Source organism: Pseudarthrobacter sp. NCCP-2145, from assembly GCF_023708005.1.
Classification (GTDB): domain Bacteria; phylum Actinomycetota; class Actinomycetes; order Actinomycetales; family Micrococcaceae; genus Arthrobacter; species Arthrobacter oxydans.
Genome location: NZ_BRCG01000022.1, coordinates 1 through 57671, shown reverse-complemented (window position 1 = coordinate 57671; position 57671 = coordinate 1). Strand labels below are relative to the sequence as shown.

The following is a 57671-nucleotide window of genomic DNA, read 5'->3' as shown; positions in this document are numbered from 1 at the left end:
ATTCTGTATCCGGGGTTCAAAACCACCGAGGTGGAATTGAACGACGGCGGCGTGTGGGTGGTGTCCAAGTCCAAGAACGCGGTGGGCCGGCTGAATTATCCTTCCCGGGTGCTTGACGGGGCGGTGACGCCGGCGTCCACGACATTCGACATCCTGCAGGACGCGGGGGATGTGTTCGTTGACGACGAGACCGGGTCAACATTGAACCAGGTGTCGCCGGCGAACATGCGGCTGGGCGGCGACAAGCAGCTGCCGGGGTCCGCGGATGTGAGTTTCGGATCCGAGGTGATCTCGGTGACCGACGCAGCGTCAGGCAAGGTGTGGGCGGTGTCTCCGTCCACGGTCAACGGTTTTGACGAGGAAGCCTCCGAGCCCGTCATGGTGGGCTCAGAGGGCATTGTCTCGGCGGTGGGGGAGGACGACCGGATCTATTCGGCGGATCCCAAGTCCGGTGCGGTGACGGTCACCGGTGTTGACGCCAACGGGGAAGTAACGTCCTCGGAGTCCGAGACCTGGGCGGACCTTAAAGGTGCAGGGGACCTCCAGATCACGGTGGTGGGGGATAAACCGGTGCTTCTTGATGCGGCGGCGGGAAGGCTGTTCCTGCCCGGCGGGAAGCGTCTCCAGGTGGAGAACGCGCGGGATGCGAAGTTGCAGCAGGGCGGGCCGGGCAGTGATTTCGTGGCGGTTTCGACTCCCAAGGCGCTGTTGAAGCAGCCGCTGGACGGGTCCACGGCGAAGACGGTGACGTTCGACGGCGAGGGTGTGCCGGCTGCCCCTGTCCAGCTGGGCGGGTGTGTGCATGCGGCGTGGTCGGGGGCGAACAAGTATGTTCGGGACTGCGTGAACGATGGCGATGACAAGAACGTTGACGTGCCCAAGGCGAGCGCCTCGCCGTCGTATGTTTTTCGGGTGAACCGTGACCTGGTGGTCCTGAACGACGTGAACTCGGGCAACGTGTGGCTGGTCAACCAGAACATGCAGCTGGTCAACAACTGGGACGACGTCGTCCCGCCCAAGAATGAGTCCGACGAGCAGGACCAGGAGTCCGCGGACAACAACACCATCAACGTCCTTCCGGACCGCACCAAACCCAACCGTCCGCCGGAAACCAAGCCCGACGCCGTCGGCGTGCGCCCCGGCCGCACCACCATCCTCAGCGTCCTGGACAACGATTCGGACCCCGACGGCGACGTGCTCACCGCAGCGGTGGGGGACTCCGGACCCCAGGCCGGAAGCCTCCAGAACATCTACGGCGGCACCGCCTTCCAGATCTCCGTTCCCGCCGACGCGAAACCCGGCACCGAGACATTCAGCTACAGCGCCTCCGACGGCCGCGGCCTCTCCGCCGGCGGGCAGGTCACGCTCAGCGTGGTTGGGCCCGACGAGAACAAACCGCCGCAGTTCAAGCGCGGGGACAACACCACCACCATGCTGGTGGAACAGGGCAAGACAGTCAGCCAGAACATCCTCACGGACTGGATCGATCCCGACGGCGACGACCTGGTGCTCCTCGACGCCAAGGCGGACAACGACCAGGACCAGGTGAAAGTCCGCCGTGACGGCCTGCTCACCTTCCAGGACTCCGGCGCGACAGCCGGCAAGAAAGCCGTGGAAGTCACCATCTGGGACGGCCGGGACACCGTCACCGGGAAAGTCGTGGTCAACGTCCAGCCGCCGGGAGCCCTCGCACCCGTGGTCAACGCCGACCACGTCACTGCCGTGGTGGGCCAGGACCTGGTCATCTCACCGCTGAAGAACGACGTGGACCCTAACGGCGGAGCCCTCCGGCTGGCACAGGTGGAGGCCAACGGCCCCGCCGAACTGGGTCCCGTGACCGACGGCGGCACCTTCACGTTCCGCAGCACCACCCCCGGCCCGGTCTACCTGACGTACATCGCCAGCAACGGCCCGCAAAGCAGCCAGGGGCTCATCCGCGTTGACGTGGAATCCGGAGACGAGGCCGGTGACCCCGTCGCCGTCCACGACGTGGCGCTCATGCCCACCGGCGGCAGCGTGCTGCTGGATCCGCTGGCCAATGACTCCGACCCCTCCGGAGGCGTCCTTGTGCTGCAGTCCGTGAAACTGCCCGAGAACTCGACCGCGTCCGTCAGCGTGATCAACCACGGTGTCCTGCGCATTACCGACATCCTGGGAACCAAGGACCCGATCCTCTTCGAATACACCATGTCCAACGGGAAGAAGTCCGCCACGGGCAGCGTCTCCGTGGTCCCCGTCCCGGCGCCCGCCGTCGTGGAAGCACCCCAGCCCAAACCGGACGAGGTCAACGTCCGCGTCAACGACGTCGTCACCATCCCCGTCCTCGAGAACGACACCCACCCGCAGGGCCAGGAACTCACGGTGGACCCTGTCCTGCCGCAGGGCGTGGATCCAGTGGACGGAAAGAGCTTCGTCTCCGAGAACACCCTCCGCTTCATTGCCGGCCCGCAGCCCAAGACGGTCCGCGCCATCTATAACGCCGTGGACCCGCAGGGCCAGAAGAGCGCCGCCGCGGTCACCATCCACATCCTTCCGCTGGAAGGGGCCGAAAACTCGCGCCCGCAGCCGCGCAACCTGACCGCCCGGGTGGTGGCCGCCGGCACGGTGCGCATTCCCGTCCCGCTGGACGGCATCGATCCGGACGGCGATTCGGTCCAGCTGACCGGTATCGACAGCACGCCGGCGATGGGAACCGCTGCGGTCGGCAGTAACTTCATCGACTTCACAGCTGCCGGTGACGGCGCCGGAACCGACACCTTCCGCTACAAAGTGGTGGACCGGCAGGGCGCCGTCAACACCGGCACCGTCACCGTGGGCATCGCGCCGCGCGGGGAGGTCAACCAGAAACCCACTCCCGTGGATGACGAGGTCCGGGTCCGCCCTGGCCGCCAGATCGCCGTGGACGCCACCGGCAACGACACCGACCCCGACGGCGACCTCATCCGCATCCTCAGCGACGGCATCGAAGCCGACCCCGCGCTGCAGGCCACGGTGAGCAAAACGAGCGGCCGGATCATCCTGCTGGCACCGGAGGAAGCCGGGACCGTCAACGTCCGCTACACCATCGCTGATGACCGGGACGCTACCGCGCAGGCCACCATCCGCGTGGTGGTGGACAACGAGGTGCCCCTCAAGGCACCAGTCGCCCGCGACGACAGGGTGACCTCCGCCCAGACCATGGGGAAGACCGCTGTGGACGTCCCCGTCCTGAAGAACGACGAGGACCCCGACGGCGTCGGGGAGAACCTCAAGGTCAGCACCGAGGCCACCACCGCCCGGCCCGGGGCAGACGGCACCATGATCGTGGACCTGGCGGAGCAGCCGCAGCTCATCCCGTACAACGTGGAGGATGTTGACGGCCAGCAGTCGACGGCGGTTATCTGGGTGCCGGGCCTCGGCCAGCAGGTGCCTACCCTGGCCAAGGACGAGGTCCTCGAGGTCGTCGCCGGCCAGTCCGTGGACGTCGACCTCGACGAGTGGGTCAAGGTACGTGAAGGCCGCTCGCCGCGGCTTACCCAGACCGACCGGATCAAGCTCATCGGCGCAGACGGCGGCGACCCCGTCATCGGCGACGGTACAGGCCTGAAGTACACAGCGGGCACCGACTACGTGGGTCCCGGCTCGCTCACCTTCGAGGTCACGGACGGGACCGGTCCGGACGATCCGGAAGGCCTCAAGTCCACCCTCAGCATCCGCACCAAGGTCCTGCCCGACCCCAATAAGAACAACCCGCCGGAACTGCTGGGTGCCAACGTCGACGTGCCCAAGGGCGACTCCGCCAGCACAGACCTGGGCAAGCTGACCTCGGACCCGGACGCGGAAGACGTCGAAAAAATGAAGTACGAACTGGTGGGCGGAGCGCCTGCCGGATTCAACGCCAGCATCGACGGCAGGACCCTCAAGGTCTCCGCGGCCGACTCAAGCGGCTCAGGAACCACCTCGGCCGTCCAGGTCAAGGCGAAGGATCCCCGCGGGCTCGAGGCCACTGCCACCTACCAGCTGAAGGTGACCGCCTCCAACCGGCCGAAGCCGGTGGCCAACGACGACGTGCAGGACAACGTTGCCGCGGGCAAGCCCGTGACGGTCAATGTGCTGGCCAACGACGCCAACCCATTCCCGGAGACCGCGCTGAAGATTATTGCTGCCGCCGCGGAAACCGGCAGCGGCAACGTGGACGTAAACGGCGATTCCATCACCGTCACGCCTGCGCCGGGCTTCACCGGCACCATGGTGGTGTCCTACACCGTGGCGGACAAGACGGAGGATCCCTCGCGCCAGGCAACAGCCCGCGTCCGCCTCACCGTCAAGGACAAGCCCCAGGCGCCCACCACCCCGCAGGCGCAGAGCGTGGGGGACCAGACGGCGCTCCTGAACTGGACGGCGCCCGCGGACCGCGGCTCACCCATCACCAAGTACACCGTGTACGGCGAGGGCGGATTCCAGCAGGACTGCCCCGCCAACACCTGCACGCTCAATGGACTGGTCAACAACACCAAGTACCACTTCCAGGTCTCGGCCACCAACGAGTTCGGCGAGTCGGACCGGTCGCCTGCCTCTGCCGAGGTGCGCCCTGACGTGAAGCCAGACACCCCGCTGGCGCCGTCGATGAAGTTCGGTGACAAGGAGCTGTCCATCACCTGGTCCGCCCCTGCAAGCAAGGGCTCGCCGGTGAAGTCCTACGACCTGGAGATCTCACCGCCTCCCGCCGGGCAGAACGCCCAGATCCAGAACCTGACAGCAGTCAGCTATGTCTGGAAGGGACTGCAGAACGGCGTCTCCTACAAAGTCCGGGTCCTGGCGCGCAACGATGCCAAGGAACCGTCCGAATGGAGCCCCTACTCTGCAGCCGAGGTGCCTGCCGGAGTCCCGGCCACCCCTGCTGCACCATCTGCTGCGCAGGCGGGATCCGTGGGTTCGCAGAGCCAGCTGAAGGTGAGCTGGACGGCGCCGAACAACAACGGCGACGCCATCTCGGCCTACACCCTGACCACCCTTCGCGGCGGCGCGGTGGTGGCCAGCCAGCAGGTTGCCGGTACTTCGCAGAACGTGACCGTGGACAACTCGGAAACGAACTACACCTTTACGGTGTCCGCCAGGAACAAGGCGGGTACCAGCGGGACGAGCGCCCCGTCGGCGGCCATCCGGGCAGTGGGCAAACCGGGCATGGTGGGCACGCCTAGTGCCACACTGGTTGACACCGGGGGGAACGGCGGAAAGATCGATGTACGGTTCCCGGTATTGACGGCTGCCCAGCGCAACGGTTCGACCTCCGACGAGATTACGTATAAATACAGCCTGACGTCCGGCGGGGGCAGCGGCAATATCCCTGCAGGCGGCGGGATCGTGGCGGCAGCCAATGGCACCCAGACCGCCGTGGTGGTGTGGGCCGTGTCATCCCGCAGCTCCACCGCCGGGGATGCAAGCCCTGCGTCGAACTCCGTCAATCCCTACGGCCTCGCTTTCGCTCCGACCGTTACTGGCAGCAACAGCAGCGGCGTAGGGGACAGGACGGTGTCCTGGACGTGGAACCAGCCGGACGGCAACGGCCGTGCGGTGACCGGATACCAGTACAGCCTGGACGGAGGTGCCTGGCAGGATACCCAGGAGAGGCGTTTCTCCAAGACCGTGGGGTACAGCGAGACGCACACTCTCCGGGTTCGTGCCATCAGTGCCGGCCAGCCGGGACGTATTGGCAGCGATACGTCCCGCAGTGGCGCGGAACCGCCGCCTCCCGTACCCACCTCGTGGAACATCACGGCAACCCCGGTCCGCAGCTGCACCGAGCCCCGCAAGGGAACCGACAGCTACGTTGCCGGCAACCCGTCAGAATGCAACGGCGAGGGCAAGTGGCTGGACGCCGGGGCAGGAGCGACGACCGACCGTTACCAGGTCTGGTACAAGACCTCGAACAACCCCACCGGTATCTGGTACCACCTGACCTCGGGCATGGCGGCCGGAAACTGGATCCGCTGCGACACCTCGAACCTTGGGTGCAACCCGCCCAACGGCATGCCAAACCGCTAGCCCATCACCACCGACGCGACGATGGGGCCTGGTCTCCCGGGCCCCATGAAAAACCTGAAACCTTAAGTAGGAAGAGCAACACGATGACCATGACCCCCGAGCAGGCCGCCTGGTTTGCAGACACGTTCGAGAAGCTCGTTGCCAACGTGGGACAGGCCGTGCTGGGCAAGGAACACGTCATCCGGCTCACCTTCACGGCCATGCTGGCCGAGGGCCACGTGCTGTTCGAGGACGCCCCCGGCACCGGCAAGACCTCCCTGGCCCGGGCGCTGGCCGCCACCGTGCAGGGCTCCAACAACCGCATCCAGTTCACCCCGGACCTGCTGCCCTCGGACGTCACCGGCGTGACCATCTACGACCAGAAGACGCAGAAGTTCGAGTTCCACAAGGGCCCGATCTTCAACAACATCGTCCTCGCGGACGAAATCAACCGTGCCTCGCCCAAGACCCAGTCGGCTCTGCTGGAGGTCATGGAGGAATCCCGGGTCACGGTGGACGGCGTCACCTATGAAGCCGGACGGCCGTTCATGGTCATGGCCACGCAGAACCCCATCGAGCAGGCCGGCACCTACCGCCTGCCCGAGGCGCAGCTGGACCGCTTCCTGATCAAGACCTCCATCGGCTACCCGGACCACGCCTCCACCGTCCGGCTGCTGGGCGGCTCCAACCTCAAGGACCGGTCCCAGGAACTGTCCGCCGTCATCACCACCCAGGCTGTGGCAGACATGGCAGACCTGGCAGCCACCGTGCACGTGGACACCGCCGTGCTGGAGTACATCTCCAGGCTCTGCGAGGAAACCCGCAACGCTCCCGAAACCCGGCTGGGCGTCTCGGTGCGCGGTGCCCTGGCCATGGTCCGGGCAGCCAAGGTCTGGGCCGCCGGGCAGGGCCGCAACTTCGTCCTCCCGGACGACATCAAGGAACTGGCTCCCGTGGTGTGGACCCACCGCTTTGTCATGGATCCCGAAGCGGAGTTCTCGGGAGCAACCGCCGAAGCGGTGCTGACGCGGATCCTGGCGGACATCGCGGCCCCCCAGCAGCGCACCAACGCCTGACGCCCCGGCCAGGACACCACCACTTTCCACGCAACAACGAAGGCACATATATGTCCAGCGGCACCCCGTTGACCCGGCTCACGGAGCGTCTGAAGCAACCCTTCGCCAGGAACGGCAGTCCCGGCGCCCTGCACCCCTCAGCCGTCTGGGCCGAGGCAAGGAACACCGCAGCCATGGCATCGGCCCCCGCCTGGCGTGCCGTCCGTGGAGCCTGGCTGAAGTACGCCTGGCCCGTGCTGTCAGTGGTCAGCGTCCTGGGCTGGTCAGTCCTCGCTGCCGCCATCCTGCTCTGGGCAACAGGGCAGGCGTTTGGCTGGCAGGAGGCGAAGGCCGCGGCCATCGCCGCGTTCGTCATGTTCGTGATTGCGGTGGGGTTCGTCCTGGGCCGCTCGTCCTATGGCGTGGTCCTTGACCTGGCCCGGACCCGTGTGGCGGTGGGGGACAGCGCCGTTGGCAGCATCGCGGTCTCCAACACCTCCGCCCGGCCGCTGCTGCCCGCCGCCCTGGAATTGCCGGTGGGCAGCGCCACCGCCGTGTTCCACCTGCCGCGGATGAAGCCGCAGCAGGTCCACGAGGACCTCTTCACCATTCCCACCGCGCGCCGTGCCGTGATCGTCGTCGGCCCCGTCAGGTCGGTCCGGGCGGACCCCCTGCACCTTTTGCGCCGCCAGGTCCTGTGGACCGAACCGGAGGACCTGTTCGTCCACCCGCGCACAGTGGCACTGGCCGGTTCGGCGGCCGGATTCATCCGGGACCTCGAAGGCATGCCCACCACGGACCTCTCCAGCGCGGACGTGTCCTTCCACGCGCTGCGCGACTATGTGCCGGGGGATGACCGGCGGCACATCCACTGGAAAACAACGGCCCGGACCAACAAGCTCATGGTGCGCCAGTTCGAGGAAACCCGCCGCGCCCACCTGGCCATCTCGCTGTCCATCAACACCGACGAGTACGCCTCGGAAACCGAGTTCGAGATGGCCGTCTCCGCCGCCGCCTCCATCGGCAGGCAGGCCATCCGCGAGCAGCGTGAGCTGGACGTCCTCACCCAGAAAGGCCCGCTGCGCTGCGAAACCGGGCGGAACCTGCTGGACGACATGACACGGATCATCGGCGCGCCCATGCGCCGGACCGCCGTCGACCTTGCCAGGACCCTGGCCGACACTGTTCCCAACGCCTCCGTGGTGTTTTTTGTGGTGGGCAGCCACGTGACCGCCACGCAGCTGCGTTCCGCCGCCGCTTCCGTGCCTCCGGGCGTCCGCAGCCTCGCCGTCCGGGTGGAGGCCGGCGCCTCTCCCACGCGGGCGAACATCGCAGACCTCACCGTGCTGACGCTCGGAGACCTGACTGACCTGGCCATTGTGCTGAGAAAGGCCGCAGCATGACCTCCCCGGAAGGCCTGCGCCCGCGCAGCACGCGCCCCCGCGCCAACCAAACCCGCACCGCACAGCCGCGCACCATCCGCACCGCACCCCGGGACCAGGCAGACTCCGCCTTTGCCAACGGGCAGCCGTTCTGGCACTTTGTGCTCGACGCCGGTGCACTGACTGTGCTGCTGGGGCTGGGCCTGCTCGGGTTCGGGCTGAGTTTCGGCGGCGACCCCTACTACCTGCTGTCCGGCTTCGGCGGAATCTTCCTGGGGCTGGCCGTGGGCGCCCTGAACGCACACCTGCGCCTGGGGCTGCTCATCACCACGGCACTGGCCCTGGGCGCCTACCTGGTCTTCGGTACCCTGCTGGCGGTTCCCGATTCCGCCATCGCCGGCTTCGTCCCCACCCTGGACTCGCTCCGCATCCTCCTGCTGGGGATTGTGTTTGCCTGGAAGGACATGCTGACGGTCGGTGTCCCCGTGGGCACCGCGGGCGGTGTGCTGATCGTTCCGTTCCTGAGCTCCATGATCACCGCGCTGGTGGCCGCCATCCTGACCTGGAGGCTTCGTAGCCCCTACTTCCCGCTCCTGCCCGTGCTGGTCCTGTTCGTCACCGGCATCGCCTTCAGCACCAACGCCGCCTTCCTCACCGTGGAACGAGGCATTGGCCTCACCGTGCTGGGGATCGCCTGGGCCACCTTCCGCAGGGACGCGCTCCGGAAGAACTCCACCCGGAAGGTTTCCGTCAACAACCCGCAGACGGATACCGCCACCGCGCAGCGCGCCAGGCTCCGCCGGCTGGGAATGGCGGCCGGCGTCATCGCCGTCAGCGTGGCCGTCACCGCGCTCGCCGCACCCCTGGTCACGGCGGGCAACGACCGGAAGGTCCTCCGGAACGTCGTGGTCCCGCCGTTCGATCCCAAGGACTACATCACACCCCTCGCAAGCTTCCGGACCTTCGTCAAGGACAAGAAGGACGACACCCTGTTCGTGGTCCAGGGCCTGCCGCGCGACGGCCGCGTCCGGCTGGGCGCCCTGGATTCCTTCAACGGCACCAACTACACGATGGACCCCAACGGCTCCGGCAACTTCAGCAAGGTGGGAGACACCGAATCGATCAACACCCTGGCCGATACCTCCGGCGTTGTTCCCACCAACGACTACGCCATCAACATCACCGTTGAGGACTACCAGGGCTTCTTTGTCCCCGGCGGCCGCAAGACCACCGGGCTGAGCTTCGACGACACCGCCTCAGCCGCGGCATCCGGCCTGTACTTCAACTCCGGCACCGACACCGCCGTCACCACCAACGGATTGTCCCGCGGCGACTCCTACCGGGTGCAGGTCTCGGACCCCGTAAAGCTGGAACACGGGCAGCTGGCGCAGTACGACTTTGCGAAGCTGTCCCTTCCCGGCGCCGTGGAAGTGCCGCCGGTGGTGGGATCACAGGCCAACGACCTCTCCTCCGACGCGCCCACGCCCATCGACCGGGTCCGCCAGATTGAGGCGCATTTCCAGAAGACCGGGGCCTTCAGCAACGGGCTGGTCAGCGAGGGCCAGCTGCCCAGCGTCTCCGGCCACGGATCCGCCCGGATCAGGGACCTCCTCACGGCCAAGCAGATGCTCGGCGACGACGAGCAGTACGCCGTGGCCATGTCCTTGATGCTGCGCCACCTCGGCATCCCGTCCCGCGTGGTGATGGGCTTCTACCCTGAACCCACCAGCCCCGAGAACGGTGCGGGCGAGGTCAGGATCACCGGCAAGGACGTCCACGCGTGGGTTGAAGTGGCGTTCGAACGGGTGGGTTGGGTGAGCTTCGACCCCACGCCGCCCAAGGACAATATCCCCATCCCGCCGGACCCGGAAAACAAGTCCAAGCCCAAACCGCAGGTGCTGCAGCCGCCGCCCCCGCCGCAGGAGCCGGCGGACCTCCCGCCGGACTCCTCACCCGACGCGCTGGATGCGGATGAGAAGAAGAACAACCCCTGGCTCTTCTGGGGCGCGCTGCTGGGCGCCCTGGGCATCGCCCTGATCCCGCTGGCCGTCCTTCTCTTGCCGCTGCTGCTGATTGCCCTGCTGAAATCCCGGCGGCGGAAGTCGCGGTTCAGTGAAGGCCATCCCGCGCAGCGTGTGGGCGGCGGCTGGAGCGAGGTGGTCAGCCTGGCCACCGACATGGGTGCCGCCGTTGACTCCCGGGCCACGCGGCGCGAAAGCGCGGCGGTCCTTGCCGAGGCGTTCCCCGCCGCGGGCGGCACCACCACCCTGCTGGCAAGGCGTGCGGACGCGTCCATCTTTGGCGCTGGCCAGCCGAGTGAGGAGGAGGTGCGCGAGTACTGGACCATCGTGGACAGCTCCCTGCAGGAGATGACCTCGACGGCCGGCTTCTGGCGCCGGCAGCAGGCGAGGTTCTCGCCACGGTCGCTCCTGGCCGATGCCCGCAACGCCCTGACGCTGCGTGGCCCGCTGGCACTGCCTTCCCTCAAGGCCCTCAACCCGGCGTCCCGCCGTCGTACGGGGTCGGCTGCCACCGGTCAGGGTGGGACTGCGCCGGAGCGGAATGAGCCGCAGGGTCCTGCTGCGGAGGGGACTCCGGAGCAGGACCGCACGACGCCGGAACCACCCCGGCAGGGACCCGCGGCACCGTGACGGCGGACCTCCAGACGTGCCCCCGCTGCCGGCAGGCCATCCGCGCGGGGGCGGCCTTCTGCACCTCCTGCGGAGCGCCTCTGCCCAACCGGGCGGCGCGCAGCGCCCGCACCCTGCAGCCCGGCGGCGAACCCCTGCACGCGGCGCCGGCTGCCCACGGAACAGGTATTCCCGGTACTATCCCGGTAGTACAAAGATCCCCGGCTGCCCAGGCCGCGGATCCACTCAACGCAGGCACCGGGCGGGGGAGCGCCGGCGGTACCACCGCGCAGTCGGGGTCCGTCCCAGGGGGAGGAACGGGAATGGGAGTGAACCTTCAGCTTGCCCCGGCCACGGCCGGCAAGCGGCTCGGCGCTGCCGTCATTGACTGGCTGCCGCCACTGGCCGTCCTGGTGGTGACGTTCGCCATCGGCTTTGCCGGGATCACGCGGACCCGCAGCGGGCAGTTCATCACCTATGACACGGCGTCGCTGGTGCTGTCCGGCGGCATCGGCCTGGCGCTGACGGCTGTGTACCTCTTCACGGTCATGGGCATCGAAGCCAGGACGGGCAAGACTCCTGGAAACCTGCTCATGGGCATCCGCAGCGCGGACAACGACGGCTATGCGCCAGGCGCCGGCACGGTGTTCCTCCGGGGACTTATCACCGGTGCCGGGATCATCCTGGCGCTGCTGGCGGCCGTCCTGGTGGTGGTCTTCCGGTGGTTCGAGCCCGCCCTGTTCATCCTTGCGCCGCTGGTGCTCGCGGGCGCTGCCTGGGCCGTGCTGGTGGTGGTGTCCTGCCACTGGGACAAGAACAGCGGCCTGCGCGGCTGGCACGACAAAGCAGCCAAAGCACTGGTCTTCGATGTGAAGGCCGGCCGGAACCCCATCACCACCGGCGGCATCCAGGGCCCTTACAGCTTCGCGCCGCTGGACCTTCCCCCGGTACAGCAGGTGCTCTCCCCGGTGGCCGGCCCCCAACCAGCTCCGGCGCCGCCAGGCCCCGTGGTGGCATCCGCGCCTGCCTCGCCTGCCCGGACGCCGTCCGCCCCGACGCCGCCGTCGCAGACCATGCCTTACGCCCAGCCGGCGTCCTTCGCGCCGCCGGCTGCTCATGCGCCAGCCGGCCAGCCTGTTCCCGGCGGCCTTGTTGTGCCCGCTGCCCCGTCCCTTCCCGTCCCGGGTGGGCAGGGCACGCAGCACCACGTGGACGACGACGTCGAACGCACCCAGGTGCGGCCGGGCGCAGGCGGTCCGGCGCCCGTCGCTGTGCTGCGGATCCGGCTGGACGACGGCCGCGACTTCCAGCTGGACCGGAGCGTCCTGGTGGGCCGCAACCCCGTGGGCCAGGCGGGCGAACAGCATGCCCAGCTCCTCGCCGTCGACGATCCCGGCCGCTCCATCTCCAAGACCCACCTCCACCTGCTGACCGATGGCGCAGGAATCTGGGTGACGGACCGGAACTCCACGAACGGCAGCGCCGTGACCACCCCCGACGGCGCCAGGACGCCCCTCGCGCCGGGGGTCCCCACTTTTGTTACCCCGGGATCCAGTGTCCACTTCGGAGACCGGACCTTTTACCTAGGACAGGCATGAACCAACAGCCCGCCAGCGTTCCCTCCACCTTCCAGCCGGGCCTCAGCCTGGGCTACGGCTACGGGACAGACCGGGGACTCCGCCGGGAGTTGAACGAGGATTCCTATATCGCTTCCGATCCTGTGTTTGCCGTGGCAGACGGGATGGGAGGCCATGAGGCAGGCGAAGTGGCCAGCGGCATGTGCGTCCGCGCCCTCGCTGCCATCCCGCAGCTCGCCACAGGTGAACGGACCGTCACCGCAGCCGTCCTGCAGCAGTACCTGGTCCAGGCGGACACCGCCATCCGCGAGGCCACCGGGGCGCGCGCCGGAACCACCCTGGCCGGTGCCGTGGTGGTGGAACAGATGGGCATGCCCTACTGGCTGGTGATGAACATCGGGGATTCCCGCACCTACCGCCTCAGCCAGGGCCGGTTTGTCCAGATCAGCGTGGACCACTCCGAGGTGCAGGAACTGGTGGACGCGGGGGAGATCACCGCCGAACAGGCCACCGTCCACCCCCGCCGCCACGTGGTGACCCGCGCGCTTGGCACGGGAGACGAGACAGAGGCCGACTACTGGCTGCTCCCCGTGGAGGAAGGCGACCGGGTCCTGGTCTGCTCGGACGGCCTCACCGGCGAGCTGACGGACGAGCATATCCTCCGCATCCTCAGCACGGTGGGTGACCCCCAGGAAGCCGCCGATGCCCTGATCCAGGCTGCGCTCCGGAGCGGGGGGAGCGACAACATCACCGTGATCGTGGTGGATGCCAGGAATGTCCTGAATGACGCCGGTGCAGCCACCACCGCACCGCGGCGCGACCCTGATGTGGAAGATGAAGACACGCTGCCACGGTCGCAGGCGGCACAGGCTGGGCCCCAACCCGGCAGCGAAGCAGCCGCGCACCAGGAAGGGGAGCCTTCCGATGACCGGCACTAGCTACGTTCCGGGCACCTGGCTGGGAATCGTCCGTGGGAGCACGGCCGTCATCCTCGGCCCGGATTCCCCGCCGGCTCTGGCAGGTGCGGTGTGGGACCTGCTGGGCACCAATCCCGAAGTCCACGAGGTACTCCATGCGGTGACCAGCAGCTCGGGCGGCTCGCTGGCGCAGATACCGTCCTTCGGCATCCTCGAGGCCACCGGTCCCTTGCGGGTCTTCCTCCGCGGCGACCTCGACCTCGCAGTGGAGCTGCCCGACGGCCGCGTGGAGCTCGACGGCCGGGACGTCACCACCTGGAACGAGCGCCGGTTTGCCCTGCCTGGGGCATGCCGGCTGGCCATTCCGGCTGCCGGCGCCCCGGGGCAGCAGGAACTGCCGCTGGGGGAGGGTGTTGTCCTGCTGCAGTCCCTGGCGCTGGTGCTGGCGCCGCGCCAGCCGGAACTTGGACCGTCCGCAGCCGCTCCGGCCTCGGTTGTGGTGGACTCCGCCGGCATCGCTGACGTCCGGGACACCGCCCCCGATGCTGATGCCTCCACAGAAATGACCATCGTCCCGGACCACGAGGACCCAGTGGAGACCGTCGCTCCTGACCACGAGGCCCCAGCGGAGACGGTCGCTCCGGAACACGGCGCCTCGGCCGAGACCGTTGTCGGCATTCTCGACGACGACCTGCCGGCAGACGGCGGCGATCTTGAGGACCAGGACGGCGACCTGGAGCAGGAAGACGGCGCCGCGCACGTTGGGATGACAGGTTCCGTTCCGGACTCCGGCGCGGCTTCCGACTCTGACGGTGCTTCAGCTGACGGCTCCGCGCCGTCAGAAATTATCTTCTCGGAGGTACGTCCGGCGGACGTCCACCCGGCAGAACCCGCTCCCGGCGAGCCGGCACCTCCCGCCAGCGACCACACCGGCTCCTACGACCACCTCTGGGAGAGGACCGTTGTGCGGAGCATCGAGGACGCGGCAGTACGGGACGACGACGAGGCGGAAATCGACGGAACTCCCGAAACGGGCCCGGACGGGGAGGACCAGGCAGAACCCCCAGTTAACGCACAGCCGGACGGACAGGAACTCCCGACGGCGGCCCCCACGCCCGCGGCAGGGCCGCCGGCAGCCCCTGCTTCTCCGCTGCCCCTTGCTTCTCACGTGCCGGCTGCATCTCCCGCCCCTGCCGGGGGGCTCATTGACTCCGTTCCGTGGAAGAAGGGTGCGGACGCCGCCGTGCAGGGCAGCGCCCAGCAAATCCATGTCCCGCAGGGCAGCGCCCCGCAGATACCTGACCCGCAGATACCTGTCCCGCAGGCGAATGTCCCGCAAACCGGCGCTGGGCCACGGGCGGCCGTGGCCGCGCCGGCAGCAGCCGCGCAGCAGTCCCATCCCGGCAGCGCCGCCGTCGACACTGACCACGACGGCCAGACGGTCATGAAGAGCAGCATCCCCACGTCAGCCGGACAGCCCGCCCTACCGGTTGCGGAGGATCCGGCGGCCGGGCCCACCGTCCTGGCCCGGGTCTGCCGCCAGGGCCATGCCAACCCGCCCACCCGGGCGCAGTGCGCCGCGTGCGGGGCGGGGCTGCTCCCGGACGCCGTCCAGGTGCCGCGCCCCCGGCTGGGCAGGGTGCGCGTGTCCACGGGGGAACTCCTGGACCTCGACCAATCGCTGGTCATCGGACGGCAGCCGTCCGTGTCCCGGGTCCAGGGCGGCGTCATGCCCAGGCTGGTCCAGGTTCCAAGCCCGGAAGGGGACATCTCGCGGTCCCACGTGGAGGTCCGGCTGGAGGGCTGGCACGTCATGCTGTGCGACCTTAAGGCCACGAACGGTACCGTCCTGGTGCGTGAAGGCCAGTCTCCCCGCCGCCTGGCACAGAACGAGATGGCCATCCTGCTGGACGGTGACATCGCTGAGCTGGGCGACAACATCTCGCTGCGTTTTGAGGAGATTCCTTGAGTTCCAAACGGCCCGTCGCGCCGCCTCCCCGCATCCAGGGGTTCACGTATATCAGCCTGCTGGGGTCCGGCGGTTTCTCCGACGTCTACCTGTATGAACAGGACAGGCCGCGCCGCAAGGTTGCAGTCAAGGTGCTGCTCTCGGACCTGAAGACGGAGGGTGCCCGCCGCAGGTTCGAGTCCGAGGCGAACCTGATGGCCCAGCTGTCCTCGCATCCGTACATCGTCACCATCTTCGAGGCGGAAGTGACCGACGACGGCCACTCCTACCTGGCGATGGAGTACTGCTCCAGGCCCAGCCTGGACGTCCGGTACCGCAAACAGCGGTTCAGCGTGGATGAAGTCCTGGCCGTCGGCATCCAGGTGGCCTCCGCCGTCGAAACCGCCCACCGTGCCGGCATCGCCCACCGCGACATCAAGCCTGCCAACATCCTGGTCACGGACTACAACCGCCCCGCCCTCACGGACTTCGGCATCTCCGGCACCCTCGCCGGGGACGCCGACGACGACTCAGGAATGTCCATCCCCTGGTCCCCGCCCGAGCAGTTCACCGACGGCGCGGTGGACGGGGTCATGGTGGACGTGTGGGCCCTCGGTGCCACGCTTTACACCCTGCTGGCCGGCCGGTCGCCCTTTGTGATGCCCGGGGCGGACAACTCGCAGCGCGAGCTGATCAGCCGGATCAGCAACACGCCGGTTCCGCGGCTGGGCCGCGCGGACGTCCCCGAGTCGCTGGAACTGGCGCTCTCCACGGCCATGGCAAAGTCGCCACAGTCCCGATACTCTTCCGCGCACGCCTTCGCCCTTGCCCTGCAGCGCATCCAGGCGGAACTGAACCTCTCCGTCACACCCTTTGAGGTGCTGGAGGAGCCGCACCACGAGGACAGCCAGCCGGACGACGGCGTCGAGGAAACCCGCGTCCGGAGCATCGCGGCGATCGATCCGGAGCGGACCGGCAGCGCCCCCACCTTCCCGGCACGCACCTGGCCCCAGGCCGGCGGCAGCCAGAGCGGTAGCGGCCAGGGCTCCGCAGCGGAGGCCCCGCCGTCGCGCTTTACCCCGACAGCCTCCGCGGGCTTTCCGCCGGCACCAGCCCCTGCCCCGCAGCCGCAGGAGTGGGCGGATGCCACAGTCCTGCGCGGTTCCGGCGGCAGCGCCGGTGCTGCCCAGGACGGGGGCACGCTGCCCGGAAGCCGCACCGGCTCGGGCGCTGACGCCGCGGACACCACCGTCCACCGGCCGGCAAGGGTGGAGGAGCCGGCCATTGCAGCGCCGGCTGCGGACCACGGCCGGCGCAACCTCTGGCTGGCAATCTCGGGCGGCACCCTGCTGGCACTCACTGCGGTGGTGGGCCTGGTGGTGGCCAACGCCTCGCCGGAAAAATCCGCTGCGGTGGAGACCCAGCAGGCCAGCAGGCCGCCGGCCGATGCACTGGACAACGGAACTGTGCCGGATGTGGAAGGCCTCACCGGGACAGTGGCAGGGGACGGCAACGCCTCCTTCACCTGGGTGAACCCGCAGCCCAAAGAGGGAGACACGTACAAATGGCGGGTTTACACCATCGGTGGCGGCGGCGAATACCAGTCCATCGACCAGCCGCCGGTCAGGGTGACGGCCAATCCGTCGGGGGAGACCTGCATCCAGGTCATGATCGTGCGCTCTGACGGCGCCTTCTCCCCGATGGAGGAAAGCTCCATTGCGTGCACCGGCTCCTGAGCCGCGGACCATCCCAGTAGCAAGTACGACGACGAAACGCACCATGCGGCCGCACGACAGGTTGTCGGGCGGCGGCTTGTCCAACGAAAAGTTAGCCGGTGAAATTTTGCCCAACGAGGAGGCACAGAAAATGGGGGATCTAGCAATAGATTTCTGTGGCGAGTGGTACGAGCCATCGGACGAGGACGTCTTCAATATCGGCCGCGAAGGCGACCTGGAAGTCGATGACAACCCTTACCTGCACCGGCAGTTCCTGCAGGTGGCCCGCTACGACGGGATCTGGTGGCTCAGCAACGTGGGCAGCATGCTCTCCGCCACGGTGGCGGATGCCTCCGGCGGAATGCAGGCCTGGCTGGCGCCGGGCGCCCGGATCCCGCTGGTCTTCAGCCATACCAACATCATCTTCACCGCCGGACCCACGACCTACGAGTTCGCGGTGCACCTGAAGACGCCGTCGTTCCGGCAGGAGTCGCGCGAGGGCGACAGCAACGGCGACACCACTATCGGCCCGGTAGTGTTCACGGACTCCCAGAAAGCACTCATCGTGGCGCTCGCCGAACCTATGCTCCGGCGGGAAGGAACCGGCTTCAGCGCCATTCCCTCCTCGGCCGCGGCCGCCAAGACCCTGGGCTGGGCCCTGACCCGCTTCAACCGGAAGCTGGATAACGTCTGTGACAAACTCGACCGCGTGGGTGTGGTGGGCCTAAGAGGGGGCGGCGGGAAGCTGGCCACCAACCGCCGGGCCAGGCTGGTGGAGCACGCCGTCACGTCGCACCTGGTGACCCCCGAGGACCTGTACCTGCTGGAGAAGATGAGGGGCGTGGACGAAGGATGAGGATCCGCCTGACCCTTCGCCGGGATCCTGCCGAGTCCAAGGACCTCGCCGTCACAGTTGACGGCCTGGCCACCGTTGCCGATACCGCTGCCGTGCTCTGGGCCGCAGACCCGGGCCGCAAGGGCACGCCGGCCCCGGACAACCTCTCCCTGCGGATCGAGGAAGCCTTCGTGGGCTCCGGCCTGAGCGGAAACATGCTCACCCGGACCGACAACCTCCTGGAGTGCGGCCTCCGCCCAGGCTCCGTGGTGTCACTGGCCCAGGTCAGCACGCAGTTCGACGTGCCCGGTGCCGGCCGCGGTCCCGCAGCGGCCACCCTCCGGGTCCTTTCGGGGCCCGACGCCGGCCGGGAGTTTTCGCTGCCCACCGGCACCAGCTACATCGGCCGGGACCGTGACGTGGACATCCGCCTCTCGGACCCCCTGACGTCCAAGCGGCACGCCCGGATCACGGTGGGCGACGGCGTGGAAATCGTGGACACCAACTCCGCCAACGGGCTCCTGATGGACGGGCTTCCGGTCACCCGCGCCACCCTCAATTCCTCGGACACGGTGACCTTGGGCGACACCACCGTGACCGTGGTGCCGCTGGGGCACAGCCATGCGGCAGCCCCGACGTCGCCCCTGGTCAGCTTCAACCGCTCACCCCGGGTGGTTCCGCGCTTCGAGGAGCCAAAGCGCGTGGTCCCGTCAGGGCCCAAACGGCCCGAGGACAATCCCTTCCCGTACATCATGATGATTACCCCGCTGCTGATGGGCGCCGTGATCTTCGCCGTGACCGGCAACCCGCTCTCAGTGCTGTTCATGCTGATGATGCCGCTGTTCGTCGTGGGCCACTACGTGGACCAGCAGATGCGGACCAGGCGCCAGCAGAAGGAACAGCTCAAGCAGTTCCGCGCCTCCATGGCCGATTTCCGGCACGACCTCACCGAACTGCAGCAGGTGGAACGCGCCGTCCGCCTGCAGGAGGCGCCGTCCGTCAGCGACACCGTTGACGCCATCTACAAACTGGGTCCGCTGCTGTGGACCCACCGTCCGGAACACCGCGGATTCCTTGGCCTCCGGTTTGGCCTGGGCACCGCACCCTCGCGGGTCCTGCTTGAGGAACCGCAGAACAACGACACCGAAGTCCAGTACGCCCGGGAGATCCAGGATTGCCTGAAGCAGTTCCGCAACGTTGAGGGCGTTCCCGTTGTCTCGCAGCTGCGGAGCTCCGGCTCCCTGGGCATTGCCGGCGCCCGCGGCCTGGTGGATGACGTGGCCCGCGGCATGGTGCTGCAGCTCGTGGGGCTCCACTCGCCCGCGGAGGTGGTCCTCACGGCCATCACGTCAGCCCAGTCCCGGGAACGGTGGAACTGGCTGCAGTGGCTGCCCCACGTGGGCTCAGGGCACAGCCCCCTCGCCGGCGACCACCTGGCGGCCGGCTCAGCCGGCGGGGCTTCGCTGCTGGCCCGGCTCGAGGACCTCCTGGACGCCCGGGAGGCGGCGGCCAAACGCACCGGCGCCGACCTTCGGCCGGAGCTGGACCCCGCCAAGCAGGAGGTGGCCGAACCAGTGCTGCCGGCCGTGCTGGTCATCGTGGAGGACGACGCCCCGGTGGACCGCGGCAGGCTCACCCGGCTCGCAGAGCGCGGCCCTGACTCCGGCGTCCACGTGATCTGGGTGGCCACCGACATCCAGTCGCTTCCCGCAGCCTGCCGCGACTTCATGGTGGTGGACGGCGACCACGGCACCACCACGGGGCAGGTCCGCCTGGGCAGGCACACGTACCCCGTCAGCTGCGAAAGCGTTGACGCGGAACTGGCCGCCCAGCTGGCCCGGATGCTGGCGCCCGTCATGGATGTGGGCAAGCCCGTAAACGACGACTCCGACCTTCCGCGGGCCGTCTCCTATGCCACCCTGATTGGCAAGGACTTCCTGGACAACCCCCAGTCCGTCGCCGAACGCTGGACGGAAAACAACTCCGTGCACGCCAGCGCCGTGGCCAACCGCAAGGACAACGGGACCCTGCGGGCCCTGGTGGGCTCCAAGGGCATCGAACCGCTGTACCTGGACCTCAAGAACGAGGGGCCGCACGCGCTGGTGGGAGGCACTACGGGTGCCGGCAAATCCGAATTCCTGCAGTCCTGGGTGATGGGAATGGCCGCCGCCTACAGCCCGGACAGGGTCAGCTTCCTGTTCGTGGACTACAAGGGCGGGGCCGCCTTCGCCGACTGCATCAACCTGCCCCATACCGTGGGCCTAGTGACAGACCTCTCGCCGCACCTGGTCCGGCGCGCCCTGACCTCGCTGCGCGCCGAACTCCACTACCGCGAGCACCTGCTGAACCGGAAGAAAGCAAAAGACCTGCTGGCCCTGCAGCGCGAGGCCGACCCCGACGCCCCGCCCTACCTGGTGATCGTCGTCGACGAGTTTGCCGCGCTGGCCAGCGAGGTGCCTGAATTCGTGGACGGTGTTGTGGACGTTGCAGCCCGCGGACGGTCCCTGGGGCTGCACCTCATCCTGGCCACCCAGCGCCCGGCAGGCGTCATCAAGGACAGCCTGCGTGCCAACACCAACCTGCGGGTGGCCCTGCGGATGGCCGATGAGGACGACGCCACGGACATCCTGGGCGTGCCGGACGCCGCATACTTTGACCCGTCCATCCCCGGCCGCGGCGCCGCGAAGACGGGCCCCGGCCGGATCCAGGGCTTCCAGACCGGCTACGCCGGCGGCTGGACCACGGAGAAACCGCAGCGGCCGCAGATCGACGTTGTTGAGATGGCCTTCGGCTCGGGGCCCAGCTGGGAAGCCCCGGCACCGGAGAAACCCGAGGCGGCAGAGCCCACAGGCCCCAACGACATCGCACGGATGACTTCAACCATCGTCCGGGCTGCCGAGACGCTGTCCATCCATGCCCCGCGCAAACCCTGGCTGGACGAACTGGCCAAGACCTACGACTTTTCCAGGCTGCCCAACCCCCGCACGGACGAGCAGCTCCTCCTCGGCGTTGCCGACGATCCCGCCCGCCAGTCCCAGCCCACCGTGTTCTACGAACCGGACAAGGACGGGAACATGGCCATCTACGGCACCGGCGGGTCAGGAAAGTCCGCAGCGCTGCGCGGCATCGCCATTGCCGCGGCCATCACGCCGCGCGGCGGGCCGGTGCATGTCTACGGCATCGACTGCGGCTCCTCCGGGCTGCGAATGCTGGAAGAGCTTCCCCACGTGGGCGGCATCATCAACGGCGACGACGTGGAACGCGTCGGGCGCCTGCTGCGCCTGCTGCGGGACATCGCGGAGCAGCGCTCCGCCCGGTACGCTGAGGTCCGCGCCGCCACCATCGTGGAGTACCGCAAGCTGGCCAACAGGCCCGACGAAAAGCGCATCTTCGTGCTGGTGGACGGCATGTCCGCGTTCCGGGAGGCCTACGAACACAGCAGGCTATCCGCCCTGTGGGACATCTTCCTCCAGCTGGCCACGGACGGCCGCGCCGTCGGCATCCATCTAGTGGTCACCGGCGACAGGCCGAACGCCGTGCCGGCGTCACTGCTCGCTTCCATCCAGCGCCGCCTGGTCCTGCGGCTGTCCTCCGAAGACGACTACATTTCCCTGGACGTGCCCCGGGACGTCCTCAACGCCGCCTCACCTCCCGGACGCGGACTCCTGGACGGCCTCGAAGTCCAACTGGCAGTCCTCGGCGGTAACTCCAACCTGGCGCTGCAGGCCCGCGAGGTCCACAAACTCAGTGAAGCCATGCAGCGCCAGGGGCTGGACGCCGCCCCCGTCATCGAGAGGCTTCCGGAACAGGTGGACCTGGAGGTCCTGCCCGCCGGCAGCCAGGGCCTTCCGGTCATTGGCGTCGACGACGAGACCCTGCAGCCCGCCGAGATCCTGGCCAGGGGACCGCTGCTCCTGGCCGGCCCCCCGGGTGCAGGCCGCACCGTCGCCCTGGTGACACTCGCGTACGCCCTGCGCCGGTCCAGCCCTGACACGGAGCTGGTCTACATCGGATCCCGGCGCTCCGCCGTCGCGTCCCTGCCCATCTGGAACCGGTCCATCGTGGGCGCAGACGACCTCGCCGAGGTGGTGGAGGACCTGGTGGAACACTCCTCCGGGAATCCCGGGGCCCTGGGCATCTTCATCGAAGGACTCACTGAGTTCACCGACACCCTGGCGGAATCCGGAGTGGCCCAACTGGTGACGGCGTCCATCAAGGCGGACCAGTGGGTGGTGGGGGAATCCGAAACCTCCACCTGGTCCTCCGCCTGGTCCCTTGCCCAGCCGTTCAAATCCGGCCGGCGCGGGCTGCTGCTGAACCCCGGCGACATCGAAGGGGAGAGCCTGCTGAACACCTCCCTGGGCCGTGTCAGCCCGGACTTCATCCCGGGCCGCGGCTACGTGGTGGGCCGCGGCAAGGCCCGGAAAATCCAGGTGGCGCTGCCCCCCGAAAACAGGGTCTGACGCATCGCGTCCACGGAGGGCCGCAGATCCGGTGGATTTGCGGCCCTCCGTGGAGGTATAGAAAACTACCGGGGCCACCAGAAAGCCGCAGCGGGGGACTGCGCGCATCGAAAGGTAGCAAATGTCCCCGTCCTTACCAGCACTCCGCGCTGTCCCGGCGACGGCGTCGGCCGCCGTCCTGGCGCTCGCAGTAAGCCTGTCCGCGCCGGGGCCGCAGCGGCTGAGACTCCGGATCCCACGGCAACCACCATCACCAGCCCCTCGTGCGGGGCATCCTGTACGCCGGAGCCCACCGAAACAAAACCCGGCGAAGGCCGGGCGGACAAACCAAAGGGACCCGACGAGCCGCCCGGCCAGCCAGGTGGCCCTGAGCCGGCGCCCCCGGCGGCGGCCCAGCCAACTGCGACCTCCACCCCGGCACCCCCGCCCGCCGAGTCCATCGTTCCCGCGGCTCCAGACCCCGCGGAAGCATCGCCCGACGGATCCGCCACCCCGGAAGCCGCAATCACGGAACCCGGCACCACGTCCTCGGCCACTGCCTCCACCGAATCAAACTGGACCAAACCCGTCACCAGGCCGGCCAGGCCAACCCAGGCCGCGGCCGTTGCCCCCGCCGGCGGTCCGGGAACGGGAGGGCCGGACCCCCTGACCATCACGGCCGGTGTGCTGCTGGTGGGAACCGCAGGGCTGGCTTTCACCTGGTGGGGCAGGACCCGGTTCCGGGCACACTGACGGACGGTGAGGCAAGAACTGACGGACGGTGAGGCAAGATAGGTCTGTGACTACAGGACCTGGCCCCGCAGAAAAGACCGCCTCGATGTCTCCGCACCGGACCCCCGGTGCCGGAACAGCCACCGGCGGGACACCAAAGGAACCTGAGGCCGTCCCCACCGAATCCGTCCGTGAGGAATACGAGAACCTGGTGGACCTGGTCAGGAAGTACCGGTTCGCGTATTACCAGGAAGATGCGCCGCTGGTCTCCGATGCCGAATTCGATGACCTCTTCCGGCGCCTGGAGGAGATCGAGGCGCTCCACCCCGAACTCGTGGCGAACGACTCGCCGACCCAGGAGGTGGGCGGGGAAGTCTCCGCCGCGTTCGAGCCCGTGGAGCACCTGCAGCGGATGTACAGCCTCGAGGATGTTTTCTCCCTCGAGGAACTGGAGGCCTGGCTCGCCAAGGCCGAGGCCGGCATCGGCAAGCTCGGCGACGGCACCCCTGCCGTGGCCTGGCTGACGGAGCTCAAGATCGACGGACTGGCGGTCAACCTCCTGTACCGCAAGGGGAAGCTGGTCCGCGCAGCCACCCGCGGGGACGGCACCACCGGTGAGGACATCACGCACAACGTCCTCACCATCAAGGAAATCCCGCAGCAGCTCCAGGGCGGGGACTTTCCGGCCGAGATGGAAATCCGCGGGGAAGTCTTTATCCCGTCCAAGGCTTTCGCCGAATTCAATGAAGCACTGATTGAAGCCGGCAAAGCGCCCCTGGCCAACCCCCGCAACGCTGCAGCCGGCTCGCTCCGCCAGAAGGACCCTGCCGAAACTGCCAAGCGCCCGCTCAAAATGTTTGTCCACGGCATCGGCGCCCGCGAAGGTCTGCAGGCGCGCAGCCAGTCCGGGACCTACGCCCTGCTGAAGGAATGGGGCCTCCCTGTCAGCCCCTACTCCGAGGTGCTTAAAAGCGTCGGGGAGGTTCTGGACTTCATCAAGCGCTACGGGGACCAGCGCCACAAGCTGCTGCATGAGATCGACGGCATCGTCATCAAGGTGGACGACTTCGCCACCCAGCGCGCACTCGGCTACACCACCAGGGTCCCGCGCTGGGCGGTGGCCTATAAATATCCGCCCGAGGAAGTGCACACCAAGCTGCTCGACATCCTGGTGAACGTGGGCCGCACCGGCCGCGTGACGCCCTTCGGCATGATGGAACCGGTCAAGGTAGCAGGCTCAACCGTGGAAATGGCCACCCTGCACAACCAGGACGTGGTCAAGGCCAAGGGCGTGAAGATCGGCGACATCGTGGTCCTGCGCAAGGCGGGCGACGTGATTCCCGAGATCGTGGGCCCGGTCCTTGCCCTCCGCGACCAGCAGGACCCGCCGGTGCGGGATTTCGTGATGCCCACCGAATGCCCCTCCTGCGGTACACCGCTGGCTCCGGCCAAGGAGGGCGACGTGGACATCCGCTGCCCCAACGCCAAGTCCTGCCCGTCCCAGCTGCGCGAGCGGGTGTTCCACCTGGCCGGCCGGGGAGCCTTCGACATCGAGGCCCTCGGCTGGGAAGCCGCCATTGCGCTGACCCAGCCGGCCGAGCCGGAAGTTCCACCGCTCACCTCCGAAGCCGCGCTGTTCGACCTCACCCGCGAGGACCTGGCCGGCGTCCGCATCCGGCGGGAGAAGCGGTCCAAAGGCGTCCCGACTGGCGAATACGAGCTGGTGCCCTACTTCTACAGCAAGGGCACGGCCAAGTCACCGTCCAAGCCCACGGCCACCACGGAAAAACTCTTCACGGAACTGGAGAAGGCCAAAGCCCAGCCGCTCTGGCGGGTGCTGGTTGCACTGTCCATCCGGCACGTGGGCCCGCGGGCATCCCGTGCGCTGGCTACCGCCTTCGGCACCATGGACGCCATCCGCCAGGCGTCGGAGGAGGACCTGGCGCATGTTGACGGCGTCGGCCCCACCATCGCTGCAGCTCTGAAGGAATGGTTCGCGGAGGACTGGCACCAGGAGATCGTGGACCGCTGGGCGGCCGCGGGGGTCCGGATGGCGGACGAACGCGACGACTCCATGCCCCGCACGCTCGAAGGACTGACGGTGGTGGTCACCGGCTCGCTGCCGAACTTCAGCCGGGACGAAGCCAAGGAAGCCATCCTGGTCCGGGGCGGAAAGGCGGCCGGTTCCGTCTCCAAGAACACCAGCTACCTGGTGGCCGGTGAAAGCGCCGGTACCAAGCTGGACAAAGCCGAGCAGCTGGGCGTTCCGGTGCTGGACGAGGACGGTTTCCGCAAGCTCCTGGCCGGCGGGCCGGCAGCACTGGAGGGCGGGGCTGAACTGGAGGTTGGGGCTGAGGCAGAGGGGCCTGAGTCCGCGGCTCCGGCAGAACACACTGACGCGGAGGTAACGGCATGACGAGTCCTACAGACCTGCTGGAGGTGGCCAAGGCTGCAGCGGAGGCGGGAGCCGCGGTGCTGGCCGGCCGCAACGCAGAGGCCCTGCAGGCCAGCAACAAGGGCGACGCCGGCGACTGGGTCACGGCATTCGACGTCGCGGCCGAGCACGCCGTCCGGGACGTCATCACGGCAGCCCGCCCGGGCGACGCCATCACCGGCGAGGAACACGGCACCACCCGGCCGGCCGAACCCACAGGCTACCGCTGGTCCATCGACCCGCTGGACGGCACCACCAACTTCATCCGCAACATCGTCTACTACGCCACCTCCGTGGCAGTCGCCGATGCCGACGGCGCCTGGCTGGCCGGCGTCGTCAACGCCCCTGCGCTGGGCCGCGTCTACTACGCCGCACGCGGCCAGGGCGCCTGGCTGGAGGAAGCAGGGAGGGTGACCCGGCTGGAGGGTCCCGTCCCGGGCCGGAAGGGCCAGATCCTGGCCACCGGGTTCAGCTACGATCCCGGGGTCCGGGCCGAGCAGGCCGTTTTCCTGGCCGGACTGATGGACGGCTTCGCCGATGTCCGGCGCCTGGGATCCGCCGCCCTGGACCTGTGCCTCGTGGCCGACGGGACCCACGATGCGTATGGGGAGCGCGGCCTCAACGAGCACGATTTCTCTGCCGGTGCGCTCATTGCGGAAGAGGCCGGCTGCTGGGTCCGGCGGCCGCGCCTGGCCAGTCCGCTGGAGGGCGGGCCCACCGACGCCGACCGCCTGGACGCCTGGACCTGCGCCGGGGGCCTGGAGCTTTCGGGTAAATTCCCGCTCTGATAGTTCGCTCACGAAAAGCGCCGGTTTGCCAGGTGTTACCGGCCAGTACCACTACCATTGACGGGTGCAGCCGCAGATAACAGTCCGTCCCGCCGTCGAAGCAGATTACGACGCCGTTGCCCGCATTACGCGAGATTCCTACCTCGCCGCGGGCTACTTTGAGGACGCCGACCACCCCTACATGCGCAAAGTGCAGGACGTGGCGCTGCGGGCCGGGCACGCCACCATCTGGGTGGCCGAACGGGACGGCCAGGTTGTCGGTTCGGTGACACTGGCGCGGGCAGGTGAGCCATACGCGGACATCGCCCTCGAGGACGAGCTGGAGTTCCGCATGCTGGTGGTGGATCCGGCGGTGCAGCGCAGCGGCGCGGGCAGGGCCATGGTGGATGCCATCCTGGACTATGCCAGGCAGCTGGACGGCATCAAGGCTGTTGCCCTCACCACCGGACAGACCTGGGAAAGCGCCCACGGCCTCTACCGCAAGACGGGCTTCCGCCGGGTGCCCGAACGTGACTGGCTGGTCCCAGGAACTGACATAAAACTGCTGGTTTACCGCCTCGACGTGTAGCAGCCCTACTGTGGTGCCGAACCCCATCCAGCAGTGAAAGGCCCACCATGCGCAAAACCTTAGGCACCGGCTCCGTCTGGGAGCAGACCCTCGGCTACTCACGGGCCGTCCAGGTGGACAACACCCTCTACATCTCCGCCACCGCGGCCAGCGGCAAGGACGGAATCGTTGGGGACGATTTCTACACCCAGACCCGGTACATCCTGCAGAAACTCGGCACAGTCCTCGCTGAGGCCGGCTTCTCCTTCGAGGACGTCGTCCAGTCCAAGCTCTACCTCACGGACATCAGCAAGTGGGAAGACGCAGGCCGGGCCCACGGCGAGGTTTTCGGCGATATCCGCCCCACCCTGTCACTGGTGCATGTCCTGCCGTTCCTGGACCCCAAGATGCTCGTGGAGATCGAGCTCGTGGCGCAGAAGGGCAGCAACTAGGAGCACCGGCTCACGTGGCGGGGAGTCCGTAGCGGTGCTCCGGCCTCCCTGTCGTTCCGTACCGCAGCTGGATGTCCACGGCGCCGTCGTCCGCCAGGGAGGACAGGTACCGTTGCGCGGTGGCGCGGGAAACCCCCACCCGGCCGGCCACCTCCGCCGCCGAGTACTGCTCGCCGGGAATCAGGGATTCCAGTACTGCCGCCTCGGTTGCCGAGCGGGGTTTTGACGACGGCGTGACGTCGCCCGGGATCAAAGCGCGCTTGGCGCGCTCCACCGCCTCCTGGTCCAGGGCCCCGGGCTGCGCCAGCAGGCGGCGGTACCGGGCATACGACCGCAGCTGCTGGGACAGCGCCTCCGACGTAAAAGGCTTCAGGAGGTAGCCCAGCGCGCCGCGGCGGAAGGCCACCCGGACGGAAACGGCATCGGAGGCCGCCGTCAGCATGATGGTGTCCACGTCCAGCTGCTGGAGCAGGTCCAGTCCCGACGCGTCCGGCAGGTAGACGTCCAGCAGCACCAGGTCCGGCCTCAGGCTGTGGATGGACTGCAGCGCCAGCGACGCGGTGCCCACCGGTGCCAGCGCCATGAATCCCGCCACGGAATCCACGTAGGCGGCGTGGAGCTTGGCCACGTGGAAGTCGTCGTCCACGATCAGCACCCGAAAATCTTCAGGCATGGGTGTCCTTTCCGGCTGTTCCTGTGCTTGTCCTGCCCGCCGTCCCTGCCGTGGTCCCCGGCAGGGTGGCCATGAATACTGCGCCTGGTCCGCCCGGACTGCCCGATTCCAGGACCCTGACGTCCCCGCCGCGCCGCCGGGCCAGCTGGCGCGCCAGGGCCAGCCCAAACCCCTGGCCGCCGCTGCCGTTCCGGGCCAGCGGCCCGGACGCCGTGCTGAAGCCTTCCGCGAAGATCGCCTCCGGGTCCGTTCCCTCCGCCAGCCCGTCACCCGAGTCGGCGACGACGATGTGCAGCGTGCCGCCGTCGTCGTCCGGCTCGTCCAGCACCTCCAGCTCCACCCAGCGGTCCGTGGCGGAGCCTGCCACCGCGGCGTTGACCGCGTTGTCGATCAGGTTGCCGAGCACTGTGGTGACGTCCTGGGTCTCCGCCACCTGCCCGCGGACCAGGGTCTCGGGGCCGATCCGCAGGGCCACCCCGCGCTCGTCCGCCTCCACGCCCTTGGCGCCCACGAAAGCCTGCAAGTACGGGTCCTGGAGCAGCTCGGCCTGGTCCACCGGGAATTTCAGAGGCCCGGTGGCTGCCAGCCGTGCCAGGTACTCCCGGGCCTGCTGGTGCTGGCCGATGCTCATGAACCCGGCAATGGTGTGCAGCTGGTTGGCGAACTCGTGGCGCTGGGCCCGCAGCGCCGTGGACATGGTTCCCACGGCATCCAGCTGCCGGGTGAGCTGCTGGAGTTCCGTGCGGTCCCGGAGCATCACCACCCAGCCAAGGTCCTCCCGCCGGTGCAGGGCCTTGCGGGCATTGGCCACCAGCACGCGCCCGCCGGCCACCAGCTCAAGCGCCTCGGGGCTGTTGGAGCCTGCCCGGGTGAGGGACTTCACCTGGTCCGGCACCGGAGCGTCCTCCCAGCGGCTGCCGGCCAGGTCCGGCAGGTCCAGCAGCCGTTGGGCTGCTGCGTTGAACACGGTGATCCGCCCGTCGGCGGAGACGCCGACGACGCCGTCGTCCACGCCCTGGAGGACCGCCACCTGGTCATGGACCAGCGTGCTGATCTCCTCGGGTTCAAGCCCCAGGGTGAGCCGCGTCAGCCGGCGCCGCAGCAGGAAGGAACCCAGCACGCCCGCCAGCAGCGCCCCGGCGGCGGTGAGGGCGACGGGGCCGATATCCCGTGCCACGCTCTGGCCCACCGTTTCCATGGAGTAGCCCACGCTGACCTCGCCCACCACAGTGGTGCCGTCCGGCGCGTAGACGGGTACCTTCGCCCCGGCAGAGGGCCCCAGCGTTCCCGTGTTCCGGGTGGTGACCTCCCGGCCGGCCAGGGCCTCGGACGGGTCGGTGCTGACCTTTTCGCCCAGGCGCTCCGGGTCCGGGTGGGCAAGCCGCAGGCCGGTCTCGTCGGTGATCACCACGAACAGGGCGCCGGTCCGGGTCCGTGCCGCTTCGGCTGCTTCCATCAGCGGGCCCGCCGCGAGTTCGGCGGCCGGGGGAGTGCCGGGCTGCTGGCTGATGGCCAGCACGTCAGCCCGCACCGAGGCGTCCGAGGCTACGGTCCGCGCCAGCGTCAGGGCCTGGTTTTCGGCCTCGCTGCCCACCCTGTCGTAGGTGAGCCAGGCGTGCACGGCGGCGCTGAACAGGACAACGAGGATCACCACGGACAACTGGAGCAGGAGGGTCTGGGTGGAGAACCGCAACGGCCGCCGGGGCACGGAACGCTGCATGATCCTCCTTGATTAGGGCGGGCAGCCGCGGACACCGGCAGCCGTGAGCACAATGAGCAAAATGCTCCCAATAAGCAGTATGCCAATCAATTGAGCCAAAGGCACGGCCGTGACGGCCGCCACCCTACAGTCTGTAGCACGCGTCACACCGCTGTGCCGCTGTTCACATAGTAAGGAGCCGGCCGTGCTGGTATTACTTGGATTCGCAATGATCGCGGTATTCATGGTGCTGATCATGACGAAGAAGTTGACGCCAGTGCTGGCGTTGATCATCGTCCCCACCGTTTTTGGCCTCTTCGCCGGTGCAGGCCTGGGCATTGGCGACATGGTCATGGACTCCATGAAGTCCATGACCTCAACCGCAGCCCTGCTGATGTTTGCCATCATCTACTTCGGCCTGATGATCGACGTCGGGCTGTTCGACCCCCTGGTCCGGTTCATCCTCCGCAAGCTCGGCAACGACCCCGCCAAGGTGGTCCTGGGAACTGCCATCCTCGCGGCCGCCGTATCCCTCGACGGTGACGGCTCCACCACCTTCATCCTCACCACGGCGGCCATGCTGCCCATCTACCTCCGGCTGAAGATGAGCCCCGTGGTCCTCACCTGCGTGGCCGGCCTGGCCAACGGCACCATGAACATCGTGCCGTGGGGCGGTCCCACCGCCCGCGCCGCCAGCGCCCTGAACATCGACGTTAACGACGTCTTCGTCCCGATGATCCCGTCCCTCCTGGCCGGCATCGCCGTCGTCCTGGCCTTCGCCTGGCTGCTCGGCCTGCAGGAGCGCAACCGCCTCCGCGCCACCCAGCCGGAAATCTGGGCAATGCCGTTCACGGCAGAGCCCTTTACCGCTGAGGCGTTCGACGGCGGCACGCACCCTTCAGGTGGTACCAGTGGTTCAGGTGCCGGCCGCGGACCCAAGGCGACCAACCCGGGCGGCGCAGCCCCCGCCGTCGGCGGCGTCTCCACAGACGGCTCGTCCGTTGCCGTCCTGGAACGCACCGGGGACCTGGTGGATGAACACGACACAGCCATGGCGGACACCGCCCTGGACCCCAACCGCAGCACCCTGCGCCCCAAGCTGCAGTGGTTCAACCTGGGCCTCACCGTCGCCGTCATGGGCATGCTCATCGCCGACCTCGTGCCCCTGCCTTACGTCTTCATGGTGGGCTCCGCCATCGCACTGCTGGTCAACTTCCCCAACGTCAAGGACCAGGCCGCACAGATCGTGGCCCACGCACCGTCGGTCGTGGCAGTCGTCAGCATGGTCATGGCCGCCGCAGTCCTGACCGGCGTCCTCACCGGCACCGGCATGGTGGAAGCCATGTCCGCCTGGCTGGTCCAGATCATCCCCTCCAGCATGGGCCCGCTCATGGCCGTCATCACCGGCGTCCTGAGCATCCCCATGACGTTCTTCATGAGCAACGACGCTTTCTACTTCGGCGTGCTGCCCGTCCTGAGCGAGACGGCCGGACACTACGGAATCAGCGCCGCCGAGATGGCCCGCGCCTCCATCACCGGCCAGCCGTTCCACATGCAGAGCCCGCTGGTTCCGGCCATCCTGCTGCTGGTTTCACTGGCCAAGGTCGACCTGGGCGACCACCACAAGAAGGTCCTGTGGCGCAGCGCTGTGGTCTCCCTGGTCATGCTGGGAATCGGCATGCTGACCGGAGCCATCGGAATCGGTTAGTCTATAGCTGCCGTGCTCCCGCCACCTGGTGGCGGAACCCGGCATCAAGGTGCCCGTCTGACGCCCGCTGGGGGATGTCAGACGGGCATCATTGTTTCCCCACTAGAATGGATCGGAAATCAATTCGAACTTTGCAGGGGAGATCCATGGCTGCGATCAACCGTGACGACGTCGCGCATCTCGCGCGGCTCGCTCACATTGAGATGAGTGACCAAGAGCTGGACAGGATGGCCGGAGAACTGGCCGTCATCGTCGATTCGGTCAAATCCGTCAGTCAGGCCGCCGGAGACGACGTCCCGGCCACCTCACACCCAATTCCGCTGAGCAACGTGTTCCGCGAAGACGTTGTGGGCCATACCTTCACCGCGGAACAGGCACTCTCCGGGGCGCCGGATTCCGACGACAACCGTTTCAAGGTCCCGGCAATCCTGGATGAGGCATAACCCATGACTGACACCAACACACTGATCCGCCTCTCAGCCGCACGGCTCGCGGAAAAGCTGGCAGCCGGCGAGGTCACCTCCGTCGAGGTCACCCAGGCCTACCTGGACCGGATCGCGGAGGTTGACGGCGGTGAACGCGGCGTCCACGCCTTCCTGCACGTCAACGCCGAAGAGGCGCTCGCCGTCGCCGCCGAGGTGGACGCCATCCGCGCCGCCGGCGGAGCCGAAGCCGAGGCGCTGCACGTCCTGGCCGGCGTCCCCATCGCCGTCAAGGACCTCATCGTCACCATTGGCCAGCCCACCACCGCGGGCTCCAAAATCCTCGAGGGCTGGCACAGCCCGTACGACGCCACCGTGGTGGAGCGCCTGCGCGCGGCGAAGATGCCCATCCTGGGCAAGACCAACCTGGACGAGTTCGCCATGGGCTCCTCCACCGAACACTCCGCCTTCGGCCCCACCCGCAACCCGTGGGACCTGGACCGTATCCCCGGCGGTTCCGGCGGCGGGTCCGCGGCCGCCGTCGCCGCCTTCGAGGCACCCCTCGCGCTGGGCACGGACACCGGCGGGTCCATCCGCCAGCCCGGCGCCGTCACCGGCACCGTGGGCGTCAAGCCCACGTACGGAAGCGTCTCCCGCTACGGCGCCATCGCCATGGCGTCCTCGCTGGACCAGATCGGCCCCGTGTCCCGGACCGTCCTGGACTCGGCACTCCTGCACCAGGTCATCGGCGGGCACGACTCCCGGGATTCCACCTCGCTGCCTGACCCGCTGGCCGACCTCGTCGCCGCCGCGAAGACAGGCAACGTCGAAGGCATGCGGATCGGCATCATCAAGGAGCTGCACGGCGAGGGCTACCAGGCCGGCGTCGAAAACCGCTTCAATGACTCCCTGGAAATCCTCAAGGAAGCCGGCGCGGAAATCGTCGAGGTCTCCTGCCCCAACTTCCAGTACGCCCTGGGCGCCTACTACCTGATCATGCCCTCCGAGGCCTCCTCCAACCTCGCCAAGTTCGACGGCGTCCGCTACGGCCTGCGCGTCCTGCCCGAGGACGGTCCCATGACCATCGAACGCGTCATGGGTGCCACCCGCGCCGCCGGCTTCGGCGACGAAGTGAAGCGCCGCATCATCCTGGGCACCTACGCGCTGAGCGCCGGCTACTACGACGCCTACTACGGCTCGGCCCAGAAGGTCCGCACCCTGGTGCAGCGCGACTTCGATGCCGCTTTCACCGTGGCGGACGTGCTGATTTCGCCCACCGCCCCCACCACGGCCTTCCGCCTTGGCGAAAAGCTGGACGATCCGCTGGCCATGTACCTCAACGACGTCGCCACCATTCCGGCCAACCTGGCAGGTGTGCCGGGCCTGTCCCTGCCCGGCGGCCTGGCGGACGAGGACGGCCTCCCCGTGGGCATCCAGCTGCTGGCACCGGCCCGCGAGGACGCCCGCCTTTACCGGGTAGGCGCCGTACTCGAATCACTGCTGGAGGCCAAATGGGGCGGACCGCTGCTTGCGCAGGCGCCCGAGCTTGCCGCCGCGGCCGGGCCCGTCGAAACCCTTGTTGGAAGCCAGGAGGCAAAGTAATGAACACAGAAGCAATCCTGAGCTTCGAAGAAGCCATGGAGAAGTACGATCCCGTCCTGGGCTTCGAGGTCCACGTGGAGCTCAACACCAAGACCAAGATGTTCTCCTCCGCGCCCAACGTCTTCGGCGACGAGCCCAACACCAACGTCAACGAGGTGGACCTCGGCATGCCCGGCGTCCTGCCCGTGGTGAACAAGACCGCGGTGGAGTCCTCCATCAAGATCGGCCTGGCGCTCAACTGCAAGATCGCCGAGAGCTGCCGGTTCGCCCGGAAGAACTACTTCTACCCGGACACCCCCAAGAACTTCCAGACGTCCCAGTACGACGAACCCATAGCGTACGACGGGTACCTGGACATCGAGCTCTCCGACGGCACCGTGTTCCGCGTGGAGATCGAGCGCGCCCACATGGAAGAGGACGCCGGCAAGCTGACCCACATGGGCGGTGCCACCGGCCGCATCCACGGCGCCGACTTCTCCCTGGTGGACTACAACCGCGCCGGTGTTCCGCTGGTGGAAATCGTCACCAAGCCCATCGAGGGGGCAGGCTCCCGCGCCCCCGAGCTGGCCAAGGCCTACGTGGCTGCCGTCCGCGAGATCGTCAAGAACCTCGGTGTCTCCGACGCCCGGATGGAACGCGGCAACGTCCGCTGCGACGCCAACGTCTCGCTGCGCCCGCACGGCCGTGAACGGTTCGGCATCCGGTCCGAAACCAAGAACGTAAACTCGCTGCGCGCCGTCGAACACGCCGTCCGCTACGAGATCCAGCGCCACGCCGCCGTCCTGGACGCCGGCAACCCGGTGGTCCAGGAAACCCGCCACTGGCATGAGGACACCCGCACCACCACGTCCGGCCGGCCCAAGTCCGACGCCGACGACTACCGCTATTTCCCGGAGCCGGACCTGGTTCCCGTGGTGGCGTCGCGTGAATGGGTTGAGGAGCTGCGTGTCACCCTGCCCGAGCCGCCGGCCGCCCGCCGGAAGCGCCTGCAGGCTGACTGGGGCTACTCGGACCTCGAGTTCCGCGACGTCGTGAACGCAGGCGTCATGGACGAGATCGAGGAAACCATTGCTGCCGGGGCCTCGGCCTCCGTGGCCCGCAAGTGGTGGATGGGCGAGATCGTGGGGCGTGCGAAGAACGCCGACGTCGATCCCGGCCAGCTCGGCGTCCAGCCGGCCACCATCGTGGAGCTCGCACGCATGGTGGAAGACGGCAAGATCAACAACAAGATGGCCACGGAGGTCCTGGACGGCGTCCTGGCCGGCGAGGGCACTCCTGCGGACATCGTGGAGAAGCGCGGCCTGGCCGTGGTCTCCGACGACGGGCCCCTGCTCGAAGCCATCGATGCTGCGCTGGCCGCCCAGCCCGGCGTCGCGGACAAGATCCGCGGCGGCAAGGTCCAGGCCGTCGGCGCCATCGTGGGCGGAGTCATGAAGGCCACCCGCGGCCAGGCCGACGCCGCCCGCGTCCGGGAACTCATCCTGGAGAAGCTGGGCGTCACCGCCTAAGCCCTCCCGCCCAACTGGGTAGCAGTAAATGTCGTTTTGAGCGCTCATAACGACATCTACTGCTACCCAGTTGCGTTTAAGTAGTACTCACTTCCCGCCAGCCGCTGGCTACTCGTGTGCGGCGGTACAGCCCCGTCCTACACTGAACCACCAGGGCTCCGCTCACGGGGAATGCCCTGCCGGTGCTGTGGGAGGTGTGGGTTTATGTCGGTATGGGAACCGCTGGGATTCCGCAAGGCTGCGCTCGGCGGGGCCGTGGCACTCGTCCTGACCGGGACCGGGGTGGCGTTCGCATGGGCCACGAACGAGTCGCCGCCGCCTGCACCGCCGTCGTCCTCGTCGCCGGGAAAGTCCGGCGACGCCCCTGGACACAACAGGGCCCCCGGCCAGGACAAGGGGCCGGGACACGCCAAGCCTGACAAGGCCCAGCGCGGGCAGCACCTGCATGGCGAGAGCGTGGTCAAGAATGCTGACGGGACTTTCCACACCGAGGTGACCCAGCGCGGCACCGTGGAGTCCGTCAGTGAAACCTCCATTACCGTTCGAAGCGAGGACAACTACTCGCAGGCCTACATCATCGGCGCGGAAACGAAGATCACGCAGGTGGCAGCCCCGCCGGCGGGTGGTCCGGCGGCAGGGGACGACGGCGGCAAGCGTCCCAAGCGGGCCGACGGAACCATTGCGGACATCACCACAGGCTCCGAGGTCCGGATCTCCGGAGTGAAGGATGGCGAGACCGTGACAGCGCAGCGGATCGTTGAGGGCGCCGGCGGGGGTCCGGGCTTGGGGCTGGGCCGCGGCCACGGCAAAGGACCCAACTAGGTAGCAGCAGGTGTCGTTTGGGGGGCTCATAACGACATCTGCTGCTACTTGGTTGGGTCAACCCTGCTCCACTAGCCCCGCCATGATGCCCTGCAGCGCTTCGCAGACCATAGTTACGGACCGCCGCTTCAGGTTTTCAGGCCTGGCCAGCAGGTCGATCCGCCGCCGGGTGCTGATTCCCTTGAGCGGCCGCAGCACGATATCGGGATTCAGTACCGGCCCCGCGGTGTACCTGGGGAGCAAGCCCACCACCCCGCCGGTGGCAACAAGGGCGGCCACCGTGGAGTAGTCGTTGATCCGGTGGACGATGTTCGGCTCGCGGCTGGATACGGCGGCGACGGCGGACAGCACGTCCGCGGGGGAGTAGCCGGCGTGGCTGGTCACCCAGGCCTCGCCGCCGACGTCGTCCGCCGTGACCGCTGCCTTGGCCGCGAGGGGGTGCCCGGCAGGCAAAGCCACGTCCAGGGGCTCGTGGGCAAGCGGGATCACCGTCACCCGTTCGGCAGGCCAGCGCGGGCTGTGGTCCATCCGGTGGGCGAGCACCAGGTCATAGCGCGCGGTGAGGGCCGGGAAGTCCTGCTGGGCCACGTCCTCGTCCGAGAGTTCTATCCGCGGCTGTCCAGGGGCGGCGAGGATGCGGGCGAGCGGGGCGAAGACCGCCTGCCCCGCACTGTGGAATCCGCACAGGCTTACCCTGCCGGCAGCGGATCCGTGGTAATTCCCGATGGCATCCTTGGCATCCGCCATGGCGCTGAGGACAGCGGCCCCGGCGTCGGCCAGCACCTGGCCCGCCTCGGTGAGTACGAGGTTCCTGCCCTCCTTCCGGGTGAGGGGCACCTCGACCTTCCGCTGCAGCAGGGCCAGCTGCTGGGAGACGGCGGACGGGGTGACCATGAGGGTGTCCGCCACTGCCTTGACGCTTCCGAGGGCGCCCAGTTCGCGGAGGATCTCAAGCTGGTGTATCTCCATCACAGCAGTCTATGCGTTAGGAAACGCTACATCGTCGATTGAGTATTTTGCTGTTGTGCTAAAGCTTCTACCTCGTTGTAATAGGGAAGGCAGGACCTGCCAACGACAGACAAAGAGTGAGGAAGCCGATGAAGGCTCTGTATAAGGCCGGACCCCAGGCCGGCTTCGAACTGGTGGACCGCCCCGAACCGGTGGCGGGCCCTGCTGATGTGAAGATCCGGGTCATGACCACCGGCATCTGCGGTACCGATCTCCACATCCAGTCCTGGGATTCCTGGGCGCAGGGGATCATTGAAGCTCCGCTCATCCCGGGCCACGAGTTCTATGGCGAGGTTGTGGAAACCGGAGAGGACGTCCGCGACGTCAAAGTGGGAAACCGGGTGTCCGGGGAGGGCCATGTGGTGTGCGGGATCTGCCGGAACTGCCGCGCCGGCAGGCGGCAAATGTGCATCCATACCGTCAGCGTTGGCGTGCAGCGTGACGGTGCGTTCGCCGAGTATGTGGTGATCCCGGAAACCAACGTCTGGGTCCACCACGATTCCTCGGTCACGCCCGAACTCGGTGCCATCTTCGACCCATTCGGCAATGCCGTGCACACCGCCCTCAGCTTCCCCCTGGTTGGGGAGGATGTGCTCATCACCGGCGCCGGACCCATCGGCCTGATGGCCATCGCCGTTGCCCGGCACGCCGGGGCCCGCAAGATCGCCATCACCGACGTTTCGCGCCCACGCCTTGAGCTCGCCCGCCGGTTGGGGGCAGACCTCGCGATCGATGTTTCCACCACCCGCGTGCGTGATGCCCAGCGCGACCTCGGCATGCGGGAGGGCTTCGACATCGGCATGGAAATGTCCGGCCATCCCGGTGCGCTGCCGGAGATGATCGACAACATGAACCACGGCGGCCGGATCGCCATGCTCGGCCTGCCCAGCCAGGACATCATCATCGACTGGGGCAAGGTGGTCACCCACATGCTCACGCTCAAGGGCATCTATGGCCGCGAAATGTATGAAACCTGGTACGCCATGAGCGCCATGCTCTCCTCGAACCCCGTGCTGCATGCGGGAATATCCGCCGTCGTCACGGACATGCTCCCTGCCGGCCAGTGGGAGAAGGGCTTCGACCTTGCCCGCAGCGGCGCAGGTGGCAAAGTTGTCCTCGACTGGACCCAACTCTAAGGAACACCATGTACACCTCGATCAAGGACCAGCTGCGCACGGAGCTGGACGATATCCGCAGCGCAGGCCTCTTCAAGACCGAACGCAGCATCAGTTCCCCGCAGTCCAGCCACATCACCGCCGGACAGATCGGGCAGACGGGCGCGGACGTGCTGAACTTCTGCGCCAACAACTACCTTGGCTTGGCGGACCACCCGGACATCATCCACGCGGCCAAGGCGGCCATGGACGAGCGAGGCTTCGGCATGGCCAGCGTGCGGTTTATTTGCGGAACCCAAGACCTGCACCTCGAACTCGAATCCCGGGTTTCCCGCTTCCTGGGCACCGAGGACACCATCTTGTTCTCCAGCTGCTTTGACGCCAACGGCGGGGTCTTCGAATCGCTCTTCGGGCCGGAGGATGCCATCATCTCCGATGCCCTGAACCATGCCTCCATCATCGACGGGATCCGGCTCTGCAAGGCACAGCGGTACCGGTACGCCAACCAGGACATGGCAGACCTCGAGGCAAAGCTTGTGGAGGCGAAGGACGCCCGCCGCAAGATCGTGGTCACCGACGGCGTCTTCTCCATGGACGGGTACCTCGCCCCGCTGGAGGCCATCTGCGACCTCGCCGAGAAGCACGACGCGCTGGTCATGGTGGACGACTCCCACGCCGTCGGCTTCATGGGCGCGACGGGTGCGGGCACGCCCGAACACGCCGGTGTGTCGCACCGGGTGGACATCTACACCGGAACGTTCGGGAAGGCGCTGGGCGGAGCGTCCGGCGGTTACGTGTCCGGCCGGGCCGAGGTAGTTGCCATGCTCCGCCAGAAGGCCCGCCCCTACCTGTTCTCAAACTCGGTGGCTCCGGCCATTGTCGCAGCCACCATCAAGGCCCTGGACCTGGTGGAGAACTCGGCGGACCTGCGGCGCACGCTCTTCGAGAACGCTGTCCTGTTCCGGCGCAGGATGACCGAGGAAGGCTTTGACCTCCTGCCCGGCGAACACGCCATTGTGCCGGTGATGTTCGGCGACGCCGTGCTGGCTGCAAAGGTGGCTGACCGGATGCTGCAGCACGGCGTCTTTGTCACTGCCTTCAGCTTCCCGGTGGTTCCGCGGGGTGCCGCGCGGATCCGGGTGCAGCTATCGGCTGCGCACTCGGCGGACGACGTCGAAGCGTGCGTGCGTGCCTTCGTCGCCAGCCGTGCCGAGGTAGCAGGCCAGGAAGGGTAGCGCCGGGAGCCAAGTCTGCGAGGATAGGGAAATGGCAGCTCACTATGATGTCCTGATTGTCGGCGGCGGCATTGCCGGACTGTCCCTGGCGTCCGCGCTGGCGGGCCAATGCAGCGTGGCATTGGTGGAGGCGGAACAGGAACTGGCGTACCACACGTCATCCCGCTCGGCCCGCCAGTTCATTCCGAGCTACGGCCCGCCCGTGGTCCAGGAACTGACCGTCCGGACGCTTGAGCTGCTTGCCGCCCGCGATGCGGAGTTGCCCGAACCCATCCTGACGCCCCGCAGCTTCATGCTGATCGGCGCAAAGGAAGACGTGGCCGCGGAAGCCAGTGGGCTCATGCGGTCCATTACCCCCGCTGAGGCGCTGGAGCTTTGCCCGGCGCTGGTCCCCGGTACCTTCGAGGCCGCGGGGCTGGATGAAGGGTCCTTCGGATGCAACGCGCCGCTGCTGCTGGAGGACCACCGGGGGAGGGCCGCCTCTGCCGGGGTGGACATTATTACCGGCGCCAGGGTTCATACCGCGCAACGGCTTGGTTCCGGGTGGCAGGTGGGCGCGGGCACGGAGGGCTTCCAAACGGGTGTCCTGGTTAACGCTGCCGGCGCCTGGGCGGACGAACTTGCCGTGATCAGCGGCGTGGAAAAACTCGGACTCCAGCCGTACCGGCGCACGGCGGCGATTGCCGCCGTCGACCATCCCTTGCCTGAGCACAGCCCCATGGTGGCGGCAGCGGACAATTCGTTCTATTTCCGGCGGGACGGGGACGACGTGCTCATCTCGCCCTCCGAGTCGGAGCCCAGCGGGCCCGAAGATGCCCGGCCCCGGGCGGGTGACATCGAGCGGCTAATGCACAGGCTGAACCGGATCACCACGCTGGGAATCACGGAAGTCCGCAGGGCATGGACGGGGCTGCGGACTGAGGCGGCCGACGGCGTTCCGGTGGCGGGGTTCGATGCCGAGGCTCCGGGCTTCTACTGGCTCGCCGGGCAGGGCGGCTACGGATTCCAGACGTCTTCGGCCATGGCGGAACTCGCAGCCGCCCAGATTTTGGCGGGCCAGGGTGCTGCGGGCGGGGCCGGTGCAGCTGCCGCAGCCGGGACAGCGGGTCCGGAATCCCGGACAGCGCAGGCGCTGGCGGCCACCCGCTGGTCCGTGCGGCGCTGAAGAATGGCTGTATGAGCACCCTGATTACCAATATTGCCGAGCTGATGACGCAGGACCTGGAGCACCGGGTCCTGAAGGACGCCGCGGTGGTGGTGGAGGGTGAGCGGATTTCATGGATCGGCGCTGCTGCCGATGCTCCGGCCGCGGATGACGCCGTGGACGTGGGAGGCCGCGCCGTGCTGCCCGGCTGGGTGGACTCCCATACCCACCTGCTGTTCGCAGGGGACCGGACCGCCGAATTTGAGGCGCGGATGGCGGGGGAGTCCTACGCGGCTGGAGGCATCGCGGTGACCATGAACGCGACCCGCGCCACGTCGGATTTTGACCTGACCCGCCTGGCGCTTGGCCGTGTTGACGAAGCCGTCTCGCAGGGAACCACCTACCTCGAGACAAAAACGGGCTATGGCCTGGATGTTGAGCACGAAACCCGGAGCGCGCGGATTGCCTCCACCGTGGCGGACCAGGTCACCTACCTGGGGGCGCACCTGGTTCCCGCGGGGCAGGACCCGGAGGAATACACCAGCCTGGTATGCGGTCCCATGCTGGATGCCGTCCGGCCCTTTGTGCAGTGGGCGGACGTCTTTTGTGAGGAAGGAGCCTTCACCGCGGAACAGTCCCGGCGGGTCCTGCTGGCCTGCCGCGACGCCGGCCTGGGACTCCGCGTCCATGGAAACCAGCTTGGCGAAGGTCCGGGCGTGCAGCTCGCGGTGGAGCTCGGTGCCGCCAGCGTGGACCACGTTAACTACCTCGCCACCGGAGATGTCGATGCCCTGGCCGGGACCTGGACCGGTTGGGACGCCGGCACGGGCAGCGGCAGCCGCGGCACGGTTGCGACCTGCCTGCCTGCCTGCGACCTTTCCACCCGCCAGCCGCTGGCCCCTGCCCGGGCGCTCCTGGACGCCGGCGTCCAGTTGGCGCTCGCGTCCAACTGCAACCCGGGAACGTCCTACACGAGCTCCATGGCGTTTTGCGTTGCCACGGCCGTGCTGCAGATGCGCCTCAGCGTCCATGAAGCTGTCCGGGCAGCCACGTACGGGGGAGCCCTCGCGTTGCACAAGGACACAGGGAACGACGCCGACGGCGAACGGGCGGTGGGGTCCATCGCCGTCGGACACCGGGCGGATCTGCATGTCCTCAATGCGCCATCCGCCACCCACCTCGCCTACCGGCCGGGGATGCCTTTGACATACGCTGTGTGGCGGGCAGGAAAGCAGGCGCGGTAGCTTCCGGTTCTATTTGACGTTAGGTGATCGTTTGAGGTCTGTTATGATCATAAAACGTCATCTGGAGTGGTGGCTTGAGTACGTGGAGGCCCTGCATGACCCGCACTGACAGATTGACGGCAATCCTTGACCTCCTTGCACGGACCGGCCAGGTGGAGGTCGAAGAGATTGTCAGCACCCTGAACGTGTCCCCAGCCACCGCCCGGCGCGATCTGGACAGCCTGGCCAAGCGCCGGCTCCTCACCAGGACCCGCGGCGGCGCCACCACGGGAGCCCTTGCCTACGATTTGCCCGGCCGGTACAACCGCGATGACCACGCCGAGGCCAAGGAGCAGATTGCCCACGCTGCCTCTGCGCTGATAGCGCCCGGTGCCGTGATCGGATTGTGCGGCGGGACCACCAGCACAGCGCTGGCACAGATCCTTGCCACGCGCGAGGACCTCAACGCTCCATCCAACCAGCCCACCCTCACAGTGGTCACGAACGCCATTAACATCGCTTCGCAGCTGGCGGTCCGGCCCAGCATCAAAGTCATGGTCACGGGAGGGATCCTCAATCCACGTTCCTACGAGCTGGTGGGTCCCTATACGGACATCATCATGCAGAAGGTGGTGCTGGACATCGCCTTCATCGGCGTGAACGGCATTGATCCCGAAGTGGGGCCAACCAATACGGGTGAGGGTGAGGCCTCCGTCAATGCCCTCCTAGCCAGCAGGGCACGGGTTTCCTACGTCCTGGCGGACTCGTCAAAGGTCGGAGTGCGTGCCTTTGCCACCATGGACGGGTACAACTTCACCCGGCTGATCACAGATTCCGGGATCTCGGCGAAGGACAAGGCCGCCTTCGAAGCCAATGGCACGGAAGTGATCGTCGCCGCCGGCTGAGCAGCTTTGGCTGGGCGGCACCGGCGGCGCGGCGCTGGTGCCGCGCCGCCGGATGGGAGGCACTGGCTGGCGTCCCGGGCCCTGCGGATCCAAGCCTGACGGATCCCTTGGAGGCAGCCGGGCAGGTACCCGCGTGACACTGGATGGGCAATCAGCCCGGATCCAGAAACTGAAGGCAAGATGGGAGCATGCTGGTTCCCTCCCGCCGTCGCCTTAGGTTTGAAGTCTGGATTGTCCTGGGCCTGTCCCTGGGCCAGTCTGCTGTGTACTCCGTGGTTCAGCTCTTGGACAAGATGACCCGTGCACCGCTGGCGGAAGGCACCTCCACACTCAACCGCTCGCAGAGCACCCGGGAATACTTCGACCTGACGTACCAGCTGCTGGATATCCTTTTCGCGCTGGTTCCGGTGCTGCTGGTGCTCTACTTCCTTACCGACCATCGGCAGGCCGCGACCGGCGAAGGCGGTAATACGGGGTCAGCGTTCCACAAGCTTGGCTTCAATTTTGCCCGCCCCGGCCGGGATCTGCTCCAGGGCCTGGGTTTGGCGGCGCTGATCGGCGTCCCCTCCCTGGGGCTTTACGCCGCAGGCAGGGCGCTGGGGATTACCACGGCCATCATCCCCAGCGCACTGGACGCGTACTGGTGGACGGTGCCGGTGCTGATCCTGTCCGCGATGCGCCATGCCGTGGTGGAGGAAGTCATCGTGGTGGGATACCTGATGAACCGTTTTGGGAAGTTCGGCTGGAGCATTCCGCTGTCCATCCTGGCGAGCTCGCTGCTTCGCGGCACCTACCACCTGTACCAGGGCTTCGGTCCTTTTATCGGCAACGTGGTGATGGGGATCGTCTTCGCGTGGCTCTATACCCGAACGCGGCGGGTGATGCCGCTGGTCATTGCCCACGCGCTGCTGGATATTGTGGCCTTCGTGGGCTTCAGCCTGTTCGGCAAGGCAGTCGGGCTGGGCTGAATCCTTGGGGGCGACGGCGGGGGATTGATGGGCACGACTGCGGGGCCGGTGGGCACAACGACGGGCATCAGGTGACATCTAGGTCAGTACCGGTTCCACTTCCCTGAGCGGGTCCTCCGCCAAGACGGGCGGGGCAGCGTAGAAGTGCTCCCAGAGGCAGTCATCAGCCGGGATGTCGTCAGGGTCCACAAGGTTGTCGCCCGCAGGCTCCTCCGAAGGAGGTAGTAATTCCTCCGGTGGAGGTTCTGGCCACGGAAGGTCGCCAGCGAGGCAGCCACGATCAGCGGGCACGGGCGGGCAGGGCTGCTGGCGGTGTTCTTGCCCCCCTGAGACGTTCCCGGCGCTGCTCCTCTGGTTTCAGGTGCGCGGGCATGGCGGACAGGGCAGACTCTGGCCAGTGGGGTGGTTCCCAGTCCTGGTGTTCGCTTGTGTAGTGGCGGCCGGTGGGTGAGGTCCAGCCGGGTGGTTGGTTTTTGGTGGCTGGTGTTGGTTTCCACCTGCTGGTGTGCCGGAGTTTGTGGTGTTTTGGGCAGGGTTGTCCGAGGTTGCTGATCCCGGTGGTTCCGCCGTGGTGCCAGGCGAGGATGTGGTCTGCCTCGTTATCCAAAGAGCTGTTGCTGCAGCCGGGGAAAGGACACTGGCCGTCCCTTAGTCGGAGCCAGTTCCGCGTGGCTTTGGTGACCCGGTAGCTGCTCCTGCCGATCTCCAGCGGGGCCCCGTCCCGCGGATCGACCAGGACCCGGTGGAACGAATCAGCTCCGTCAGCGACCAGGTCCCGTGCCATGGAGGCTGGGATGGGTCCGTACCCGTCGAGCATGGCGGGCTCGTCGGTTACTCCCATGAGGGAGACGACCGGCACGGTGACGAGGACCTGCGCCCGGATTGACGAAGACGGGGTGAGATCCGTTCCGGCACCTGCCCCGTCGCCGCTGCTGGTGTTGGTGCCGCTGGTGAGGATGGCTTGGGCGAAGTGGTCGGCGCGGAGTTGGGTGAGGGTGCGGGGTTCGGTGGGTCCTTGTGCGGCGCGGGCGAGGGCGTTGAGCCGGTTCCAGCCTGCTATGGCCTGGTCGGCGGGGAGGTAGGCCGAGAGCCAGGCCATGCCGTCCTGGTCAGGCCGGTATTCGACCCGCCGGTCCGCCGCGGCCTTGGTATGGCGTTGCTCGATGGATTCGGCGTGGTGGCGTTCGCGCCAGGTCCGGGCTTTGTGTTTGAACCGGTGCGCGGGCATCTCCCCGATCGTTGCTGCGGCGGCTGGTCGTGGTGTGTCCGGGTCCAGGAAGTGGGCTTCCAGGGCGGCGGCGCCGGCGGGGTCGAGGGTGGCTGCCTCGTCCGCCATGACCCGGGCGTGCTGCCACGAGATCGTGCCGGCGTGCAGGGCCGCGAGGGTCAGGGGCAGGGTGGTGGTCAGCGCGTGGGATGCGGACAGGAACGTGCTGGCGGCCCGCGGCCCGAGGGCCAGCACGCACCCGATCTCGGCTGCCACGGCCATTTCCTGTGCCTGCACCGGCATTCCGGGAGGGGCCAGGGTATGGGCGGTGTCGGCGTACTTCATGGCAGCGCGGGCCTTCAGGCCTGCAAGCCCGGCTTCGGCCTCCCTGGCGCCGGCGAGGATGTCCAGGCTCCCCTCCGCCATCCCGGCTAAGGGATCGGCAGCAGAGAACGGCTCCGAACCGCACCCGTCCACCTCCGCATTGAGCACGGCAAGGGCGGCCCTGATATCCGCAAACGCCCTCGCCACCGCTTCCCTGCCCATAAACCCATCCTGCCAAGGGGGTCCGACAATGACGTTTGGCCTGGGGCAGCCGGGAGATAGCACAGTGGCGCCCTGCGCATTGGAACGCAGCCAGGAGACGAATTCGGCCGCCATCGGCGGGTGACGCCGTTGTCACCTGCTGATGGCGGCCGAAGCTTTGTCGGGCAGAAGGCATTTCCTGCCCATGTTGGTGCCCGGACGGGGACGCCCGGGCAGGCGGGGGAGCGTCAGATGGTGACTGCCCCGTTGGCGGTCTCGAATGTCACCGAAAGGATCCCGGGGGTTCCGTGCGGCGCCACCCACTCCACGGCTACGTCTTCCAGCGGCTTCTCCACTGGTTCACCCAGCCACTCGGTCACCCGGGCTGCCGATCCGGCAATGGTGAGGCAGCTCATCTTGACGTTGCTCTCGTAGGCGTTGGACGGGTGCAGGGAAGGGTCGCCCTCCCACTTGAGCATGTACGGGACCTGGGGGTCCGCGATCAAGCCGAGGATGCCGATCTGCTTCCACACGAGTTCGCGGCCGTCAGGGAATTTGCGGTTGCCGTTGACTGCCGAGCGTCCCAGGCGTTCCTCGAAGGGGGCGAGGTCGTCCACTTCGACGCACCAGCCCATCCATCCGCCACCTGCGGCGGAGCGTGCCCGCACTGCCTGGCCAAAGGGGGCCTTGTCAGAAGCCGGGTGGTCCAGGACCTCAACGACCTCAAGGTACTTGTGCCCCGCAAGCGGGATGATCATATTCCGGGTTCCGAACCGCGGGTGCACTCCACCCTTCACTGCCTCAACTCCGAGGGCAGAGGAAATACGTTCGGTGGTGGCAGCCAGGCCATCGTGTTCACAGGCGTAAGAGACGTGATCCATGCGCATGGCAACATCTTGGCACTTTGTGATCGGGCTCTCAGCTAAGGGTAGCCTTACTGGGATTTTTGGCGGCAGCCGTGCTCGAATTCCCTGCTGACAACGGCCGGGAATGCGCGCTTATGGACCGGTCTGGCTTGCACCCTAAAGCCGGTCGGTCCATATGCTTCCGTTGGACCAGTAGATGATGCCGTTGTCGAAGCGCTGTGCACGAGTGGACGCATTCAAGGAGTACTCATCGGTGACCGGGCGCCCGATGAAGAGATAGCCTCCCCTTCGCTCGTACTCCCATCGGATGGCCCCTTGCAGCAGCCTGGTTCCGTACTGGGGTGTGAAATAAAAGGTTCCGCCCTGAAAGGCTTGGACGGCGCCTCCCTCATACCAGCGGCTCTCGTCGGACACAGGATAACCGGCTACTCCGGTCTGCCCTCCCTTATTCCACCACGCCTCCCGGATTCCGGCTCCGATGTAATGCAGGCCAATCTGCGGTGTGTAGTACATCGTTCCGTTCGTGAAGTGCTGGGCTATGGCTCCGCCGCCCAGAGGTTCCTCGTCCCGGATGGGGTAGCCCGCGTCATGCCCGTTGAACCACTTCTTCTCAATTGCTCCCCACAGCGGGTGTGCCCCACCTGAAGGAGACCAGAAAATCAGGCCATGTTGGAACTGCTGCTGTGCCCCGCCTTGGACGGTCTGCTCCTGGCTGGTGGCAGCGCCCAGCTGCGACGCCGGTCCGCCCATTGAGTAGTACTTGGCCCCGATCGCGCCCCCCACTGCAAAGGCGTTGACCGAAGCTGACGGGGTTTGGAGCAGCCGGTTCGGCGTTCCATTTCCGGTTGCTGTAATGGTTCCCCCGAACGCGGAAGAGACCAGCCGATCAGCCACCTGCCCAGGTGTCAAAAGGGGGTTGCCGGACAGGATGAGTGCGGCAGCGCCAGCCACATGGGGGGTGGCCATGGACGTTCCGCTGAGTGAGGCTGTGGCCGTCGTCGACGTGTGCCAGGTGGAGCTGATGCCAACGCCGGGAGCATAGAGGTCTACGCATTTGCCGAAGTTGGAAAAAGAGGCCTGACGATCCGAAGAATCGCTGGCCGCCACTGTGACGGCGGCGGGGGTGCGGGCCGGGGAAGCCGTGCAGGCGTCCACAGCGTTGTTTCCGGCTGAGACGATGGCAGGCATGCCGTTGGAGATGATGGACTGGACTGCTGCGTCGAGCACGCTGCTGGTGGGGCCGCCGACACTCAGGTTGACGACGGCGGGAGTGCCAGGCCGGTGTTGCCCTGCAATCCAGTCGAGCCCTGCGATGATGTCCGAGTAGAGGCCGGAGCCATCACACGCCAAAGCCCGCACCGGAATGAGGGTGGCGGATTTGGCCACACCATGGACGGTGCCGCCGATTACTCCTGCCACGTGCGTGCCATGTCCGTTGCAGTCGCTTGAGCCCAAGCCGTCAGCCTTGACTGTCCACCCCGCCGTGACACGGCCGCCGAAATCGACATGTGACGCGAGGATCCCGGTGTCCACGACGTAGACCCTGATGCCCTGGCCGGTGCCAGCAGGAGTGTAGGTGGTGGAAAGGGGAAGAGCCTGCTGGTCAATCCGGTCGAGCCCCCACGGGGCGTTGCGCTGCGTCTCGGAGACAGTGACGGCGTGGTCCGGCTCCACTGCTGCCGCCCGGCCGGAGCGGAGCAGGGCGGCAGCCTGCGCCGCGCTGGCCTCGATGGCGGCGCCCTTCACGGCCTTCGTAAATGTCCGGGTGACACCGATTCCCTGGGCGCGGAGGGCCGCCGCCTCGGCCGGGACGTCCCTTCCCGGGGCGAATTGGACAAGGTAGCGGCCGCCGTCGTTTGCCGGCGAGGCAACAGGCGCAGCGGGGGCGGCGTCCGCGGCGGGTGCCGGCCAGGACGCTGCTGCCACCGCGCTTGAGCAGAGGGCGACGGCGGAGAGAAGGACGGCGCGACGTGCCAGGCGCAAGAACTGGGGCAACGGAATGTGTTCCTTTGGTGTCTGAGGAGAACTGCCGGGTGACGATTTCCCGGCTCAAATCTAACGGAGGACCGGCGTCAAACGGCCAAACTTCGCGCAATCCTGCGCATCTCCTGTGGAACCTTGGGAAATCAACATCCGGGGCCTCTCCACCCGCCCTGCGTGAGGACAATTCCGCCCCGGACCAGGGCCGGAAGTCACAACCGGTCACACTCATGGCGGCGGACACCCGCTGTTCCTACACTGGGCTCAGGTCATGAGTGCCAGTGACAGCCCCGGCTTGCTGGCCGGCAACCCTCCTTCCGCGGTGGGGTGCCCCGGGTGAGGACCTGGCTGTCCGGTAATCGGCCGGATGGCAAGCGCGGCCCGCGGTGCTTCGAGCATGCCGGGCCCAGTCAAAGGAGCCTTAATTGTCCAACGGATGGTCATTCGAAACCCGCCAGATCCATGCAGGACAGGAGCCGGACAGTGCCACGGGCGCCCGGGCACTCCCTATCTACCAGACCACGTCCTTCGTGTTCCCCAGCGCCGAGAGCGCCGCCAACCGCTTCGCCCTTGCTGAACTGGCACCCATCTATACCCGCATCGGCAACCCCACCCAGGAGGCCGTGGAACAGCGGGTCGCCAGCCTTGAAGGCGGGCTGGGGGCACTGCTGCTGAGTTCAGGCCAGGCGGCCGAGACCTTCGCCGTCCTCAATATCGCCGAGGCGGGGGACCATATCGTTGCCAGCCCCAGCCTGTACGGCGGGACTTACAACCTCTTCGCCCACACCCTGAAGAAGTTCGGTATTTCCGTCACCTTCGTAGCGGACCCGGACAACCTCGACCAGTGGCGTGACGCGGTCCAGCCCAACACCAAGCTGTTCTTCGGCGAAGTGGTATCCAACCCCCGGCAGGACGTCCTGGACATCGATGGCATCTCCCAGGTGGCACACGATGCCGGTGTGCCCCTCATCGTGGACAACACCCTGTCCACCCCGTACCTGATCCGGCCTCTGGAATGGGGAGCGGACATCGTTGTCCATTCGGCAACCAAGTACCTGGGCGGCCACGGCTCCGCGATCGCCGGCGTGATCGTGGACTCAGGCAACTTCGACTTCGGCAAGGACCCCGCAAAGTTCCCGGGCTTCAATACCCCGGACCCCACCTACAACGGGCTGGTGTACGCCAGGGACCTCGGCAAGGACGGTGGCTTGGGCGCCAACCTGTCCTACATCCTCAAGGCCCGCGTCCAGTTGCTCCGGGACCTGGGCTCCGCCGTCTCCCCGTTCAATGCATTCCTGATCGCACAGGGCCTTGAGACGTTGAGCCTGCGCGTGGAACGGCACGTTGCCAACGCCACGGAAGTGGCGCGCTGGCTGGAAGGAAGGGACGACGTCGAATCCGTCGCCTATGCGGGGCTGCCCTCCAGCCCGTGGTACGAGCGGGGCCGCAAGTATGGCCCCAAGGGCACGGGCGCGATTGTGTCCTTCAACCTCGCTGGCGGAGCCGAGGCGGGCAAGCGCTTCGTGGACGCGCTGGAGCTGCACTCGCATGTGGCGAACATCGGCGACGTCCGTTCCCTTGTCATCCACCCGGCGTCGACCACCCACAGCCAGCTGACCCCGGAGCAGCAGGCTGTTGCCGGCGTAACCCCCGGGCTGGTCCGGTTGTCCGTGGGCATCGAACACATTGATGACATCCTGGCGGACCTGGAAGCAGGCTTCCGGGCAGCGAAGGACGCTACCGGAGCCTAGCCGGACGCCCAGGGAACCCACTGCGGCGGCAAGCCGGGGAAGTCACAACCAGTCACACTCTTGGCAGCAGGCGGGGGCTGTTTCGTACACTCGAACAAGGTCATGAGTGCCAGTGACAGCCCCGGCTTGCTGGCCGGCAACCCTCCTTCCGCGGTGGGGTGCCCCGGGTGAAGACCTGGCCTGCCGGTCATTCGACGGCGGGCAAGCGCGTAGAAGAGGTCTTGCCATGACGGTTACCGTCACCCGTACCACCGTCCCCGAACACGGAATTGTCCGCTATGCCTCCGTTGGGGGGCTGGAACTTGAAGCCGGCGGCTACCTGCCCGACGTCACGCTGGCCTACGAAACCTGGGGCACCCTTAACGCGGATGCCAGCAATGCCGTCCTGATCGAACACGCGCTGACCGGCAGCACCCACGTGACCCGCGGCGACACCGACGAACCGGGCTGGTGGGAGCAGCTGGCAGGGCCGGGTGCGCCCGTGGACACGGACCGTTTCTTTGTGGTGTCCATCAACATTGTGGGCGGCTGTTACGGGTCCACCGGTCCGTCGTCGCCGGCACCGGACGGGGCTCCCTGGGGATCCCGGTTTCCCCTGGTCACGCTGCGGGACAGCACTGTGGCAGAGGCCCGGCTGGCTGACCAGCTGGGGATCAGGAGCTGGTTTGCGGTGCTCGGAGGTTCCATGGGCGGAGCCCGCGCACTTGAGTGGGCCATCACGTTCCCGGAGCGGGTGCAGCGCTGCGCGGTGATTTCCGTGGGGGCCGCAAGCACGGCCGAGCAGATTGCCTTCGCCCAGGCGCAGACCCTGGCGATCCGCCAGGATGCGAATTTCAAGGGCGGCGACTATTACGGCGGTCCCTTCCCGGAGGACGGGCTGGCCCTGGCCCGGCGGATCGCGCACATCACCTACCGCTCAGCGGCGGAACTCGAAGGCAGGTTCGGCCGCGAACCGCAGGCTCCGGAGTCGCCCCTGCAGGGTGGTGTCCTGGCCGCCCGCGGACGCTACCAGGTGGAAAGCTACCTGGACCACCAGGGAAACAAACTGGTCCGGCGGTTCGATGCCAACAGCTACATCGCCATCACCGAGGCCCTGATGAGCCACGACATCTGCCGGGGCCGGGGGCCGCTTCCCGAGACCCTGGCGCGGTCGGGTGCGCGCTTCTTTGTGGCAGCCGTGGATTCTGACCGGCTCTACTTCCCGGCCCAGTCCCGGGAACTTGCCGCCGCCCTGCCGGGAGAAGTGGACGTCCACGTCATTGAAGCTCCGATAGGCCATGACGGCTTCCTGACCGAAATAGGCCAGCTGGGCCGCCAGCTCAGGGCGCACCTTTCGGCTTAAGGCTGCCCCTCACAGGCAGGTAAATGTGCATTTATGCAGATAGCCTCTGCATGATTCGCCGTTGAGCTTGGCGTTCAGGCGGACCATACTCGTTGGGACCCGGCGGTTCGTGGCCAAAATCACACGTATCCGCCTCAGACTGTCCCAGTGGTGTCGAAGAAGACGCCGAAGGAGTTCATCAATGAGTACGGAAAAGTCCGCCGCGCGGCGGCCCGAGGAAACCGACGTCAAGTCCTCAGGCCTGAAGAAGGTCGTCACGGCCTCCATGGCCGGCACCGTGGTTGAGTGGTACGAGTTCTTCCTCTACGCCTCCGCCGCCACTCTCGTGTTCGGCAAGCTGTTCTTCCCCAACTCCGGAACCGAGCTGGACGGCATTATCGCAGCCTTCGTCACCTATGCGGTCGGCTTCGTTGCCCGCCCCATCGGCGGCATCGTCTTCGGCCACTTCGGCGACAAGTTCGGCCGCAAGCAGCTGCTGCAGCTGAGCATCATCCTGGTGGGTGTTGCCACCTTCCTCATGGGCTGCCTGCCGACCTTTGCGCAGATCGGCTACTGGGCGCCGGCGCTGCTGGTGTTCCTGCGCTTCGTCCAGGGCTTCGCGGTGGGCGGCGAATGGGGCGGCGCTGTGCTCCTCGTCGCCGAGCACAGCCCGAACAAGTCCCGCGGCTTCTGGTCAAGCTGGCCGCAGTCCGCTGTCCCCATGGGCAACCTGCTCGCCACCGCCGTGCTGTTCACCCTGTCCTCCACCCTCTCCCCGGAAGCCTTCCTCGGCTGGGGCTGGCGCGTAGCCTTCTGGCTCTCCGCAGTGATCGTCATCATCGGCTACTACATCCGCACCAAGGTCCAGGACGCGCCGATCTTCCTGGAGGCCCGCAAGGAAGTCACTGTCGAGAACAAGGGCTACGGTGTTGCCGAAGTCTTCCGCCGGTACCCTCGCGGCGTGTTCACCGCCATGGGCCTGCGCTTCGCGGAGAACATCCTTTACTACCTCGTGGTCACGTTCTCCATCACCTACCTGAAGGTGGTTGTGCAGACGGACACCTCCCGCATCCTGCTCCTCCTGCTGGTGGCACACTTCATCCACTTCTGCGCAGTACCCCTGGTGGGCAAGATGTCCGACTCCCTGGGACGCCGCCCGGTATACATGGCCGGTGCAATCCTCGCCGGAACCTGGGGCTTCTTCGCCTTCCCCATGATGGACACCGGCAATGACATGGTTATCCTGGCGGCCATCACCATCGGCCTGCTGTTCCACGCCCTCATGTACGCCGGCCAGCCGTCCATCATGGCCGAAATGTTCCCCACCCGCATGCGGTATTCGGGCGTTTCCCTCGGCTACCAGGTGACCTCCATCGTGGCCGGCTCGCTGGCGCCCATCATCGCCAGCTCGCTGCTGGGCAGCTTCGGCTCGTCCGTTCCGGTTGCGTTCTACCTCCTGGGCGCCTGCGTGGTGACTGCGATCTCAGTGTTCTTCCTCAAGGAAACCCGCGGTATCTCGCTGCATGACGTTGATGCCGCCGACGCCCAGGGCACCGCCGACCTTCTGGCCGCAGCCAAGAAATAGCCGTCAGGAAGCAGTCCCCACGGCACAGCATCACGGACACGGCAGCTGCCCGGACCTGCACGCAGCGCAGGGCCGGGCAGCTGCCTGTTGACAACCATAAAGTCAGGAACACCATGCGAGCAGCAGTCCTCTATTCCACAGTCCCTCCCGGCACCAGCTATGCCGAAGCGCAGCCGCTGGTGGTCCAGGAGCTCAGCCGTCCCGAACCCCGCGCCGGCGAGCTGGGTGTCACCGTCACCTACTCCAGCCTGTGCCACTCAGACCTGTCAGTCGTGGACGGATCCCGCGTCCGGCCGCTTCCCATGGCACTGGGGCACGAGGCCGTGGGACGTGTGGCGGCGGTGGGTGAGGGCGTCACCGACGTTGCGGTGGGGGACCACGTTGTCCTCGTTTTCGTCCCCAGTTGCGGTTCCTGCCGCGCCTGCCTGGCGGGGCGGCCCGCGCTCTGCCACCGGGCAGCGGAGGTCAACGGCTCCGGGGACCTTCTGCACGGCGAGGCGCTGCTGCGCACGCCTGCGGGGGAGCGGATCAACCACCACCTGGGGGTTTCGGCGTTCGCGGATTACGCGGTGGTGGCCCGCGAATCAGTGGTGGTGATCGACGACGACGTCCCCGACACAGTCGCGGCGATGTTCGGTTGCGCCGTGCTCACCGGAATGGGTGCCGTCCTCAACACGACCGACATCCGGGAGGGCCAGTCCATCGCCGTTTTCGGTCTCGGTGCCGTGGGGCTTTCGGCCGTTATGGCTGCCGCGCTCGCCGGTGCCTCCGCCGTCATTGCCATTGATCCGAACACGGCCAAGCACGGACTTGCCCTGAAGTGTGGGGCAACCGCGGTGGGGACTCCGGAGGACGCCGGCCGCCTGATCGCGGAAGCCGCCGGTGACGGTGTGGACATCGCGGTCGAGGCCGTGGGCTCGGCAAGGGTGATTGCGTCCTGCCTCGGGCATGTGACGAGGGGCGGCGCCGTGGTTTCCGTCGGCCTGCCGCACCCCACCGCGGAGCTGACGGTGCCTGCGCTGCAGTTTGCCGGCGCGGGCAAGCGGCTGCTGGGCTCCTACATGGGCGATGCCGTCCCGGACCGGGACATTCCCCTCTACCTGGGGTACTGGCGCGAGGGCAGGCTCCCCGTTGAGCTGCTGCACACGGACACCAGGCCCCTCGCGGAGATCAACGAAGGCCTTGATGCCCTCGCAGCCGGGCAGGTGGTGAGGCGGCTCTTCCAGGCGTGAAACCGGCACGCCGGCCACTACCCGGGTTGTCAACAGCGCAGTGTCCCAACAGCAGCTCAGGCGGCCAGCAGATCCTGGCGCTCCGCCACCTCATGCTGGAGCGCGCCGATCACGGCCTGCACCCGCGCGGACCGCAGCGACTCCGGGCGGGCCACGGCCCAGATGGGGACCTGGCGCTGGAACGCTTCGAGAAGTACCGGAACGAAATCCGGGTTGCGCGCCACCATGAAGTTCGGCAGCAGCCCGATCCCGGCGCCCCGGCGGACCGCCTCGACTTGGGCAAAAATGCTCGTCGCTTGGAAGCTGGACTTCGGCATCGGCAGCTGCGAGGACCGGTGCCCCAGTTCGGCCACCTGGAGCGCCGACTCAACGTAAGAGACGAAGCCGTGCTGCCCCACGCCGTCGGGCGTTCCCGGCAGGCCGTGCTCCGCCGCGTAGGCGGGGCTGGCGTAAAGCCGGAGGAAGTAGTTGGTCAGGAAGATGGCCTGGGCGTTGCTCACGTCGGTGCGGCCCACCACCACCTCAAGGTCCACGCCGGAGCGGTTCTGGCTGACCCTGCGCGTGGCGCTCAACATTTCCACGTTCAGCAGTGGATGCCGCTGTTGCAGGCGGACCAGCGCGGGCGTGACGAATTCGGCGCCGAAACCGTCCGAGGTGCTGATGCGCACCATGCCGGAGAGAGCGTCCCGGTCCTGGCTTGTGGCAGCGGCCAGTGAACCCAGTGTTTCCTCGATCCTTTCCGCCGCGGCGACGGCCGAAGCTCCGAGCTCCGTCAGTTCCCACCCATGCGGGCTTCGCTCCAGGGTGCGGCCGCCCAGCTGCCTGTCGAGGGCCAGGATCCGGCGCGAAATGGTGGTGTGCGTCGTGCCCAGCGTTTCGGCGACGGCGTTGAAACGCCCCAGCCGGGCCACTGTCAGCAGGATCAGCAGGTCGTCCGGACTCGGCAGCTGCGCCATCCCTGCCTCCCATCTATGTGCATCAGTGCACATGCCATCTGTGATTTTTTCCCTTGATTGCACTATAGCGGGGTGTGATGGTGGACACAGACTTTACGGCCGCCGGCCGGAGACAAAGCAAAGGAGCTTAAGCCATGGCAGTAATCGGTTGGATTGGTTTGGGGAACATGGGCGGGTCCATGTCGACGAACCTGGCAAAGGCCGGGCATGACGTGAGGGGGTTCGACCTCAACCCGGCAGCCCTGGCCGCGGCAGAGGCCGGTGGGGTAAAGCCCGCGGGGAGCATCGCCGAGGCGGTCGCGGGCGCGGACGCCGTGTTCACCATGCTTCCGAAAGGCGAGCACGCCAAGGCGGTCTACCTGGGCGGCGACGGGGTGCTGGCGCACGCCGATACCCGTACCCTCCTCATCGATTCCTCCACCATCGACATCGCAGCCGCGAAGGAACTGCACGACGCCGCCGCTGCCGCCGGCTTCCGCTTCGTCGACGCCCCGGTGTCGGGCGGGATGAGCGGCGCCAAGGCAGGAACGCTGACGTTCATGGTGGGCGGCGAGGCGGATGCAGTGGCCGACGCCAGCCGCTTCATCGAGCCGATGGCCGCCAACATCATCCCCACCGGGGGTGCCACGACGGGACAGGCGGCCAAGATCTGCAACAACCTGATGCTCCTGATCAACCTGGCGTCCACGGCCGAGGGTGCCGTGCTGGCGGACAGGCTGGGCCTGGACAAGAAAGTCTTCTGGGACATCGCCTCGGTTTCCTCCGGAGACAGCTGGGCCCTGCGCACCTGGTACCCCGTACCCGGTGTCGTTCCCACTGCCGCATCCAACAACGGCTTCGCACCCACGTTCACCGCCGAACTGGCGAACAAGGACATCGGACTGGCGATCAGCGCCGCGGAGGACACGGGAACGCCGCTAGAAATCGGCCGGCATGTGCAGCAGCTGTACCAGCGCCTTATCGACGCCGGTGACGCCGGCAAGGACTGCTCCATGATCATCAAGCTTGCCGACGGCTCGCTCGATGCAGCGAAGTAGCTGTTTTCGCGAACCCGCCGTCCACACCACAGCCATCTGAACGCCTTAGAAAGAGACCTCCGTGCACACCATTCCGCATTACATCAACGGCAGCCGCGTCACCGATGCCGAGCGCTTCGGCCCCGTCTTCAATCCCGCCACCGGCGAGCAGGAAAAGCAGGTGGCGCTGGCCTCCGCGGACAGGGTGGAGGAAGCCATCGCCGCGGCCAAAGCCGCGCTGCCGGCCTGGCGGGCCGCGAGCCTTGCCAAGCGGACCAACATCTTTTTCCGTGTCCGCGAAATCCTCAACGAGCGCAAGCCCGTGCTCGCCGCCATCCTGACCAGCGAGCACGGAAAAGTGCTCTCGGATGCCGAAGGGGAGATCTCCCGCGGCCTTGAGAACATCGAGTTCGCCACCGGTCTGTCCCACATGCTCAAGGGAGAACGCTCCGAGCAGGTGTCCAGCGGTGTGGATGTCCACTCCGTCCGGCAGCCTGTGGGCGTGGTGGCCTGCATTACGCCGTTCAACTTTCCGGCCATGGTGCCGCTCTGGATGATCGGCAGCGCCCTGGCATGCGGCAACACAGTGCTTTTGAAACCCAGCGAGAAGGACCCGTCCTCGGCCGTGTTCATCGCAGAGGTCTTCGCGGAAGCCGGACTCCCGGCCGGCGTGCTGAACGTGGTCCAGGGCGACAAGGAGGCGGTGGACACCCTGCTCGAACACCCGGACGTCAAAGCAGTCAGCTTCGTTGGCTCCACACCCATCGCACAATCGATCTACAAGCGGGCAGCCGACCACGGCAAACGGGTCCAGGCCCTTGGCGGCGCCAAGAACCACATGGTGGTCCTGCCTGATGCGGACCTGGACATGGCAGCCGACGCCGCCATCTCCGCCGCCTACGGCTCTGCTGGTGAGCGCTGCATGGCGGTGAGCGTGCTCGTCGCCGTCGGGAACATCGCCGATGACCTCGTGGCTGCCATCAAGAGCAGGATGGCCACCCTGAAGATCGGCCCCGGAACGGACCCGGCGTCCCAGATGGGTCCCCTGATCACCGCCGAACACCGCGAGAAGGTGGCCTCCTATGTTGCAGGGGCCGAAAGCGAGGGTGCCACGGTGGTTGTTGACGGCCGGTCACAGCAGTTCGATTCGAACGGGTTCTTCATCGGCGTCAGCCTGGTGGACCACGTCAAGCCCGGCATGAAGGTCTACGACGACGAGATTTTCGGCCCCGTCCTGTCCGTGGTCCGGGTGGACAGCTACAGCGACGCTGTCCGCCTGGTCAACGACAACGAGTTCGGCAACGGGGTTGCCATTTTCACCCGCGACGGCGGTGCGGCGCGGCAGTTCGAGTTCGACGTGGAGGCCGGGATGGTGGGCGTCAATGTGCCCATTCCGGTGCCGGTGGGCACCTTCTCCTTTGGCGGCTGGAAGAACTCCCTGTTCGGTGACACCCACATGTACGGGCCGGACAGTATCCGGTTCTACACGCGCGGCAAGGTAGTGACCACCCGGTGGCCGGACCCGGCGACCTCAGTCATCGACCTGGGCTTCCCCCAGGTGGACTAAGCCAGGAGTTCGACTGAAGAGACGGACGCCCGCTGTGCCCTAGCCGTCCATGATCTCGCTGCGGCGGGCCATGTACTCCTCAACGGACAGTTCACCGTTGCTGTACTGCTGGTCCAGTTCCGCGAGCTTGCGTGCCCGGAACCCCTGCGGGGCCGACGGCGGCGGGGGAGTGGCGG

At 67.3% G+C, this 57671-nt stretch carries 38 protein-coding genes and 2 riboswitches (1 of these 40 running past the window's edge); of the genes, 31 read left to right on the top strand and 7 right to left on the bottom strand.

Features of this window, described 5'->3' with window-relative positions:
- The 14 genes from NFU08_RS17080 to NFU08_RS17015 form a co-directional block, all read left to right on the top strand.
- Nucleotides 1–6024, top strand: the 3' portion of a protein-coding gene (locus NFU08_RS17080) for an Ig-like domain-containing protein (RefSeq protein WP_251424836.1). It extends 102 nt beyond the left edge of the window; only the last 6024 of its 6126 coding nucleotides appear in the window; its start codon lies off the left edge, out of view; it ends in the stop codon at nucleotides 6022–6024.
- A gap of 83 nt (nucleotides 6025–6107) precedes the next feature.
- A complete protein-coding gene (locus tag NFU08_RS17075; RefSeq protein ID WP_188809275.1) occupies nucleotides 6108–7079 on the top strand; it encodes a MoxR family ATPase in 972 nt (323 codons plus the stop codon).
- Between the two features lie 50 nt (nucleotides 7080–7129).
- On the top strand, nucleotides 7130–8461 hold the full coding sequence (locus NFU08_RS17070; RefSeq protein ID WP_174179531.1) for a DUF58 domain-containing protein: 1332 nt from the start codon (nucleotides 7130–7132) through the stop codon (nucleotides 8459–8461).
- Entirely contained in the window at nucleotides 8458–11091 is a 2634-nt protein-coding gene (locus NFU08_RS17065) for a transglutaminase domain-containing protein (RefSeq protein ID WP_251424833.1), read from the top strand. Before NFU08_RS17070 ends, NFU08_RS17065 begins: the two co-directional genes overlap by 4 nt.
- Nucleotides 11088–12668, top strand: coding sequence for an RDD family protein (locus tag NFU08_RS17060; RefSeq protein WP_397426069.1), 1581 nt, complete (start codon nucleotides 11088–11090; stop codon nucleotides 12666–12668). The genes NFU08_RS17065 and NFU08_RS17060 overlap by 4 nt, the downstream gene beginning before the upstream one ends.
- Nucleotides 12665–13585: a PP2C family serine/threonine-protein phosphatase gene (locus NFU08_RS17055; protein WP_251424830.1), complete on the top strand. Its 921-nt coding sequence runs from the start codon at nucleotides 12665–12667 to the stop codon at nucleotides 13583–13585. Before NFU08_RS17060 ends, NFU08_RS17055 begins: the two co-directional genes overlap by 4 nt.
- The gene (locus tag NFU08_RS17050; RefSeq protein ID WP_251424828.1) at nucleotides 13572–15533 is read left to right on the top strand and encodes an FHA domain-containing protein; all 1962 of its coding nucleotides are present in this window, start codon (nucleotides 13572–13574) and stop codon (nucleotides 15531–15533) included. Before NFU08_RS17055 ends, NFU08_RS17050 begins: the two co-directional genes overlap by 14 nt.
- Nucleotides 15530–17248: a serine/threonine-protein kinase gene (locus NFU08_RS17045; protein ID WP_174179539.1), complete on the top strand. Its 1719-nt coding sequence runs from the start codon at nucleotides 15530–15532 to the stop codon at nucleotides 17246–17248. The genes NFU08_RS17050 and NFU08_RS17045 overlap by 4 nt, the downstream gene beginning before the upstream one ends.
- A gap of 130 nt (nucleotides 17249–17378) precedes the next feature.
- Nucleotides 17379–18083, top strand: a complete 705-nt coding sequence (locus NFU08_RS17040; protein ID WP_174179541.1) for a hypothetical protein — start codon at nucleotides 17379–17381, stop codon at nucleotides 18081–18083.
- Nucleotides 18080–22525, top strand: a complete 4446-nt coding sequence (locus tag NFU08_RS17035) for an FtsK/SpoIIIE domain-containing protein (RefSeq protein WP_251424826.1) — start codon at nucleotides 18080–18082, stop codon at nucleotides 22523–22525. The genes NFU08_RS17040 and NFU08_RS17035 overlap by 4 nt, the downstream gene beginning before the upstream one ends.
- A gap of 817 nt (nucleotides 22526–23342) precedes the next feature.
- Entirely contained in the window at nucleotides 23343–25652 is a 2310-nt protein-coding gene (gene ligA, locus NFU08_RS17030; RefSeq protein ID WP_251424865.1) for an NAD-dependent DNA ligase LigA, read from the top strand.
- Nucleotides 25649–26458, top strand: a complete 810-nt coding sequence (locus NFU08_RS17025; protein WP_251424824.1) for an inositol monophosphatase family protein — start codon at nucleotides 25649–25651, stop codon at nucleotides 26456–26458. Before ligA ends, NFU08_RS17025 begins: the two co-directional genes overlap by 4 nt.
- Nucleotides 26459–26522: 64 nt before the next feature.
- Nucleotides 26523–27026, top strand: a complete 504-nt coding sequence (locus NFU08_RS17020; protein WP_174179545.1) for a GNAT family N-acetyltransferase — start codon at nucleotides 26523–26525, stop codon at nucleotides 27024–27026.
- A 47-nt stretch (nucleotides 27027–27073) separates the two neighbouring features.
- Entirely contained in the window at nucleotides 27074–27457 is a 384-nt protein-coding gene (locus NFU08_RS17015; protein WP_251424823.1) for a RidA family protein, read from the top strand.
- 10 nt (nucleotides 27458–27467) lie between these two features.
- Here the strand turns inward: NFU08_RS17015 and NFU08_RS17010 are convergent, their stop codons facing one another.
- Together NFU08_RS17010 and NFU08_RS17005 are read right to left on the bottom strand one after the other, a co-directional pair.
- Nucleotides 27468–28130 carry a response regulator gene (locus NFU08_RS17010; protein ID WP_251424821.1) on the bottom strand — a complete coding sequence of 221 codons (663 nt, stop codon included), beginning with the start codon at nucleotides 28128–28130 and terminating at the stop codon, nucleotides 27468–27470.
- Nucleotides 28123–29850, bottom strand: a complete 1728-nt coding sequence (locus NFU08_RS17005) for a sensor histidine kinase (protein WP_251424819.1) — start codon at nucleotides 29848–29850, stop codon at nucleotides 28123–28125. Before NFU08_RS17005 ends, NFU08_RS17010 begins: the two co-directional genes overlap by 8 nt.
- A gap of 151 nt (nucleotides 29851–30001) precedes the next feature.
- Here NFU08_RS17005 and NFU08_RS17000 point away from each other — a divergent pair, with 151 nt between their 5' ends.
- The 5 genes from NFU08_RS17000 (at nucleotide 30002) to NFU08_RS16980 (ending at nucleotide 35891) form a co-directional block, all read left to right on the top strand.
- Nucleotides 30002–31537, top strand: coding sequence for an SLC13 family permease (locus NFU08_RS17000; RefSeq protein WP_364318617.1), 1536 nt, complete (start codon nucleotides 30002–30004; stop codon nucleotides 31535–31537).
- Nucleotides 31538–31683: 146 nt separating this feature from the next.
- Entirely contained in the window at nucleotides 31684–31980 is a 297-nt protein-coding gene (gene gatC, locus NFU08_RS16995; RefSeq protein WP_059319419.1) for an Asp-tRNA(Asn)/Glu-tRNA(Gln) amidotransferase subunit GatC, read from the top strand.
- A gap of 3 nt (nucleotides 31981–31983) precedes the next feature.
- Entirely contained in the window at nucleotides 31984–33561 is a 1578-nt protein-coding gene (gatA, locus tag NFU08_RS16990; RefSeq protein WP_251424815.1) for an Asp-tRNA(Asn)/Glu-tRNA(Gln) amidotransferase subunit GatA, read from the top strand.
- The gene (gatB, locus tag NFU08_RS16985; protein ID WP_251424813.1) at nucleotides 33561–35069 is read left to right on the top strand and encodes an Asp-tRNA(Asn)/Glu-tRNA(Gln) amidotransferase subunit GatB; all 1509 of its coding nucleotides are present in this window, start codon (nucleotides 33561–33563) and stop codon (nucleotides 35067–35069) included. Before gatA ends, gatB begins: the two co-directional genes overlap by 1 nt.
- A 204-nt stretch (nucleotides 35070–35273) precedes the next feature.
- Complete coding sequence (locus NFU08_RS16980; protein ID WP_251424811.1) at nucleotides 35274–35891, top strand: hypothetical protein; 618 nt, start codon at nucleotides 35274–35276, stop codon at nucleotides 35889–35891.
- A 57-nt stretch (nucleotides 35892–35948) separates the two neighbouring features.
- On the opposite strand, the gene NFU08_RS16975 is transcribed toward NFU08_RS16980, so the two are convergent.
- Complete coding sequence (locus NFU08_RS16975; RefSeq protein WP_251424809.1) at nucleotides 35949–36860, bottom strand: LysR family transcriptional regulator; 912 nt, start codon at nucleotides 36858–36860, stop codon at nucleotides 35949–35951.
- A gap of 128 nt (nucleotides 36861–36988) precedes the next feature.
- Here NFU08_RS16975 and tdh point away from each other — a divergent pair, with 128 nt between their 5' ends.
- The 6 genes from tdh to NFU08_RS16945 all read left to right on the top strand — a co-directional run bounded on the left by tdh (nucleotide 36989) and on the right by NFU08_RS16945 (nucleotide 43489).
- Complete coding sequence (tdh, locus tag NFU08_RS16970; protein ID WP_251424807.1) at nucleotides 36989–38035, top strand: L-threonine 3-dehydrogenase; 1047 nt, start codon at nucleotides 36989–36991, stop codon at nucleotides 38033–38035.
- Nucleotides 38036–38043: 8 nt separating this feature from the next.
- Entirely contained in the window at nucleotides 38044–39249 is a 1206-nt protein-coding gene (locus tag NFU08_RS16965; protein WP_251424805.1) for a glycine C-acetyltransferase, read from the top strand.
- Nucleotides 39250–39280: 31 nt separating this feature from the next.
- The gene (locus tag NFU08_RS16960) at nucleotides 39281–40414 is read left to right on the top strand and encodes an FAD-binding oxidoreductase (protein ID WP_251424804.1); all 1134 of its coding nucleotides are present in this window, start codon (nucleotides 39281–39283) and stop codon (nucleotides 40412–40414) included.
- A gap of 11 nt (nucleotides 40415–40425) precedes the next feature.
- Nucleotides 40426–41637 (top strand): imidazolonepropionase, encoded by a 1212-nt coding sequence (gene hutI / locus NFU08_RS16955; protein WP_251424802.1) that lies wholly within the window; start codon nucleotides 40426–40428, stop codon nucleotides 41635–41637.
- A gap of 95 nt (nucleotides 41638–41732) precedes the next feature.
- On the top strand, nucleotides 41733–42521 hold the full coding sequence (locus NFU08_RS16950; RefSeq protein ID WP_174179561.1) for a DeoR/GlpR family DNA-binding transcription regulator: 789 nt from the start codon (nucleotides 41733–41735) through the stop codon (nucleotides 42519–42521).
- Nucleotides 42522–42709: 188 nt separating this feature from the next.
- The gene (locus NFU08_RS16945; protein ID WP_174179563.1) at nucleotides 42710–43489 is read left to right on the top strand and encodes a CPBP family intramembrane glutamic endopeptidase; all 780 of its coding nucleotides are present in this window, start codon (nucleotides 42710–42712) and stop codon (nucleotides 43487–43489) included.
- Between the two features lie 280 nt (nucleotides 43490–43769).
- Here the strand turns inward: NFU08_RS16945 and NFU08_RS16940 are convergent, their stop codons facing one another.
- The 3 genes from NFU08_RS16940 to NFU08_RS16930 all read right to left on the bottom strand — a co-directional run bounded on the left by NFU08_RS16940 (nucleotide 43770) and on the right by NFU08_RS16930 (nucleotide 48082).
- Nucleotides 43770–45242 (bottom strand): HNH endonuclease signature motif containing protein, encoded by a 1473-nt coding sequence (locus NFU08_RS16940; RefSeq protein ID WP_251424800.1) that lies wholly within the window; start codon nucleotides 45240–45242, stop codon nucleotides 43770–43772.
- 227 nt (nucleotides 45243–45469) lie between these two features.
- Nucleotides 45470–46108 carry a VOC family protein gene (locus tag NFU08_RS16935; protein ID WP_174179567.1) on the bottom strand — a complete coding sequence of 213 codons (639 nt, stop codon included), beginning with the start codon at nucleotides 46106–46108 and terminating at the stop codon, nucleotides 45470–45472.
- Between the two features lie 135 nt (nucleotides 46109–46243).
- Nucleotides 46244–48082, bottom strand: coding sequence for a S8 family serine peptidase (locus tag NFU08_RS16930; RefSeq protein ID WP_251424798.1), 1839 nt, complete (start codon nucleotides 48080–48082; stop codon nucleotides 46244–46246).
- Between the two features lie 252 nt (nucleotides 48083–48334).
- A riboswitch (SAM riboswitch) is annotated at nucleotides 48335–48450 on the top strand.
- A 42-nt stretch (nucleotides 48451–48492) separates the two neighbouring features.
- Between NFU08_RS16930 and NFU08_RS16925 the strand changes: the two genes are divergently transcribed.
- The 4 genes from NFU08_RS16925 to NFU08_RS16910 all read left to right on the top strand — a co-directional run bounded on the left by NFU08_RS16925 (nucleotide 48493) and on the right by NFU08_RS16910 (nucleotide 53956).
- Nucleotides 48493–49818, top strand: a complete 1326-nt coding sequence (locus NFU08_RS16925) for a bifunctional o-acetylhomoserine/o-acetylserine sulfhydrylase (protein WP_251424796.1) — start codon at nucleotides 48493–48495, stop codon at nucleotides 49816–49818.
- A gap of 98 nt (nucleotides 49819–49916) precedes the next feature.
- Nucleotides 49917–50032, top strand: a riboswitch (SAM riboswitch).
- Between the two features lie 12 nt (nucleotides 50033–50044).
- A complete protein-coding gene (locus NFU08_RS16920) occupies nucleotides 50045–51160 on the top strand; it encodes a homoserine O-acetyltransferase (RefSeq protein ID WP_174179571.1) in 1116 nt (371 codons plus the stop codon).
- A gap of 181 nt (nucleotides 51161–51341) precedes the next feature.
- On the top strand, nucleotides 51342–52724 hold the full coding sequence (locus NFU08_RS16915; protein WP_174179573.1) for an MFS transporter: 1383 nt from the start codon (nucleotides 51342–51344) through the stop codon (nucleotides 52722–52724).
- Nucleotides 52725–52837: 113 nt separating this feature from the next.
- Nucleotides 52838–53956, top strand: a complete 1119-nt coding sequence (locus NFU08_RS16910) for an alcohol dehydrogenase catalytic domain-containing protein (RefSeq protein ID WP_251424794.1) — start codon at nucleotides 52838–52840, stop codon at nucleotides 53954–53956.
- 56 nt (nucleotides 53957–54012) lie between these two features.
- Here NFU08_RS16910 and NFU08_RS16905 read toward each other — a convergent pair whose 3' ends face one another.
- Nucleotides 54013–54912, bottom strand: a complete 900-nt coding sequence (locus NFU08_RS16905) for a LysR family transcriptional regulator (RefSeq protein WP_251424792.1) — start codon at nucleotides 54910–54912, stop codon at nucleotides 54013–54015.
- A gap of 134 nt (nucleotides 54913–55046) precedes the next feature.
- On the opposite strand from NFU08_RS16905, the gene mmsB reads away from it, so the two are divergent.
- The gene (mmsB, locus tag NFU08_RS16900) at nucleotides 55047–55949 is read left to right on the top strand and encodes a 3-hydroxyisobutyrate dehydrogenase (protein WP_251424790.1); all 903 of its coding nucleotides are present in this window, start codon (nucleotides 55047–55049) and stop codon (nucleotides 55947–55949) included.
- A gap of 61 nt (nucleotides 55950–56010) precedes the next feature.
- Nucleotides 56011–57495 (top strand): CoA-acylating methylmalonate-semialdehyde dehydrogenase, encoded by a 1485-nt coding sequence (locus NFU08_RS16895; RefSeq protein ID WP_251424787.1) that lies wholly within the window; start codon nucleotides 56011–56013, stop codon nucleotides 57493–57495.
- Nucleotides 57496–57671 lie beyond the last annotated feature (176 nt).

What these genes read in the sequence shown, in the direction of transcription:
- gatB (WP_251424813.1), top strand. Translation starts at nt 33,561, where the DNA reads ATGAACACAGAAGCAATCCTGAGCTTCGAAGAAGCCATGGAGAAGTAC.
- NFU08_RS16910 (WP_251424794.1), top strand. Translation starts at nt 52,838, where the DNA reads ATGCGAGCAGCAGTCCTCTATTCCACAGTCCCTCCCGGCACCAGCTAT.
- NFU08_RS16920 (WP_174179571.1), top strand. Translation starts at nt 50,045, where the DNA reads ATGACGGTTACCGTCACCCGTACCACCGTCCCCGAACACGGAATTGTC.
- NFU08_RS17010 (WP_251424821.1), bottom strand. Translation starts at nt 28,130, where the DNA reads ATGCCTGAAGATTTTCGGGTGCTGATCGTGGACGACGACTTCCACGTG.
- NFU08_RS16905 (WP_251424792.1), bottom strand. Translation starts at nt 54,912, where the DNA reads ATGGCGCAGCTGCCGAGTCCGGACGACCTGCTGATCCTGCTGACAGTG.
- NFU08_RS17040 (WP_174179541.1), top strand. Translation starts at nt 17,379, where the DNA reads ATGGGGGATCTAGCAATAGATTTCTGTGGCGAGTGGTACGAGCCATCG.
- ligA (WP_251424865.1), top strand. Translation starts at nt 23,343, where the DNA reads ATGTCTCCGCACCGGACCCCCGGTGCCGGAACAGCCACCGGCGGGACA.
- NFU08_RS16960 (WP_251424804.1), top strand. Translation starts at nt 39,281, where the DNA reads ATGGCAGCTCACTATGATGTCCTGATTGTCGGCGGCGGCATTGCCGGA.
- NFU08_RS17070 (WP_174179531.1), top strand. Translation starts at nt 7,130, where the DNA reads ATGTCCAGCGGCACCCCGTTGACCCGGCTCACGGAGCGTCTGAAGCAA.
- NFU08_RS16965 (WP_251424805.1), top strand. Translation starts at nt 38,044, where the DNA reads ATGTACACCTCGATCAAGGACCAGCTGCGCACGGAGCTGGACGATATC.
- NFU08_RS17050 (WP_251424828.1), top strand. Translation starts at nt 13,572, where the DNA reads ATGACCGGCACTAGCTACGTTCCGGGCACCTGGCTGGGAATCGTCCGT.
- NFU08_RS16935 (WP_174179567.1), bottom strand. Translation starts at nt 46,108, where the DNA reads ATGCGCATGGATCACGTCTCTTACGCCTGTGAACACGATGGCCTGGCT.
- NFU08_RS16950 (WP_174179561.1), top strand. Translation starts at nt 41,733, where the DNA reads ATGACCCGCACTGACAGATTGACGGCAATCCTTGACCTCCTTGCACGG.
- gatA (WP_251424815.1), top strand. Translation starts at nt 31,984, where the DNA reads ATGACTGACACCAACACACTGATCCGCCTCTCAGCCGCACGGCTCGCG.
- NFU08_RS17015 (WP_251424823.1), top strand. Translation starts at nt 27,074, where the DNA reads ATGCGCAAAACCTTAGGCACCGGCTCCGTCTGGGAGCAGACCCTCGGC.
- NFU08_RS16940 (WP_251424800.1), bottom strand. Translation starts at nt 45,242, where the DNA reads ATGGGCAGGGAAGCGGTGGCGAGGGCGTTTGCGGATATCAGGGCCGCC.
- NFU08_RS17075 (WP_188809275.1), top strand. Translation starts at nt 6,108, where the DNA reads ATGACCATGACCCCCGAGCAGGCCGCCTGGTTTGCAGACACGTTCGAG.
- gatC (WP_059319419.1), top strand. Translation starts at nt 31,684, where the DNA reads ATGGCTGCGATCAACCGTGACGACGTCGCGCATCTCGCGCGGCTCGCT.
- mmsB (WP_251424790.1), top strand. Translation starts at nt 55,047, where the DNA reads ATGGCAGTAATCGGTTGGATTGGTTTGGGGAACATGGGCGGGTCCATG.
- NFU08_RS17055 (WP_251424830.1), top strand. Translation starts at nt 12,665, where the DNA reads ATGAACCAACAGCCCGCCAGCGTTCCCTCCACCTTCCAGCCGGGCCTC.
- tdh (WP_251424807.1), top strand. Translation starts at nt 36,989, where the DNA reads ATGAAGGCTCTGTATAAGGCCGGACCCCAGGCCGGCTTCGAACTGGTG.
- NFU08_RS17025 (WP_251424824.1), top strand. Translation starts at nt 25,649, where the DNA reads ATGACGAGTCCTACAGACCTGCTGGAGGTGGCCAAGGCTGCAGCGGAG.
- NFU08_RS16915 (WP_174179573.1), top strand. Translation starts at nt 51,342, where the DNA reads ATGAGTACGGAAAAGTCCGCCGCGCGGCGGCCCGAGGAAACCGACGTC.
- NFU08_RS17035 (WP_251424826.1), top strand. Translation starts at nt 18,080, where the DNA reads ATGAGGATCCGCCTGACCCTTCGCCGGGATCCTGCCGAGTCCAAGGAC.
- hutI (WP_251424802.1), top strand. Translation starts at nt 40,426, where the DNA reads ATGAGCACCCTGATTACCAATATTGCCGAGCTGATGACGCAGGACCTG.
- NFU08_RS17005 (WP_251424819.1), bottom strand. Translation starts at nt 29,850, where the DNA reads ATGCAGCGTTCCGTGCCCCGGCGGCCGTTGCGGTTCTCCACCCAGACC.
- NFU08_RS16980 (WP_251424811.1), top strand. Translation starts at nt 35,274, where the DNA reads ATGTCGGTATGGGAACCGCTGGGATTCCGCAAGGCTGCGCTCGGCGGG.
- NFU08_RS16945 (WP_174179563.1), top strand. Translation starts at nt 42,710, where the DNA reads ATGCTGGTTCCCTCCCGCCGTCGCCTTAGGTTTGAAGTCTGGATTGTC.
- NFU08_RS17065 (WP_251424833.1), top strand. Translation starts at nt 8,458, where the DNA reads ATGACCTCCCCGGAAGGCCTGCGCCCGCGCAGCACGCGCCCCCGCGCC.
- NFU08_RS16975 (WP_251424809.1), bottom strand. Translation starts at nt 36,860, where the DNA reads ATGGAGATACACCAGCTTGAGATCCTCCGCGAACTGGGCGCCCTCGGA.